This window comes from Pseudomonas fluorescens (genome assembly GCF_000968015.1).
GTDB classification, from domain to species: Bacteria; Pseudomonadota; Gammaproteobacteria; order Pseudomonadales; family Pseudomonadaceae; genus Aquipseudomonas; species Aquipseudomonas fluorescens_W.
Window position 1 is genome coordinate 1 of the sequence record NZ_LACH01000013.1, and the last position, 56,558, is coordinate 56,558.

At 59.3% G+C, this 56,558-nt stretch carries 55 protein-coding genes, 1 pseudogene and 1 riboswitch (1 of these 57 running past the window's edge); of the genes and pseudogenes, 42 read left to right on the forward strand and 14 right to left on the reverse strand.

The window, feature by feature from the left end; all coding sequences use genetic code 11:
* Together VD17_RS07185 and gltA are read right to left on the reverse strand one after the other, a co-directional pair.
* The coding region (locus VD17_RS07185) for a hypothetical protein (protein ID WP_185753112.1) at positions 1-285 on the reverse strand (285 nt) is incomplete at its 3' end.
* A 448-nt stretch (positions 286-733) separates the two neighbouring features.
* On the reverse strand, positions 734-2,023 hold the full coding sequence (gene gltA / locus VD17_RS07190) for a citrate synthase (RefSeq protein ID WP_008148584.1): 1,290 nt from the start codon (positions 2,021-2,023) through the stop codon (positions 734-736).
* Positions 2,024-2,386: 363 nt separating this feature from the next.
* Here gltA and sdhC point away from each other — a divergent pair, with 363 nt between their 5' ends.
* From sdhC to VD17_RS07250, 12 genes are all read left to right on the forward strand, one after another.
* Positions 2,387-2,761: a succinate dehydrogenase, cytochrome b556 subunit gene (gene sdhC, locus VD17_RS07195; protein WP_046053263.1), complete on the forward strand. Its 375-nt coding sequence runs from the start codon at positions 2,387-2,389 to the stop codon at positions 2,759-2,761.
* Positions 2,755-3,123 carry a succinate dehydrogenase, hydrophobic membrane anchor protein gene (sdhD, locus tag VD17_RS07200; protein ID WP_027922414.1) on the forward strand — a complete coding sequence of 123 codons (369 nt, stop codon included), beginning with the start codon at positions 2,755-2,757 and terminating at the stop codon, positions 3,121-3,123. The genes sdhC and sdhD overlap by 7 nt, the downstream gene beginning before the upstream one ends.
* A gap of 3 nt (positions 3,124-3,126) precedes the next feature.
* Positions 3,127-4,902, forward strand: coding sequence for a succinate dehydrogenase flavoprotein subunit (gene sdhA / locus VD17_RS07205; protein WP_008148591.1), 1,776 nt, complete (start codon positions 3,127-3,129; stop codon positions 4,900-4,902).
* Between the two features lie 11 nt (positions 4,903-4,913).
* A complete protein-coding gene (locus tag VD17_RS07210) occupies positions 4,914-5,618 on the forward strand; it encodes a succinate dehydrogenase iron-sulfur subunit (protein WP_008148594.1) in 705 nt (234 codons plus the stop codon).
* Positions 5,619-5,894: 276 nt separating this feature from the next.
* On the forward strand, positions 5,895-8,726 hold the full coding sequence (locus tag VD17_RS07215; RefSeq protein WP_046053264.1) for a 2-oxoglutarate dehydrogenase E1 component: 2,832 nt from the start codon (positions 5,895-5,897) through the stop codon (positions 8,724-8,726).
* Between the two features lie 42 nt (positions 8,727-8,768).
* On the forward strand, positions 8,769-9,989 hold the full coding sequence (gene odhB / locus VD17_RS07220) for a 2-oxoglutarate dehydrogenase complex dihydrolipoyllysine-residue succinyltransferase (RefSeq protein ID WP_046053265.1): 1,221 nt from the start codon (positions 8,769-8,771) through the stop codon (positions 9,987-9,989).
* Between the two features lie 110 nt (positions 9,990-10,099).
* Positions 10,100-11,536: a dihydrolipoyl dehydrogenase gene (gene lpdA, locus VD17_RS07225; RefSeq protein ID WP_046053266.1), complete on the forward strand. Its 1,437-nt coding sequence runs from the start codon at positions 10,100-10,102 to the stop codon at positions 11,534-11,536.
* A gap of 200 nt (positions 11,537-11,736) precedes the next feature.
* Positions 11,737-12,903 carry an ADP-forming succinate--CoA ligase subunit beta gene (gene sucC, locus VD17_RS07230; RefSeq protein ID WP_008148602.1) on the forward strand — a complete coding sequence of 389 codons (1,167 nt, stop codon included), beginning with the start codon at positions 11,737-11,739 and terminating at the stop codon, positions 12,901-12,903.
* On the forward strand, positions 12,903-13,784 hold the full coding sequence (gene sucD, locus VD17_RS07235) for a succinate--CoA ligase subunit alpha (RefSeq protein WP_008148605.1): 882 nt from the start codon (positions 12,903-12,905) through the stop codon (positions 13,782-13,784). The genes sucC and sucD overlap by 1 nt, the downstream gene beginning before the upstream one ends.
* A gap of 411 nt (positions 13,785-14,195) precedes the next feature.
* The gene (gene brnQ / locus VD17_RS07240) at positions 14,196-15,509 is read left to right on the forward strand and encodes a branched-chain amino acid transport system II carrier protein (RefSeq protein WP_008148607.1); all 1,314 of its coding nucleotides are present in this window, start codon (positions 14,196-14,198) and stop codon (positions 15,507-15,509) included.
* A gap of 204 nt (positions 15,510-15,713) precedes the next feature.
* Positions 15,714-16,451, forward strand: a complete 738-nt coding sequence (locus VD17_RS07245) for a DUF599 domain-containing protein (protein WP_046048036.1) — start codon at positions 15,714-15,716, stop codon at positions 16,449-16,451.
* Positions 16,451-16,852, forward strand: coding sequence for an MAPEG family protein (locus VD17_RS07250; protein WP_046053267.1), 402 nt, complete (start codon positions 16,451-16,453; stop codon positions 16,850-16,852). The genes VD17_RS07245 and VD17_RS07250 overlap by 1 nt, the downstream gene beginning before the upstream one ends.
* Before the next feature lie 79 nt (positions 16,853-16,931).
* Here the strand turns inward: VD17_RS07250 and VD17_RS07255 are convergent, their stop codons facing one another.
* Positions 16,932-17,165 (reverse strand): hypothetical protein, encoded by a 234-nt coding sequence (locus tag VD17_RS07255; protein WP_033055882.1) that lies wholly within the window; start codon positions 17,163-17,165, stop codon positions 16,932-16,934.
* A gap of 158 nt (positions 17,166-17,323) precedes the next feature.
* On the opposite strand from VD17_RS07255, the gene VD17_RS07260 reads away from it, so the two are divergent.
* From VD17_RS07260 to VD17_RS07275, 4 genes are all read left to right on the forward strand, one after another.
* Entirely contained in the window at positions 17,324-17,800 is a 477-nt protein-coding gene (locus VD17_RS07260) for a PaaI family thioesterase (RefSeq protein WP_033055901.1), read from the forward strand.
* The gene (locus VD17_RS07265) at positions 17,797-18,249 is read left to right on the forward strand and encodes a PaaI family thioesterase (protein WP_046053268.1); all 453 of its coding nucleotides are present in this window, start codon (positions 17,797-17,799) and stop codon (positions 18,247-18,249) included. The genes VD17_RS07260 and VD17_RS07265 overlap by 4 nt, the downstream gene beginning before the upstream one ends.
* Before the next feature lie 81 nt (positions 18,250-18,330).
* A complete protein-coding gene (gene htpG / locus VD17_RS07270; protein ID WP_046053308.1) occupies positions 18,331-20,235 on the forward strand; it encodes a molecular chaperone HtpG in 1,905 nt (634 codons plus the stop codon).
* Between the two features lie 66 nt (positions 20,236-20,301).
* Positions 20,302-21,030 (forward strand): dienelactone hydrolase family protein, encoded by a 729-nt coding sequence (locus VD17_RS07275; RefSeq protein WP_046053269.1) that lies wholly within the window; start codon positions 20,302-20,304, stop codon positions 21,028-21,030.
* Positions 21,031-21,153: 123 nt separating this feature from the next.
* Here the strand turns inward: VD17_RS07275 and VD17_RS07280 are convergent, their stop codons facing one another.
* Positions 21,154-22,026 (reverse strand): pirin family protein, encoded by an 873-nt coding sequence (locus tag VD17_RS07280; protein ID WP_046053270.1) that lies wholly within the window; start codon positions 22,024-22,026, stop codon positions 21,154-21,156.
* A gap of 61 nt (positions 22,027-22,087) precedes the next feature.
* The gene (locus tag VD17_RS07285) at positions 22,088-22,504 is read right to left on the reverse strand and encodes an OsmC family protein (protein ID WP_046053271.1); all 417 of its coding nucleotides are present in this window, start codon (positions 22,502-22,504) and stop codon (positions 22,088-22,090) included.
* 253 nt (positions 22,505-22,757) lie between these two features.
* Between VD17_RS07285 and VD17_RS33055 the strand changes: the two are divergent.
* The 4 genes and pseudogenes from VD17_RS33055 to VD17_RS07300 all read left to right on the forward strand — a co-directional run.
* A pseudogene (locus VD17_RS33055) lies at positions 22,758-23,528 on the forward strand (MCP four helix bundle domain-containing protein); the annotation flags it as partial.
* Positions 23,520-24,383, forward strand: a complete 864-nt coding sequence (locus VD17_RS33060; RefSeq protein WP_440130561.1) for a methyl-accepting chemotaxis protein — start codon at positions 23,520-23,522, stop codon at positions 24,381-24,383. The pseudogene VD17_RS33055 and the gene VD17_RS33060, both read left to right, overlap by 9 nt.
* A gap of 168 nt (positions 24,384-24,551) precedes the next feature.
* The gene (locus tag VD17_RS07295) at positions 24,552-25,928 is read left to right on the forward strand and encodes a pyridoxal-phosphate dependent enzyme (RefSeq protein ID WP_033055871.1); all 1,377 of its coding nucleotides are present in this window, start codon (positions 24,552-24,554) and stop codon (positions 25,926-25,928) included.
* The gene (locus VD17_RS07300; protein ID WP_046053273.1) at positions 25,925-27,103 is read left to right on the forward strand and encodes a trans-sulfuration enzyme family protein; all 1,179 of its coding nucleotides are present in this window, start codon (positions 25,925-25,927) and stop codon (positions 27,101-27,103) included. Before VD17_RS07295 ends, VD17_RS07300 begins: the two co-directional genes overlap by 4 nt.
* Before the next feature lie 63 nt (positions 27,104-27,166).
* On the opposite strand, the gene VD17_RS07305 is transcribed toward VD17_RS07300, so the two are convergent.
* The 3 genes from VD17_RS07305 to purM are packed head-to-tail and all read right to left on the reverse strand — an operon-like array spanning position 27,167 to position 29,597.
* Entirely contained in the window at positions 27,167-27,880 is a 714-nt protein-coding gene (locus VD17_RS07305) for a DUF3108 domain-containing protein (RefSeq protein ID WP_033055868.1), read from the reverse strand.
* Positions 27,881-27,888: 8 nt separating this feature from the next.
* On the reverse strand, positions 27,889-28,539 hold the full coding sequence (purN, locus tag VD17_RS07310) for a phosphoribosylglycinamide formyltransferase (protein WP_033055867.1): 651 nt from the start codon (positions 28,537-28,539) through the stop codon (positions 27,889-27,891).
* A complete protein-coding gene (gene purM, locus VD17_RS07315; RefSeq protein ID WP_008148639.1) occupies positions 28,539-29,597 on the reverse strand; it encodes a phosphoribosylformylglycinamidine cyclo-ligase in 1,059 nt (352 codons plus the stop codon). Before purM ends, purN begins: the two co-directional genes overlap by 1 nt.
* Positions 29,598-29,979: 382 nt before the next feature.
* Between purM and VD17_RS07320 the strand changes: the two genes are divergently transcribed.
* From VD17_RS07320 to VD17_RS07345, 6 genes are all read left to right on the forward strand, one after another.
* Entirely contained in the window at positions 29,980-31,038 is a 1,059-nt protein-coding gene (locus VD17_RS07320; RefSeq protein WP_046053274.1) for a DUF2066 domain-containing protein, read from the forward strand.
* 38 nt (positions 31,039-31,076) lie between these two features.
* A complete protein-coding gene (locus VD17_RS07325; protein ID WP_046053275.1) occupies positions 31,077-32,150 on the forward strand; it encodes an AI-2E family transporter in 1,074 nt (357 codons plus the stop codon).
* Between the two features lie 230 nt (positions 32,151-32,380).
* Positions 32,381-33,085: a DnaA regulatory inactivator Hda gene (hda, locus tag VD17_RS07330; protein ID WP_008148645.1), complete on the forward strand. Its 705-nt coding sequence runs from the start codon at positions 32,381-32,383 to the stop codon at positions 33,083-33,085.
* 214 nt (positions 33,086-33,299) lie between these two features.
* The gene (locus tag VD17_RS07335) at positions 33,300-33,950 is read left to right on the forward strand and encodes a C40 family peptidase (protein WP_046053276.1); all 651 of its coding nucleotides are present in this window, start codon (positions 33,300-33,302) and stop codon (positions 33,948-33,950) included.
* Between the two features lie 165 nt (positions 33,951-34,115).
* Entirely contained in the window at positions 34,116-34,652 is a 537-nt protein-coding gene (locus tag VD17_RS07340; RefSeq protein ID WP_046053277.1) for a C40 family peptidase, read from the forward strand.
* A 15-nt stretch (positions 34,653-34,667) separates the two neighbouring features.
* The gene (locus VD17_RS07345; RefSeq protein WP_046053278.1) at positions 34,668-35,321 is read left to right on the forward strand and encodes an O-methyltransferase; all 654 of its coding nucleotides are present in this window, start codon (positions 34,668-34,670) and stop codon (positions 35,319-35,321) included.
* A gap of 118 nt (positions 35,322-35,439) precedes the next feature.
* On the opposite strand, the gene VD17_RS07350 is transcribed toward VD17_RS07345, so the two are convergent.
* Entirely contained in the window at positions 35,440-36,753 is a 1,314-nt protein-coding gene (locus tag VD17_RS07350) for a PQQ-dependent sugar dehydrogenase (protein WP_046053279.1), read from the reverse strand.
* A 68-nt stretch (positions 36,754-36,821) separates the two neighbouring features.
* The gene (locus VD17_RS07355; RefSeq protein WP_046053280.1) at positions 36,822-37,406 is read right to left on the reverse strand and encodes a hypothetical protein; all 585 of its coding nucleotides are present in this window, start codon (positions 37,404-37,406) and stop codon (positions 36,822-36,824) included.
* Positions 37,407-37,560: 154 nt separating this feature from the next.
* Positions 37,561-37,794, forward strand: a riboswitch (cobalamin riboswitch).
* A gap of 81 nt (positions 37,795-37,875) precedes the next feature.
* Between VD17_RS07355 and cobO the strand changes: the two genes are divergently transcribed.
* From cobO to VD17_RS07425, 14 genes are all read left to right on the forward strand, one after another.
* Positions 37,876-38,487, forward strand: coding sequence for a cob(I)yrinic acid a,c-diamide adenosyltransferase (gene cobO, locus VD17_RS07365; protein WP_046048017.1), 612 nt, complete (start codon positions 37,876-37,878; stop codon positions 38,485-38,487).
* Entirely contained in the window at positions 38,484-39,884 is a 1,401-nt protein-coding gene (locus VD17_RS07370) for a cobyrinate a,c-diamide synthase (RefSeq protein WP_046053282.1), read from the forward strand. Before cobO ends, VD17_RS07370 begins: the two co-directional genes overlap by 4 nt.
* Entirely contained in the window at positions 39,881-40,531 is a 651-nt protein-coding gene (gene bluB, locus VD17_RS07375) for a 5,6-dimethylbenzimidazole synthase (protein WP_027922441.1), read from the forward strand. Before VD17_RS07370 ends, bluB begins: the two co-directional genes overlap by 4 nt.
* Positions 40,528-41,436, forward strand: coding sequence for an adenosylcobinamide-phosphate synthase CbiB (gene cbiB / locus VD17_RS07380; protein WP_046053283.1), 909 nt, complete (start codon positions 40,528-40,530; stop codon positions 41,434-41,436). The genes bluB and cbiB overlap by 4 nt, the downstream gene beginning before the upstream one ends.
* Positions 41,429-42,421, forward strand: coding sequence for a threonine-phosphate decarboxylase CobD (cobD, locus tag VD17_RS07385; RefSeq protein WP_046053284.1), 993 nt, complete (start codon positions 41,429-41,431; stop codon positions 42,419-42,421). The genes cbiB and cobD overlap by 8 nt, the downstream gene beginning before the upstream one ends.
* Complete coding sequence (locus VD17_RS07390) at positions 42,418-43,869, forward strand: cobyric acid synthase (RefSeq protein ID WP_046053285.1); 1,452 nt, start codon at positions 42,418-42,420, stop codon at positions 43,867-43,869. The genes cobD and VD17_RS07390 overlap by 4 nt, the downstream gene beginning before the upstream one ends.
* A 148-nt stretch (positions 43,870-44,017) precedes the next feature.
* The gene (gene cobU, locus VD17_RS07395) at positions 44,018-44,539 is read left to right on the forward strand and encodes a bifunctional adenosylcobinamide kinase/adenosylcobinamide-phosphate guanylyltransferase (protein ID WP_046053286.1); all 522 of its coding nucleotides are present in this window, start codon (positions 44,018-44,020) and stop codon (positions 44,537-44,539) included.
* The gene (gene cobT, locus VD17_RS07400; RefSeq protein ID WP_046053287.1) at positions 44,536-45,591 is read left to right on the forward strand and encodes a nicotinate-nucleotide--dimethylbenzimidazole phosphoribosyltransferase; all 1,056 of its coding nucleotides are present in this window, start codon (positions 44,536-44,538) and stop codon (positions 45,589-45,591) included. Before cobU ends, cobT begins: the two co-directional genes overlap by 4 nt.
* Positions 45,588-46,163: an alpha-ribazole phosphatase family protein gene (cobC, locus tag VD17_RS07405; RefSeq protein ID WP_046053288.1), complete on the forward strand. Its 576-nt coding sequence runs from the start codon at positions 45,588-45,590 to the stop codon at positions 46,161-46,163. Before cobT ends, cobC begins: the two co-directional genes overlap by 4 nt.
* A 2-nt stretch (positions 46,164-46,165) precedes the next feature.
* On the forward strand, positions 46,166-46,897 hold the full coding sequence (locus tag VD17_RS07410; RefSeq protein ID WP_046053289.1) for an adenosylcobinamide-GDP ribazoletransferase: 732 nt from the start codon (positions 46,166-46,168) through the stop codon (positions 46,895-46,897).
* 165 nt (positions 46,898-47,062) lie between these two features.
* Entirely contained in the window at positions 47,063-47,467 is a 405-nt protein-coding gene (locus tag VD17_RS07415) for a MarR family winged helix-turn-helix transcriptional regulator (protein WP_033055842.1), read from the forward strand.
* A 52-nt stretch (positions 47,468-47,519) separates the two neighbouring features.
* Positions 47,520-48,728: an MFS transporter gene (locus VD17_RS07420; RefSeq protein ID WP_046053290.1), complete on the forward strand. Its 1,209-nt coding sequence runs from the start codon at positions 47,520-47,522 to the stop codon at positions 48,726-48,728.
* On the forward strand, positions 48,725-48,847 hold the full coding sequence (locus VD17_RS32550) for a hypothetical protein (RefSeq protein WP_007977581.1): 123 nt from the start codon (positions 48,725-48,727) through the stop codon (positions 48,845-48,847). The genes VD17_RS07420 and VD17_RS32550 overlap by 4 nt, the downstream gene beginning before the upstream one ends.
* A 54-nt stretch (positions 48,848-48,901) precedes the next feature.
* Positions 48,902-49,453 (forward strand): glutathione peroxidase, encoded by a 552-nt coding sequence (locus VD17_RS07425; RefSeq protein WP_046053291.1) that lies wholly within the window; start codon positions 48,902-48,904, stop codon positions 49,451-49,453.
* Between the two features lie 89 nt (positions 49,454-49,542).
* Here the strand turns inward: VD17_RS07425 and VD17_RS07430 are convergent, their stop codons facing one another.
* The 3 genes from VD17_RS07430 to VD17_RS07440 form a co-directional block, all read right to left on the reverse strand.
* Positions 49,543-50,805, reverse strand: a complete 1,263-nt coding sequence (locus tag VD17_RS07430) for an OmpP1/FadL family transporter (protein ID WP_046053292.1) — start codon at positions 50,803-50,805, stop codon at positions 49,543-49,545.
* 145 nt (positions 50,806-50,950) lie between these two features.
* The gene (locus VD17_RS07435; RefSeq protein ID WP_046053293.1) at positions 50,951-51,433 is read right to left on the reverse strand and encodes a hypothetical protein; all 483 of its coding nucleotides are present in this window, start codon (positions 51,431-51,433) and stop codon (positions 50,951-50,953) included.
* 276 nt (positions 51,434-51,709) lie between these two features.
* Positions 51,710-51,934 (reverse strand): hypothetical protein, encoded by a 225-nt coding sequence (locus VD17_RS07440; protein WP_007898912.1) that lies wholly within the window; start codon positions 51,932-51,934, stop codon positions 51,710-51,712.
* A gap of 998 nt (positions 51,935-52,932) precedes the next feature.
* Between VD17_RS07440 and VD17_RS07445 the strand changes: the two genes are divergently transcribed.
* Both VD17_RS07445 and rmuC read left to right on the forward strand, forming a co-directional pair.
* Positions 52,933-53,256: a sel1 repeat family protein gene (locus tag VD17_RS07445; RefSeq protein WP_080931979.1), complete on the forward strand. Its 324-nt coding sequence runs from the start codon at positions 52,933-52,935 to the stop codon at positions 53,254-53,256.
* Between the two features lie 196 nt (positions 53,257-53,452).
* Positions 53,453-54,796, forward strand: coding sequence for a DNA recombination protein RmuC (gene rmuC, locus VD17_RS07450; protein WP_185753113.1), 1,344 nt, complete (start codon positions 53,453-53,455; stop codon positions 54,794-54,796).
* A 144-nt stretch (positions 54,797-54,940) separates the two neighbouring features.
* On the opposite strand, the gene VD17_RS07455 is transcribed toward rmuC, so the two are convergent.
* Positions 54,941-56,558, reverse strand: partial view of a hybrid sensor histidine kinase/response regulator gene (locus tag VD17_RS07455; protein WP_046053295.1) — the 3' portion only. 1,853 nt of this gene lie beyond the right edge of the window; 1,618 of the gene's 3,471 nt are visible here — the last part of the coding sequence; its start codon lies off the right edge, out of view — the gene reads right to left on this strand; it ends in the stop codon at positions 54,941-54,943.

Sequence of the window (56,558 nt, forward strand, 5' to 3'; positions counted from 1 at the left end):
GCCGCACGGCGCTACGCGCCTCCCCCCTGATGCACACCTCCACTCGGCCTGCCGAAGGGGCGAAAGATCAAGATCAAGTTCAAGTTCAAGATCAAGTTCAAGATCAAGTTCAAGATCAAGTTCAAGTTCAAGTTCAAGTTCAAGTTCAAGTTCAAGTTCAAGTTCAAGTTCAAGTTCAAGTTCAAGATCAACGTCAAAAGCCAAAGCCAAAGCCAAAGCCAAAGCCAAAGCCAAAGCCAAATCAAAAGATCGCAGCCTTCGGCAGCTCCTTGTATTGGTGTACACCCGCCCTTCACCACTCAATAGGTCGAGCGTTAGCTCGCCTGCTTTTGATCTTGATCTTTCGCCCCTTCGGCAGGCCGAGCGTAGGTGTTCATCAGGGGGGTAGGCGCGTAGCGCCGTGCGGCGAAGCCGCACACATCGAGAGGAGGTCGTCGCGAAGCAGACCGTAGGCGATGCCCCCTGATGGGCACCGTAGCGAGGGAACGCGGAGCCTCAGCGAGGCGCCGTACGCCGGGGCGAAGCCTTTTGCTTACTTTTCGGCGTCTGGAAAAGTGAGTCGCTGTAAGAGCGAAACCATAATCAGCCGTTACCGCAGAAACGGATATGTACACGACCAAAAAGCCAGTCGGCCCTAAGGCCGCTGCGACCGCACAAACAAAAACGGCCTCTATATAAACAGAGGCCGTTCCCGGTGCAGCGTACAACTCAAGACGTTATCGCAAGACAGGTCTTATTTGCGGTCTTCCAGCTTGGTGATGTCACGCGACTCGTAGCCGGTGTACAGCTGGCGCGGACGGCCAATCTTGTACGGGCTGGAGAGCATTTCTTTCCAGTGGGAGATCCAGCCGACGGTCCGCGCCAAAGCGAAGATTACGGTGAACATGCTGGTTGGAATGCCGATCGCCTTGAGGATGATCCCCGAGTAGAAGTCGACGTTCGGGTACAGCGAGCGTTCGATGAAGTACGGGTCGGTCAGGGCGATCTCTTCCAGGCGCATGGCCAGTTCGAGTTGCGGATCGTTGGTGATGCCCAGTTCTTTCAGCACTTCGTCGCAGGTCTGCTTCATCACTGTTGCGCGTGGGTCGCGGTTTTTGTAAACCCGGTGACCGAAGCCCATCAGCTTGAACGGATCGTTCTTGTCCTTGGCCTTGGCGATGTACTTGTCGATGTTCGACACATCGCCAATTTCATCGAGCATGGTCAGAACAGCTTCGTTCGCGCCGCCGTGGGCAGGGCCCCACAGTGCAGCGATGCCGGCGGCAATACAGGCGAACGGGTTGGCACCCGAAGAGCCGGCCAGGCGTACGGTGGACGTCGATGCGTTCTGCTCGTGGTCGGCATGGAGGATGAAGATCTTGTCCATGGCGTTGGCGAGTACCGGGCTGATCGGTTTGATCTCGCACGGGGTGTTGAACATCATGTGCAGGAAGTTTTCCGCGTACGTCAGGTCGTTGCGCGGGTACATCATGGGTTGACCCATGGAGTACTTGTAAACCATCGCTGCCAGGGTTGGCATCTTGGCAACCAGACGGATCGCGGAAATTTCGCGATGCTGCGGGTTATTGATGTCCAGGGAGTCGTGGTAGAAGGCCGAGAGGGCGCCGACTACGCCGCACATGACGGCCATTGGGTGGGCGTCGCGACGGAAACCATTGAAGAACGTCTTCAGCTGCTCGTGAACCATGGTGTGGTTTTTCACGGTGCTGACGAACTGGGCCTTCTGTTCTGCGGTCGGCAATTCGCCGTTGAGCAGCAGATAGCAGGTTTCCAGGTAGTCCGACTTTTCAGCCAACTGTTCGATCGGGTAGCCGCGGTGCAGCAGAATGCCGTTGTCGCCGTCGATATAGGTGATCTTCGACTCGCAGGAAGCTGTCGACATGAAACCAGGGTCAAAGGTGAAACGGCCCGTGGCCGTCAGGCCCCGAACATCGATAACATCGGGACCAACGGTGCCGGTTAAAATGGGCAGCTCGACGGGGGCTGCGCCCTCGATGATCAACTGCGCTTTTTTGTCAGCCATGTGGCCTCCTATTTATGCTTGAAATCATCAGACAGACCCCCCACGCAGGGCCCGCACCACTATAGTGAGATAAATTCGAATGTCAATTTGCCTAAAGTCTTGCTCCAGAAGGCTTTAACCGGACTTTTTCCTCGAAATTGACTGCCATTTACGCCTTTTATACGACTTGTGCAATGAGCTATTAGGGGAAGGCGATTGCGTTGTCATTAGTAGCCTAACTGTCTATACTCGGCCTCCGACCGCCAGGGGCTTTTGGGCCTGCTTTACTGGGGGTCGCACTCCCTGGGTGGTGGGTACCTGACCAGTGCACTCCCCAACAACTTTGCCCTGATTGTTAGGGGCTCTTCAGTGTGAAAAAAAGCCGTGAATAGCCAACGACCTGTAAACCTAGACCTAAGGACCATCAAACTCCCAGTCACTGCTTACACGTCCATTCTTCACCGAATCTCCGGAATCATCCTCTTTGTCAGCCTGGCCATCATGCTTTATGCATTGGACAAGTCGCTCGGCTCGGAAGAAGGCTTCGGTCAGGTGAAAGCGTGTCTGACCAGTCCGCTAGCCAAGCTAGTGACATGGGGCATCCTGTCCGCCTTGCTGTATCACTTGGTTGCCGGTGTGCGCCACTTGATGATGGACATGGGCATCGGCGAGTCGCTTGAGGGCGGCAAACTGGGCTCGAAAATCGTTATCGCCGTTTCCGTGGTGGTAATCGTTCTGGCAGGAGTTTGGATATGGTAACTAACGTCACGAACCTGTCGCGTTCGGGCCTCTATGACTGGATGGCACAACGTGTGTCTGCGGTCGTTCTCGCGGCTTACTTCATCTTCCTGATCGGATACGTCGTTGCCCATCCTGGCATCGGCTACGCCCAATGGCATGAACTGTTCGCAAGCAACTGGATGCGTATTTTCAGTCTCCTTGCCCTCGTTGCCCTCGGCGCTCACGCCTGGGTCGGCATGTGGACCATCGCGACCGACTACCTGACGCCAATGGCGTTCGGCAAGTCCGCGACTGCAATACGTTTCCTCTTCCAGGCGGTATGCGGCGTCGCGATGTTCGCGTACTTCGTCTGGGGTGTGCAGATTCTTTGGGGTATCTGATTCATGTCTACTACAGTTAATACGCTTTCGTTCGACGCCATCATCATTGGCGGCGGCGGTGCCGGCATGCGCGCTGCTCTGCAGCTGGCACAAGGTGGTCACAAGACTGCCGTAGTTACCAAGGTTTTCCCGACTCGCTCGCACACTGTATCCGCCCAGGGTGGCATCACTTGCGCCATCGCGTCCGCTGATCCGAACGATGACTGGCGCTGGCACATGTACGATACCGTCAAGGGTTCCGACTATATCGGTGACCAGGACGCTATCGAATACATGTGTTCCGTAGGCCCGGAAGCGGTCTTCGAGCTCGAGCACATGGGCTTGCCGTTCTCCCGTACCGAACAAGGCCGCATCTATCAGCGTCCGTTCGGCGGTCAGTCGAAAGACTTTGGTAAAGGTGGCCAGGCTGCCCGTACTTGCGCCGCTGCCGACCGTACCGGTCACGCACTGCTACACACCCTGTACCAGGCCAACCTCAAGGCCGGCACCGTATTCCTCAACGAATACTACGGCGTCGACCTGGTGAAGAACGAAGACGGTGCCTTTGTCGGCATGATCGTCATCTGCATCGAAACCGGCGAAACTTCCTACGTCCGCGCTAACGCCACTGTACTGGCGACTGGCGGTGCAGGTCGTATCTACTCGTCCACCACCAATGCCCTGATCAACACCGGTGACGGCGTCGGCATGGCTCTGCGCGCTGGCGTGCCGGTACAAGACATCGAAATGTGGCAGTTCCACCCGACCGGCATCGCCGGCGCCGGTGTACTGGTTACTGAAGGCTGCCGCGGTGAAGGCGGTTACCTGATCAACAAGCACGGCGAGCGTTTCATGGAGCGTTATGCTCCGAACGCCAAAGACCTTGCTGGTCGTGACGTTGTTGCTCGCTCGATGGTTAAAGAAATCATCGCCGGCAACGGTTGCGGTCCGGATGGCGACCACGTAATGCTGAAACTCGATCACCTCGGTGAAGAAGTTCTGCACAGCCGTCTGCCAGGCATCATGGAACTGTCCAAGACTTTCGCCCACGTCGATCCAGCCGTGGCGCCGATTCCGGTCGTTCCAACCTGCCACTATATGATGGGCGGCGTTGCCACCAACATTCATGGTCAGGCAATCACCCAGGACGCCGACGGCGTTGACCAGATCATTCCTGGTCTGTTCGCAGTGGGCGAAGTGGCGTGCGTATCGGTTCACGGTGCCAACCGTCTGGGCGGCAACTCGCTGCTCGACCTGGTGGTATTCGGCCGTGCGGCCGGCCTGTTCCTGGAACAGACCCTGAAAGAAGGCGTCGACTACACCCGCGCTCGCCAGTCCGACATCGACGCTGCCCTGGCACGTCTCGATGGCCTGAACTCGCGTACCGAAGGCGAAGACGTCGCCACCCTGCGTAAAGAACTGCAAAACTGCATGCAGAACTACTTCGGTGTGTTCCGTACCGGCGAATACATGCAGAAGGGTATTGCCCAGCTGGCTGATCTGCGTGGCCGTATCGCCAACGTCAAGATCAACGACAAGAGCCAGGCGTTCAACACCGCTCGTATCGAAGCTCTGGAATTGCAGAACCTGCTGGAAGTGGCCGAAGCTACCGCCATCGCCGCAGAGATCCGCAAAGAGTCCCGCGGCGCTCACGCCCGTGAAGACTACGAAGACCGCGACGACGAAAACTGGCTGTGCCACACCCTGTACTTCCCGGGTGACAAGCGCGTAACCAAGCGTGCTGTGAACTTCTCGCCGAAGACTGTTCCGACTTTTGAACCTAAGATTCGGACTTATTAAGGGTGGCCGCCATGTTGCAAGTCAGTGTTTATCGCTACAACCCTGATCAGGACGCTGCGCCGTTCATGCAGGAATTTTCGGTCGATACCGGTGGTAAAGACCTGATGGTGCTGGACGTGCTGGCCCTGATCAAAGAGCAGGACGAAGGTTTCTCCTATCGTCGCTCTTGCCGTGAAGGTGTTTGCGGTTCCGACGGCATGAACATCAACGGCAAAAACGGTCTGGCGTGCGTCACGCCGCTGTCCGCTGTCGTAAAAGGTAACAAGCTGATCGTTCGTCCTCTGCCAGGTTTGCCGGTTATCCGTGACCTGGTCGTCGATATGAGCATCTTCTACAAGCAATACGAAAAGGTTAAGCCATACCTGCAGAACGACACGCCGGCTCCGGCCATCGAACGTCTGCAGACCCCTGAAGAGCGTGAAAAGCTCGACGGTCTGTACGAGTGCATCCTGTGCGCTTGCTGCTCGACCTCTTGCCCGTCCTTCTGGTGGAACCCGGACAAGTTCCTGGGTCCAGCTGCTCTGCTGCAAGCGTATCGCTTCCTGGCAGACAGCCGCGACACCAAGACTGCCGAGCGTCTGGCTTCGCTGGATGACCCGTTCAGCGTATTCCGCTGCCGCGGGATCATGAACTGCGTCAACGTCTGTCCGAAAGGCCTGAACCCGACTAAGGCCATCGGTCACGTACGTAACATGCTGCTGCAAAGCGGCGTGTGATTCAGCTGCCGTAACCCGGCTGTTGTAAATGTAGTACCGCTGTACCCGTAGATGCTACGGCGCAGGCTTCAACCGGCGCCGTAGTTTTAACCTGAGCAGCAGCTCACAAAGCTGCCGCTCTTATTTTGAAGAAATGAGACAAGCAGGGGCATCCGGGCTGGTACCCGGACTATCAGCGTGATCCTAAGTGGCTTGTTTTGGTCGCTGCATTCGGACTTCTGCAAGTTTGCTCGGTGTCGACGCCGATGGTGTTCCCCTAACCGAGGGTGACCAAGCATGCAAGAAAGCGTGATGCAGCGCATGTGGAACAGTGCCCACCTTTCAGGTGGAAACGCTGCCTATGTGGAAGAGCTTTATGAGCTCTACCTGCACGACCCTAACGCTGTGCCAGAAGAGTGGCGCACCTACTTTCAGAAGTTGCCGACTGACGGCAACTCTGCCACCGATGTTTCGCACTCCACAATTCGCGATCATTTCGTCTTGCTGGCAAAGAACCAGCGCCGCGCCCAACCGGTTTCCGCCGGCAGCGTGAGCAGTGAGCACGAGAAGAAGCAAGTTGAAGTGCTGCGATTGATCCAGGCCTACCGTATGCGTGGCCACCAGGCAGCCCAGCTTGACCCGCTGGGGCTGTGGCAGCGTCCTGCACCAGCAGACCTGTCGATCAATCATTACGGCTTGACCAATGCCGATCTTGATACGACCTTCCGTGCCGGCGACCTGTTCATCGGCAAAGAGGAGGCGAGCCTACGCGAAATTCACGAAGCGTTGCAGCAGACATATTGCCGCACCATCGGCGCTGAATTCACGCACATCACCGATTCCGAGCAACGCCAGTGGTTCCAGCAGCGTCTGGAAAGCGTGCGCGGCCGTCCGACGTACTCCGCCGACATCAAGAGCCACCTGCTCGAGCGTGTCACCGCGGGCGAAGGTCTGGAAAAGTACCTGGGCACCAAATACCCGGGTACCAAGCGTTTCGGTCTGGAAGGCGGCGAGAGCCTGATTCCGATGCTCGACGAGCTGATCCAGCGTTCCGGTTCCTACGGCACCAAGGAAATCGTCATCGGCATGGCCCACCGTGGTCGTCTGAACGTGCTGGTCAACACCTTCGGCAAGAACCCGCGCGAGCTGTTCGACGAGTTCGAAGGCAAGAAGAAGGTTGAGCTGGGTTCCGGTGACGTTAAATATCACCAGGGCTTCTCGTCCAACGTGATGACCACTGGCGGTGAAGTTCACCTGGCCATGGCGTTCAACCCGTCCCACCTGGAAATCGTATCTCCAGTGGTCGAGGGTTCGGTTCGCGCCCGTCAGGATCGTCGTAACGACCCTACCGGCGAGAAGGTGCTGCCGATCTCCATCCACGGTGACGCGGCATTCGCCGGTCAAGGCGTGGTCATGGAAACCTTCCAGATGTCGCAGACCCGCGGTTTCAAGACCGGCGGCACCGTGCACATCGTGATCAACAACCAGGTCGGTTTCACCATCAGCAACCCGCTGGACTCGCGCTCCACCGAGTACGCGACCGACGTTGCGAAGATGATCCAGGCGCCGATCCTCCATGTGAATGGCGATGATCCGGAAGCCGTGTTGTTCGTGACCCAGCTGGCCATCGACTACCGCATGCAGTTCAAGCGTGACGTGGTGATCGACCTGGTCTGCTACCGTCGTCGTGGCCACAACGAGGCCGACGAGCCAAGCGGCACCCAGCCAATCATGTATCAGCAGATCACCAAACAGCGCACCACCCGTGAACTGTATGCTGATCGCCTGACTCAGAGCGGTGTGCTGGACGTTGAGCGTGTTCAGGCGAAAGTCGACGAATACCGCAATGCGCTGGACAACGGTCTGCATGTTGTAAAAAGCCTGGTCAAAGAGCCGAACAAAGAGTTGTTCGTGGACTGGCGTCCGTATCTGGGCCACGCCTGGACCGCGCGTCACGACACTCGCTTCGATCTGAAAACCTTGCAGGAACTGTCCGCCAAGCTGCTGGAAATTCCGGAAGGCTTCGTGGTTCAGCGCCAGGTCTCGAAAATCTACGAAGACCGTCAGAAAATGCAAGCCGGCGGCCTGCCGATCAACTGGGGTTACGCCGAAACCATGGCGTACGCGACCCTGGCGTTCGAAGGTCACCCGATTCGCATGACGGGTCAGGACATCGGTCGCGGTACGTTCTCGCACCGTCACGCTGTCTTGCACAACCAGAAAGACGCGGGTACCTACGTCCCGCTGCAAAACCTGTACAAGGGCCAGCCACGTTTCGACCTGTACGATTCGTTCCTGTCCGAAGAAGCCGTGCTGGCGTTCGAATACGGTTACTCGACCACCACGCCTGAGGCGCTGGTGATCTGGGAAGCCCAGTTCGGCGACTTCGCCAACGGTGCCCAAGTGGTTATCGACCAGTTCATCACCAGTGGCGAGCACAAGTGGGGCCGTCTCTGCGGTCTGACCATGCTGCTGCCGCACGGTTATGAAGGTCAGGGGCCGGAGCACTCTTCGGCTCGTCTGGAGCGTTACCTGCAGCTGTGCGCCGAGCACAACATTCAGGTAGCCGTACCGACTACGCCGGCTCAGATCTACCACTTGCTGCGTCGTCAGGTGATTCGCCCGCTGCGCAAGCCATTGATCGTTCTGACTCCGAAGTCGCTGCTGCGTCACAAGCTGGCCATCTCGACTCTGGAAGATCTGGCCGAAGGTTCGTTCCAGACCGTTATCCCGGAAATCGATGCACTGGACCCGAAAAAGGTCGAGCGCGTTGTTCTGTGTAGCGGCAAGGTCTACTACGACCTGCTGGAAAAACGCCGTGCCGAAGGTCGTGATGACATCGCCGTCGTGCGTATCGAGCAGCTGTACCCATTCCCTGAGGACGACTTGAAAGAAGTCCTGGCTCCTTACACCAACGTCAAAAATGCCGTGTGGTGCCAGGAAGAGCCGATGAACCAGGGGGCGTGGTACTGCAGCCAACACCACATGCGTCGCAGCATCAGCAATCTCAACAAGTCTCTCGTACTTGAGTACGCGGGCCGTGAGGCTTCTGCTGCACCTGCATGCGGTTACGCATCGATGCACGCTGAGCAGCAAGAAAAACTGCTGCAAGACGCCTTTACTGTTTAACGCCTTCGCGCACCTGAAACCGAATTTAAGGACCCACAGATAATGGCTATCGAAATCAAAGCCCCCACTTTCCCGGAATCGGTTGCCGATGGCACCGTTGCCACCTGGCACAAAAAGCCGGGCGACGCCGTCAAGCGCGATGACCTGATCGTCGACATCGAAACTGACAAAGTCGTATTGGAAGTGTTGGCCACCGCTGATGGCGTGCTGGGCGCTATCGTCAAGAACGAAGGCGACACCGTTCTGTCCGACGAAGTTCTGGGCTCCATCGAAGCGGGCGGCGCTGCTGCCGCTCCAGCTGCTGCCGCTGCTCCGGCCGCTGCACAAGCTGCTGCTCCAGCCGCTGAAGGCGAAGATGATCCTGTTGCTGCACCGGCTGCTCGCAAGCTGGCTGAAGAAAACGGCATCAACATCGCTTCCGTTGCCGGCACTGGCAAAGGCGGTCGTGTGACCAAGGAAGACGTTGTTGCCGCTGTAGCTGCCAAGAAAGCCGCTCCGGCTGCCACGCCTGCCAAGGCTGCTGCTCCTGCTGGCGCTGCTCCTGTATTCGCCGCTGGCGACCGCATCGAGAAGCGCGTACCGATGACCCGCGTACGGGCCACCGTCGCCAAGCGTCTGGTTGAAGCTCAATCGAACATGGCGATGCTGACTACTTTCAACGAAGTCGACATGACCGAAGTCATGGCGCTGCGTTCGAAGTACAAGGACCTGTTCGAGAAGTCCCACAACGGCGTACGCCTGGGCTTCATGTCGTTCTTCGTGAAAGCGGCCACCGAAGCGCTGAAACGCTTCCCGGCTGTCAACGCGTCGATCGACGGTGCTGACATCGTTTACCACGGCTACGCTGACGTCGGTGTTGCTGTTTCCAGCGACCGCGGCCTGGTTGTTCCGGTTCTGCGTAACGCCGAACTGATGAGCCTGGCTGAAATCGAAGGCGGCATCGCCACCTTCGGCAAGAAGGCTCGTGACGGCAAGCTGTCGATGGACGAAATGACCGGTGGTACGTTCACCATCACCAACGGTGGTACTTTCGGTTCGATGATGTCGACCCCGATCGTCAACCCGCCGCAAGCGGCCATCCTGGGCATGCACAACATTCTGCAGCGTCCTATGGCGATCAACGGTCAGGTTGTTATCCGTCCGATGATGTACCTGGCGCTGTCCTACGATCACCGTCTGATCGATGGCAAAGAAGCTGTGACCTTCCTGGTTACCATCAAGAACCTGCTGGAAGACCCGGCTCGTTTGCTGCTGGATATCTGATTTCGTTGCACGGGCCGTCTAGTGATGGACGGCCCTTCTGTAATGACCAGCTTCGTCCCACGACGGTCCTCAAAAGGGGCCGTCCGGTTTGATTCGAGAAGGAATGACACATGACTCAGAAATTCGACGTGGTAGTGATTGGCGCGGGCCCTGGCGGCTACGTGGCTGCCATTAAAGCAGCGCAACTGGGCCTCTCCACTGCCTGCATCGAGAAATACACCGACAAGGAAGGCAAACTGGCCCTCGGCGGTACTTGCCTGAACGTCGGCTGCATTCCATCCAAGGCGCTGCTGGACAGCTCCTGGAAATACAAGGAAGCCAAAGAAGGCTTCGCGATCCACGGTATCAATCACGCTGGCGTGACCATGGACGTGGCGGCAATGGTTGGCCGTAAAGCCAACATCGTCAAAGGCCTGACCTCTGGCGTTGCCACCCTGTTCAAGGCGAACGGCGTTACTTCCCTGCAAGGCCACGGCAAACTGCTGGCCGGCAAGAAAGTTGAACTGACCAAGGCAGACGGCACCGTCGAAATCATCGAAGCCGAGAACGTGATCCTGGCTTCGGGCTCGCGTCCGATCGACATTCCACCGGCTCCGGTTGACCAGAACGTAATCGTCGATTCGACTGGCGCGCTGGAATTCCAAACCGTACCTAAGCGTCTGGGCGTTATCGGTGCTGGCGTGATCGGTCTGGAACTGGGTTCGGTCTGGTCCCGTCTGGGTTCCGAAGTGGTTGTTCTGGAAGCGCTGGAGAAGTTCCTGCCAGCGGCTGACGACGCCGTTTCCAAAGAAGCCTACAAGACCCTGACCAAACAAGGTCTGGACATCAAGCTGGGCGCTCGCGTCACCGGATCCAAAGTGAACGGCAACGAAGTTGTCGTAAACTACACCGATGCCAATGGCGAACAGAACATCACGTTCGACAAGCTGATCGTTGCCGTTGGTCGCCGTCCAGTGACCACCGAACTGCTGGCATCTGACAGCGGTGTGACCATCGACGAGCGCGGTTTCGTTTTCGTTGACGACCAGTGCGCGACCAGCGTGCCGGGCGTTTACGCGATCGGCGACGTGGTTCGCGGCATGATGCTGGCGCACAAGGCGTCCGAAGAAGGCATCATGGTTGTCGAGCGCATCAAGGGCCACAAAGCCCAAATCAACTATGACCTGATCCCGTCTGTTATTTATACTCACCCGGAAATCGCGTGGGTCGGTAAAACCGAGCAGACCTTGAAAGCTGAAGGCGTTGAAGTTAACGTCGGCACTTTCCCGTTCGCAGCCAGTGGCCGTGCCATGGCAGCCAACGATACCGGCGGTTTCGTGAAAGTCATTGCTGATGCCAAGACTGACCGCGTATTGGGCGTCCACGTGATTGGCCCGAGCGCTGCAGAACTGGTTCAGCAGGGCGCGATCGGTATGGAATTCGGCACCAGCGCTGAAGACCTGGGCATGATGGTTTTCTCCCATCCGACCCTGTCCGAAGCCTTGCACGAAGCAGCTTTGGCTGTGAATGGCGGCGCCATCCACATCGCCAACCGCAAGAAGCGTTAAGACAAGACAATAAGAAACCACGGCGGAAGGCCCGTCGTGAGCCTTGCGTGCAAGACTCACCGCGGAATGTCCGCCGGACGCAGCCTTGCGTAGTCTCACCGGTTATCCGGAACACCTACGCAAGCAGCAGTCACAGGTGGTGCGGCACTTGAACAAGTGCAGCACCGAATGCGCAGTACCTAACGAAGACGGTAATAAGCATGAATCTTCACGAGTATCAGGGTAAGCAGCTGTTCGCTGAATACGGCCTGCCAGTATCCCAGGGTTTCGCCGTAGACACCCCGGAAGCAGCAGCAGAAGCGTGCGACAAGATCGGCGGGACCGAATGGGTTGTCAAAGCCCAGGTTCACGCAGGTGGTCGCGGTAAAGCGGGCGGCGTTAAGCTGGTTCGCAGCAAAGAAGACGCCAAAGCGTTCGCTCAACAGTGGTTGGGCAAGCGTCTGGTGACTTACCAGACTGATGCCAATGGTCAGCCAGTCACCAAGATCCTGGTTGAATCGTGCACTGATATCGCTAAAGAGCTGTACCTGGGCGCTGTCGTTGACCGTTCGAGCCGTCGCATCGTGTTCATGGCTTCCACCGAAGGTGGCGTGGACATCGAGAAAATCGCTCACGACACCCCTGAGAAAATCCTCAAGGCCACTATCGATCCACTGGTTGGCGCTCAGCCATTCCAGGGTCGCGAGCTGGCATTCCAGCTGGGTCTGGAAGGCAAGCAAGTTGCTCAGTTCGCCAAGATCTTCGTAGGTCTGGCCAAGCTGTTCAAGGATCACGACCTGGCTCTGCTGGAAGTGAACCCGCTGGTGATCAAGGCTGACGGCGATCTGCATTGCCTCGATGCCAAGATCAACATCGACGCCAACGCCATGTACCGTCAGCCTAAGCTGAAGACTTTCCACGATCCGTCGCAAGACGATCCGCGCGAAGCGCACGCTGCCAAGTTCGAACTGAACTACGTAGCGCTGGAAGGCAACATCGGTTGCATGGTCAACGGTGCTGGCCTGGCCATGGGTACCATGGACATCGTCAACCTGCATGGCGGCAAACCAGCCAACTTCCTCGACGTGGGCGGCGGTGCTACCAAAGAACGCGTTACCGAAGCGTTCAAGATCATCCTGTCCGACACTAACGTCGCTGCAGTATTGGTCAACATCTTCGGCGGCATCGTTCGTTGCGACATGATTGCCGAAGGCATCATCGGCGCTGTGAAAGAAGTCGGCGTGAAAATCCCGGTTGTTGTTCGCCTTGAAGGCAACAACGCTGAGCTGGGCGCTAAAGTACTGGCAGAAAGCGGTTTGAACATCATCGCTGCTACCAGCCTGACCGACGCTGCTCAACAAGTTGTCAAAGCTGCGGAGGGCAAATAATGAGCGTCCTGATCAATAAAGACACCAAAGTTATCTGCCAGGGTATTACCGGTTCGCAAGGTAGTTTCCACACCCAGCAAGCCATCGAATACGGCACCAAGATGGTGGGTGGCGTAACTCCGGGCAAAGGCGGCACCGAACACCTGGGTCTGCCAGTGTTCAACACCGTGAAAGACGCTGTAGCTGCCACTGGCGCCACCGCCAGCGTGATCTACGTTCCAGCTCCTTTCTGCAAGGACTCCATCCTGGAAGCAGCATTCGGCGGCATCAAGCTGATCGTTTGCATCACTGAAGGCATTCCTACCCTGGACATGCTGGATGCCAAGGTCAAGTGCGACGAGCTGGGCGTAGTCCTGATCGGTCCTAACTGCCCAGGCGTGATCACTCCAGGCGAATGCAAGATCGGCATCATGCCAGGTCACATTCACTTGCCAGGCAAGGTCGGTATCGTTTCCCGTTCCGGCACCCTGACCTACGAAGCTGTTAAGCAGACTACTGACGCCGGTTTCGGTCAGTCGACTTGCGTCGGCATCGGCGGTGACCCGATCCCGGGTTCGAACTTCATCGACATCCTGAAGCTGTTCCAGGAAGACCCGAAGACCGAAGCGATCGTTATGATCGGTGAGATCGGCGGTTCGGCTGAAGAAGAAGCGGCTGCCTACATCAAGGCACACGTGACCAAGCCGGTTGTTTCCTACATCGCTGGTGTGACTGCCCCTGCGGGCAAGCGCATGGGCCATGCTGGCGCAATCATCTCTGGCGGCAAAGGCACTGCAGACGAGAAGTTTGCTGCCCTGGAAGACGCAGGCGTTAAAACCGTGCGTTCGCTGGCAGACATCGGCAAGGCTTTGTCCGAGCTGACCGGTTGGGCGATCAAATAAGCCACGCGCTTAGCTGACGCTTCACCAAACAAAGGCCACCTTCGGGTGGCCTTTGTCGTTTCTGAAGATATGTGTCGTCAGTGACGGCCCCATCGCGAGCAAGCTCGCTCCCACATTGGATTTCCAGCGTTCATAAATCCTGTGGGAGCGAGCTTGCTCGCGATGGCGTACTTACAGGCGACAACCATTTATATGCAAAAACGCGACACGAAAATGTCGCGTATCGGATAGATCGCACCCTAACAGTGCGTTTGTCGGGCAAATTCGTTAGGCTAGCCGCCATTTTGCGTTTGCGTCCCACAAGGAAGCATCGCGCTAAACGGGTCAGTCCTATACGGACCGACAGCATTTCCCTCACCCCTCAGGGAAATCCCTCTCTAAATTCCGATTCAGTAGTGTGGTATTTCCTTAATGAAAGTGTTGAAAGGCCAGGACATCCTGGCACTTGGTTTTATGACATTTGCCCTGTTTGTCGGGGCTGGCAACATCATCTTCCCGCCTATCGTCGGTCTGCAGTCCGGTCCAAACGTCTGGATGGCGGCGCTGGGCTTTCTGATCACCGCGGTCGGTCTGCCGGTGATCACCGTTGTCGCCCTGGCCAAGGTCGGTGGCGCCATGGATGCCTTGAGCAGCCCGATCGGGAAAGTCGCCGGTGGCCTGCTGGCGGCCGCGTGCTACCTCGCCGTCGGCCCGCTGTTCGCGACACCGCGCACCGCCACCGTGTCATTCGAAGTCGGCTTGGCACCACTGACGGGCGAGAGCCCACTGGCACTGTTTCTCTACAGCTCGGTGTACTTCCTGCTGGTGTTCTTCATCTCGCTCTATCCGGGCCGACTGCTGGATACCGTAGGACGTTTCCTCGCGCCGCTGAAGATCATCGCCCTGGCCGCGCTCGGCATCGCAGCGTTTGCATTGCCGGCCGGTGATATCGGTGTGGCCACCCCGGAATACGTGGCGGCACCGTTCTCCCAAGGCTTCATCAATGGTTACCTGACCATGGATACCCTGGGCGCGCTGGTATTCGGCATTGTCATCGTCAACGCAATCCGCTCCCGTGGCGTCGAGTCGCCGGTGTTGATTACTCGTTACGCGATCATCGCCGGGCTGATTGCCGGCGTGGGCCTGGCGCTGGTTTACGTCAGCCTGTTTCGTCTCGGTTCGGGCAGCCATGAAGTGGCCGCGGGTGCCACCAACGGCGCGGCGGTGTTGCACGCTTACGTTCAACACACCTTCGGCTCTCTGGGCAGCGGTTTTCTGGCGGTATTGATTTCCTTGGCCTGCCTGGTCACGGCGGTCGGTCTGACCTGCGCATGCGCCGAATACTTCAGCCGTGTGCTGCCACTGTCCTACAAGACGCTGGTCATCATCCTGGCTGTGTTCTCGCTGTTTGTGTCCAACCTGGGCCTCACCAAGCTGATTGCGTTCTCGATCCCGGTACTGACCGCGATCTATCCGCCGTGCATTGCCTTGGTCGCCCTGAGCTTCTGCAAGGACTTCTGGCATGAGCAGGGCCGCATCGTCGGTCCGGTGATGCTGGTGTCGTTCATCTTCGGCTTGATCGACGCCCTCAAGGGCGCAGGTCTGGCGGACTGGATGCCGACTCAGTTGTCCCACCTGCCGCTGAGCGAACAAGGCCTGGCCTGGCTGGTGCCGTCGGTCATGACCCTGGTCGTTGCGGTGGTTTGCGATCGCCTGCTGGGCAAGCGCGAAGAAGCACTGGCTTAAGCCGCTTCCAGACTCGCCACAAGCGGGCCTGACAAGCAGAAAACAGAAATGCCCCGTATCAATCGATACGGGGCATTTTTTATGCGCGTGATGCGGTGTCTTTTTTTGTGAGCTAACGTCGAAGCACTGCAAATCCCATGTGGGAGCGAGCAGGCTCGCTCCCACAGGGTTTCGGTGTTCATTCAATACATCACAAGGACCTGCATGTCGTTCATCCACGCCAACATGATCCACATCCTCGCCGCGCTCTGGTTTGTCATCTGCTGGGGCGGCTACACCCGTTATGCGACGTGGAAGGGCCGCGACACCGCGTGCCTGGCCAGCGTGCTGCACCTCTATCGCGAAGACTGGATGCGCCGCATGCTGTTGCGCGACAACCGCATCGCCGACGCCAGCGTGATCGGTAACCTGGAGCGCAACGCCTCGTTCTTCGCCTCCAGTACACTGATTATCCTGGCCGGCATTCTCACGGTGCTCGGAGCTTCCGAACGGGCAGTGTCGTTGTTGGCGGATATACCGATGGTGCAACAGGCATCCCAGGGGATGTCGGAGATCAAGTTGCTGTGCCTGGCGCTGGTCTTTGTCTATGCGTTCTTTACGTTCAGCTGGTGCATGCGCCAGTACAACTTTGCGGCCATTCTGGTGGGCTCGGCACCTATGGTCGGTGAGCGTCACGTTTCCGAACAAGAGCGCAAAGCCTTTGCTGCCCGGGCGGCTCGCGTCATTTCCATGGCCGCCAACCAGTTCAACTTCGGACTGCGCTCCTACTACTTCGGCATGACCATGCTGGCCTGGTTTGTCAGCCCGTGGTTGTTCATGTTGATGAGTACCGGGGTGGTGCTGGTGTTGTATCGCCGGGAGTTTCATTCCGACGTTCTCGACGTGATGGTCTATACACCTACAGAGGCGCCATTGCCCGAGGCGATTAAAGAGGCTGTTTGATGAGTATTCCGTTCTGGTGTGTGTTTATCAGTGCCTTGCTGATTTTTGCGGCAAAGATCCCCGTGGCCAAGGCGATGAATGACCAGGGCGGTTACGACAACCACTTGCCGCGCCAGCAACAGGCGCAACTGACTGGCTTTGGCGCCCGAGCGTTGGCGGCTCATCAAAACTGTTTTGAGGCGTTCATTCTGTTCGCGGTGGGGGTGTTGATGGCGCACACCACGCAGACGGCGGGGTGGCTGATCGACTTGCTGGCAATCATCTTCGTGATTACGCGAATCATTTATTTGCTGTGCTATTGGGTTGACCTGGCGTGGCAGCGGAGCCTGGTATGGTTTGTCGGACTAGTGTGTTCGTTGCTGTTGATGATTAGTCCGACTTTTAGAACTATTTTGCTGTAACGCCTGCGTTGCAAACAAAAAAACCAGGCAAAAGAAAACCCGCACTTGGCGGGTTTTCTTTATCACGCTAAAAACTGTTTTAGTTTTTAGGTGCTTCTTTTGCTGCAGCTTCGTTCGATTCAGCCTGAGCTTTGGCAGCTTCGGCGTTTTCTTTCGCAGCGTCGTTCACTTTATCCTGAGCTTTGCTCATATCTTGCTGAGCTTGCTCAGCATGTTTGTCGGCTTCTTGAGCTTTGTCCTCGGATTTTTTATCGCAGGCAGCGAGACCGAGGGAAGCGGTCAACATCAAGGCAATAGCTAAAGTCTTACGCATGGGGTGTTTCTCCTTATGGAAAATATCTACTGGCCTTTCGAGCGCAGCCCATAGCGTTAAGTTCCTCAATTCATACAGATATATAAGTTTATTCTGACGGGAACTTTTACTAAAAACGCCTAGTGCGTTGCCCGGACACTAAGAAGAGTTTTATCAAAATGGCCGAAAACCCCGTTTTTGAGCGCGCTACACGATTTCTATCGGCGCTGCGACATTGTCAGGTACTTGGGCTGCGGGTACACAGCGCCAGCAGCGAAGGGCTAACTGTCATCCTGCCGTACAGTCCTCAAATTGTTGGCAACCCGCAAACCGGAGTGATTCATGGCGGAGCGCTGACCTCGCTGATGGACACGGCCTGCGGCATGTCCACCCTCTGCGTGCTGCCCGAGTTCGAGGTTTGTCCGACCCTCGACTTGCGCATCGACTACATGCACGCCGCCGAGCCCCATAAAGATGTCTACGGTTTTGCCCAGTGCTACCGGGTGACCACGGATGTGATCTTTGCTCGCGGTTTCGCCTATCAGGACGATCCCGAGCAGCCCATCGCCCATGTAGTAGGCACCTTCATGCGCATGGGCAAAGCCATCAAGGGCACCAAAGGCTTTGGTGGCGTCATCGCCGGAGGTGCGAAATGACCGATTCCTTCAAGGAACAACTTCAGCGGGCACATGAGCAGGGCGACTACGCCTCGCTGCTGCACCTGATTCCCTACGCCAAACTGATCGGCGTCGAATGTTCGCGGGTGGGGGATGAGCTGCTGTTTCGCTTGCCGGCCAACAAGGACAACATTGGTAACCCTTTATTGCCGGCGATTCACGGTGGCGTGATTGCCGGGTTCATGGAGCTGTCGGCTGCGCTGCACCTGCTGATTTTCACCGGTTCGCCGGGTGTGCCGAAGATCATCGATTTCTCCCTCGACTATCTGCGCGCCGGGCAGTTTCGCGACACCTGGGCCAGATGCCAGGTCTGCCGGCAGGGCCGCCGGGTTGCCAACGTTGCGATTACGGCCTGGCAAAGCACTGAAGCCGAACCGATTGCCACAGCCCGCGCCCATTTCAAAATTGAAGAGCCCTTGAAATCCTGAACTCAGCCCCCAACTTTGATGACAACCCGCCGCCGACCCTTCAGGTCGCGGCCACTGCCATCTGATTGGAGTTTGATGACCATGAGTGTGGAAACTCAAAAGGAAACCCTGGGCTTCCAGACCGAGGTGAAGCAGCTGCTGCACCTCATGATCCATTCGCTGTATTCCAACAAGGAAATTTTCCTTCGCGAATTGATCTCGAACGCCTCTGACGCTGTCGACAAATTGCGTTTCGAAGCCCTGTCCAAGCCTGAGTTGCTGGAAGGCGGCGCCGAACTGAAAATCCGTGTGAGCTTCGACAAGGACGCTAAAACCGTCACCCTCGAAGACAACGGCATCGGCATGAGCCGTGACGATGCGATCACCCACCTGGGTACCATCGCCAAATCCGGCACTGCCGACTTCATGAAACATCTCTCCGGCGATCAGAAAAAAGACTCGCACCTGATCGGTCAATTCGGTGTGGGTTTCTACTCTGCATTCATCGTCGCCGATAAAGTCGACGTGTTCAGCCGTCGTGCCGGTGCTGATGCCAGCGAAGGCGTGCACTGGTCGTCCAAGGGCGAAGGCAATTTCGAAGTTGCCACGGTTGATAAAGCCGAGCGCGGCACTCGCATCGTCCTGCACCTGAAGTCCGGTGAAGACGAGTTCGCCGATGGCTGGCGTCTGCGCAACATCATCAAGAAGTACTCCGACCACATCGCTCTGCCGATCGAGTTGCCGAAAGAAGTGGCCGCCGTTGAAGGCGAAGAGCAACCGGCCGTTGAATGGGAAACTGTCAACCGCGCCAGCGCCCTGTGGACCCGTCCGCGTACCGAGATCAAGGACGAGGAATACCAGGAGTTCTACAAACACGTCGCTCACGATTTCGAGAACCCGCTGAGCTGGAGCCACAACAAGGTCGAAGGCAAGCTTGAATACAGCTCGCTGCTCTACGTGCCGGCCCGTGCTCCATTCGATCTGTACCAGCGTGAAGCGCCGAAAGGCCTGAAGCTGTACGTGCAGCGCGTGTTCGTGATGGATCAGGCCGAGTCGTTCCTGCCGCTGTACCTGCGCTTCATCAAAGGCGTGGTCGATTCCAACGACCTGTCGCTGAACGTGTCGCGGGAAATCCTGCAGAAAGACCCGATCATCGACTCCATGAAGTCGGCGCTGACCAAGCGCGTTCTCGACATGCTGGAAAAGCTGGCGAAGAACGAGCCTGAGCAATACAAGAGCTTCTGGAAAAACTTTGGCCAGGTCATGAAAGAAGGCCCGGCAGAAGACTTCGCCAACAAAGAGAAAATCGCTGGCCTGCTGCGTTTCGCATCGACCAACGGTGATGAAGGCGAGCAAGTGGTGGGTCTGGCCGAATACCTGGCTCGCGCCAAGGAAGGTCAGGACAAGATCTACTACCTGACCGGCGAAACCTACGCGCAAGTCAAGAACAGCCCGCACCTGGAAGTCTTTCGCAAGAAAGGCATCGAAGTGTTGCTGCTGACCGACCGCATCGACGAGTGGCTGATGAGCTACCTCAGCGACTTCGACGGCAAGAGCTTTGTCGACGTGGCGCGCGGTGACCTGGACCTGGGCAACCTGGACTCGGAAGAGGACAAGAAAGCGGCGGAAGAAGTCGCCAAGTCCAAAGAAGGTCTGGTTGAGCGTCTGAAAACTGCACTGGGCGACTCCGTTGCTGAAGTGCGGGTTTCGCACCGTCTGACCGATTCCCCGGCGATTCTGGCCATCGGCGAGCAGGACCTGGGCATGCAAATGCGTCAGATCCTGGAAGCCAGCGGTCAGAAGGTTCCGGAATCGAAGCCGATCTTCGAATTCAACCCGGCTCACCCGCTGATCGAGAAGCTCGACAACGAGCAGAGCGACGAACGCTTCGGCGACCTGTCGCACATTCTCTTCGATCAGGCGGCCCTGGCCGCCGGCGACAGCTTGAAAGACCCGGCCGCGTACGTGCGCCGTCTCAACAAGCTGCTGGTTGAACTGTCGGTTTAACTGCGCTGTACAAAAACCCGCTTCGGCGGGTTTTTTTATTCTGGTGTTTTTTACTGGGAGTTAGTCATGAGCCAAATCACTGTTCGTACCGTTGCTTATCAGATTGATGGCCAGCCGTATGAAAGCCGTCTGGCGTTCGATGCCGACCACAAAGGCCCACGCCCCGGTCTGTTGATGGCGCCGAACTGGATGGGCGTCAGCGCCGGTGCCGAGGAGATCGCCAAGTCTGTGGCGTCCAAGGGTTATGTGGTGCTGATCGCGGACCTCTACGGCCAGTCGGTCCGTCCGCAGAACGGCGACGAGGCGGGTGCAGCCATGATGCCGCTCAAGCATGACCGGCCGTTGTTGCGCAAACGTATGCAAGCAGCATTCGATCAGCTACAAATCCAGGACGAAGCGGCGGTCGATAGCTCGAAACTGGCGACGTTCGGTTTCTGTTTCGGCGGCTGCTGCGCGCTGGATCTGGCGCGCACTGGCGCGCCGGTGAAAGCGGCAGTGTCGTTCCACGGCACACTGGATTCGCCGAATCCGGCGGATGCCAGGAACATCAAGGGTTCGGTGTTGGTGCTGCACGGTGCATCCGACCCATTGGTGCCGAAAGAGCAACTGCCGGCGTTTGAAGATGAGATGAACGCGGCAGGCGTGGATTGGCAATTGCTGAGCTATGGCGGCGCGGTGCATTCCTTCACCGATCCGCATGCCAATGTGCCGGGCATGATGATGTATGACGCGAAGACGGCAAGTCGTGCGTTTACCTCGATGCACAACTTGCTGGATGAAGTGTTTAAAGGCTGATAGCAGTTTTCGCCCTGACACTCTTGGTGCCATGACTGGCCTCATCGCGAGCAGGCTCACTCCTACATTTTGGAACGCATTCCCCTTGTAGGAGTGAGCCTGCTCGCGATGACGGTGTAATGGTCAGCGAAAAAGCTGAGGCAATTCGATCCGCTCGCTTTCCCCCGGCACCGTCGGCCAATCCCCGGCCGCCCAGCGTCGCCGCGCTTCATCGATCAACGCCGGATCGCTCGCCACGAAGTTCCAGTTGATCCGCCGCGGCCCATCCAGTGGCGCACCACCAAACAGCACGGCATGACAGTCGCTTTCAGCGAACAGCGTCATCTCTTCCCCGACCGGCAACACCACCAGCGAATGCGGTTCTATCAGTTCGCCATCCAGTTGCACCTCGCCGTCCAGTACATACAACGCCCGCTCTTCATGCTCGGTTGGAATCAGCAATGTGGTCGCCGTTTGCAGGTTCAATTCGGCATACAAGGTAGGAGAAAGTACCGGGACCGGTGATTCCAGGCAAAAGCCTGACCCGGCGATCATCCGGATCTTCACTCCCAGGTTATCGCTGACCGGCAGCGTGGCCGCCGGATGGTGGCTGTAGTGTCCGGGGCCGTGCTCTTTATCTTTTGGCGAGGCCAGCCAAATCTGCAAACCGTGCATCGTGAAGCCGCTGCTTTTCAGTGCCTCAGGTGTGCGTTCGACGTGGGCAATCGCGCTGCCCGCCGTCATCCAGCTGACATCACCGGCCTCCACCACTTGGTCGGAGCCGAGGCTGTCCTTGTGCTGGATTTTTCCTTCGAACAAGTACGTGAGGGTCGACAGACCAATGTGCGGATGCTGACGGATGTTCATGCCTTTTCCCGCCTCATAACGGGTTTCGAGCATGTGGTCGAAAAACACGAAAGGCCCGACGCTACGGCATTTGGCTGACGGCAGCGGGCGAAGAATTGGCTGGCCTTCGACATCTTCGGCGCGGGGACGGATTACGAGCGGAGTGGTCATGCTGCATTCCAGGCTGAGCGGGTAATGCGTGGAGCATAACCCGCTTGCGCAGCCCTTGCCGCTATTGGCTGAAGGCACCTTCAGACAGGTGCGTTTCGATGCTGACGTCAGTGGTGGTCATCAACTTGTGGACCGGGCAACGGTCGGCCACGCGGTGCAACTCATCGCGCTGGGCGTCGGTGAGCACACCTTTAAGTGTCAGTTTGACGTGCAGGGCATATTTGCCTTTCTGTTCTTCGCTGTTGTCACGTTTGACTTCAACTGTGACACCGGTCAGCGGGATGTCTTTTTTCTTCGCGTACATCTTCAGGGTCAGGGCCTTGCAGGCACCCAGGGCCGCGTCGAAGTAATCGTGCGGCTCGGGCGCCGAGCCTTCGCCGCCGGAGAGTGTCGGTACGTCGGCAAAGAGCTCGTGGTCATCGATCTGTACGCTGTGGCGAAAACCTTCGGCGGAAACGGTATTGACGGTGACAGTCATGGGAAACCTCGCAGGCAACAGGAAAAGTCATTCGATCAAAAAAGACCTTGAAGGTATAGAGCATTGCTCCTGTTACGCGTTCCACTTTCTTGCTCACCCAATCCCGAGCGCTGAATCGTTGTACCCCGGCGATCGAAGCAGTTGAGGTATTTTTATATAACCTTTTCGTCTTAAGAAAGGTTTCTCCTGGCCGATACCTTCTAAAGCAATTCGCTGCTGGGGTGATGCAGCACTTTTGGAAGGAGCCAGAGCAATGAGTATCAGAAGTCTCAATATTGCGCCGCGCGCAGGTCTGGGGTTTGGCCTGCTGGCGTTGATGGTGTTTGGATTGGGGGCGTTCGCCCTGCTGCAAATGTCGAACATGCGCGCGCAGTCCGATCAGGTCGATGACAACTGGCTGCCCAGCGTGATGGCGGTCGGGGAGATGAATCAGGACATGCTACGGCTGCGGGCGCTGACCATGCGTCTGCTGCTCAATCGGGCCCCGCAGGCGCTGGAACAAAACGTCAGCAAACTCAATGAGCTCAAAAGCGTCCTGGGTGAACCTGCGCAGCGTTATGACGCGCTGATCGTGCTGCCCGAAGAGCGTGTGCTGTTCGATCGCTTCAAAGCCTCGGGGCAAAAATACCTGCAGTTCCAGACTCAGGTGATGACGCTGTCGGCCCAAGGACGGGTGGAAGAGGCGGCCGCCATCCTCAATGGCGAGATGAGTCCGTTGGCCGATGAAATCAACGGCACCCTCAAGGCATTAGTCGAACTGAACAAGCACAACGCTAACCTGGCGACGGAGGCGGGGCGCCAGGTGTTCAGCCAATCGCGGGTCTGGGTCGGGGTGATGATCGGCCTGACGGCGCTGATGACCATCGGCCTGGCGCTGCTGCTGACCCGCAGCATCGTCGTGCCGCTGTCCCAATCGTTGAAGGTGGCCGAAGGGGTAGCTGGCGGCGATCTCACCGGTGACATCAGCATCAGCGGCAAAGACGAGCCGGCGCGGCTGTTGCACGCCCTCAAGAGCATGCAGGGGAGTTTGCGCGAAACCCTGCGGCGTATTTCCGACTCATCCAGCCAATTGGCCTCGGCGTCGGAAGAACTCAGTTGTGTGACCGAAGAGGCCACCCGGGGCCTGCATCAGCAGAGCCTGGAAATCGACCAGGCCGCCACGGCGGTGAATCAGATGACCGCGGCGGTGGAGGAGGTCGCGAGCAATGCGGTGGCCACGTCCGAAGCGTCTCGGGAGTCCGACCGGATTGCCCAGCACGGTCGCAAGCAGGTGCATCAGACCGTGTTGTCCATCGAGTCCCTGGCCGACGATGTCACGGCCAATGCGACCCAGGTCGAGGACCTGGCGCAGAAAGTCTATGGCATCAGCAAAGTCCTGGATGTGATTCGCTCGATTGCCGAGCAGACGAATTTGCTGGCCCTGAACGCGGCCATCGAAGCGGCGCGGGCCGGGAGTGCCGGGCGCGGGTTTGCCGTGGTGGCCGATGAAGTGCGGGCGCTGGCGCACCGGACTCAGCAATCGACCCAGGAAATCGAGCAGATGATTACTGGCATCCAGCAAGGCACTGATGCTGCGGTCAGCTCGATGCAGCAGAGCAACACGCGAGCGCGTTCAACCCTGGAAGTGGCGAAAGCAGCGGGCACGGCGCTGGAAGAAATCGCCTCGGCGTTTACCCTGATCAATGAACGCAACCTGGTGATCGCCAGCGCCTCCGAGGAACAAGCGGCTGTCGCGCGAGAGGTGGATCGCAACCTGATGAACATTCGCGATCTTGCGTTGCAGACGTCGGCCGGGGCGAATCAAACCAGTGCCGCGAGCCAGGAGCTGTCTCGGTTGGCGGTCGATTTGAATACGATGGTGGCGCGGTTTTCGGTCTGAGCACCGAGGGGCTTTGTCGTTCCGGCGACGCTACCGGCTGGCTGTGCAAGGTTGCGGGTGGCGCCATCCCGGCCTATGGTCCAAGCGATACTTTGCCGCGACTGGCGCGCAATGATTCGACGCCGGTCGCTGTCCATCCAGTGCTGATTTACGTAGCGAGGTGACGACATGCCCACCGACTCCCGACCCGCCGTACTCGAACTGATCGGTAATACGCCACTGGTGCGCGTCAGCCGTTTCGATACCGGCCCGTGCACACTTTTCCTCAAGCTCGAATCACAGAACCCCGGCGGCTCGATCAAGGATCGCATCGGCCTGGCGATGATCGACGCCGCCGAGCGCGATGGCAGCCTGCGACCCGGCGGCACCATCGTCGAGGCCACCGCCGGCAACACCGGTCTTGGTCTGGCCCTGGTCGGCCGTGCCAAGGGCTACCGGGTGGTGTTGGTGGTGCCGGACAAGATGTCCACCGAGAAAGTCTTGCACCTCAAGGCGATGGGCGCCGAGGTGCACATCACCCGCTCCGACGTCGGCAAGGGCCATCCCGATTACTACCAGGACGTTGCGGCGCGGTTGGCACTGGAAATTCCCGACGCCTTTTTCGCCGATCAATTCAACAACCCGGCCAACCCGCTGGCCCACGAATGCAGCACCGCGCCGGAGATCTGGGCGCAGACTCAGCATGACGTGGACGCCATCGTCGTCGGCGTTGGCTCGGCCGGCACGCTGACCGGGCTGACTCGTTTCTTTCGCCGCGTGCAACCGGACTTGGTCATGGTGCTGGCCGATCCGGTCGGCTCGGTGATGGCCGAATACAGCCGCAGCGGCACCATGAGCACGCCCGGCTCCTGGGCGGTGGAGGGCATCGGTGAGGACTTCATTCCGTCGATTGCCGACCTGTCCAGCGTGCGCCACGCCTACTCGATCAGCGACGAAGAAAGCTTCGATCATGCCCGCCAACTGCTGCGTGCAGAAGGCATACTCGGCGGCTCTTCGACCGGCACACTGCTGGCGGCGGCGCTGCGCTATTGCCGCGAGCAGACCGAGCCGAAGCGGGTCGTCAGCTTCGTCTGCGACACCGGCACACGCTACCTGTCGAAGGTCTACAACGACCAGTGGATGAACGATCAGGGCCTGTTGCAGTACAAACATTATGGCGATCTGCGCGACCTGATCTCACGGCGTTTCGAGGATGGCCGGGTGATCAGCGTGGGCCCCGACGACACGCTGCTCACCGCGTTCCAGCGCATGCGTCTGGCGGATGTGTCGCAACTGCCGGTGCTGGAGGGCGGGCAGCGGCTGGTCGGCGTGATCGACGAGTCCGACATTCTGCTGGGCATGCAAGAAGATGCTTCGCACTTTCGCATGAGCGTGGCCAGCGCGATGACCGATAAGCTGCAAACCCTGCCTCCAAGCGCCAGTCTGGCTGAACTACAGGCGGAGCTCGACCGTGGGCTGGTGGCGATCATCGCCGACGCTTCGGGCTTCTACGGCTTGATTACTCGAGTCGACATGCTCATTCACCTACGGAGATCCCTTACATGAGTCAACACGATGAAAACGCTGTGCCACGCGCCTTCGCCACCCGTGTGATCCATGCCGGGCAAACGCCCGACCCTACCACCGGGGCGCTGATGCCGCCGATTTACGCCAACTCCACCTATTTGCAGCAGAGCCCCGGCGTGCACAAGGGCTTCGACTACGGGCGCTCGCACAACCCGACGCGCTTTGCGCTGGAGCGTTGCGTTGCAGACCTCGAAGGCGGCACCCAGGCCTTCGCGTTCGCGTCCGGGCTGGCGACGATTTCCACCGTGCTCGAATTGCTCGATGCCGATTCGCACATCGTCTCCGGCAACGACCTGTACGGCGGTACTTTCCGCCTGTTCGACAAGGTGCGCCGGCGCAGCGCCGGGCATCGCTTCAGCTTCGTCGACCTGACTGATTTGTCGGCCTTCGAAGCGGCGCTGCAGGACGACACGCGGATGGTCATGGTCGAGACGCCAAGCAATCCGTTGCTGCGCCTCACCGATCTCGTTGCCATCGCGCGCATCTGCCGCCAGCGAGGCATCATTTGTGTGGCCGACAACACCTTTGCCAGCCCATGGATACAGCGCCCGCTGGAGCTGGGCTTCGACATCGTGCTGCACTCGACCACCAAGTACCTGAACGGCCACTCCGACGTGATCGGCGGCATCGCGGTGGTCGGACAAAACGCAGACCTGGCGGAGCGTCTGGGCTTCCTGCAAAACGCAGTCGGCGCGATCGCCGGGCCGTTCGACGCTTTCCTCACCTTGCGCGGCGTTAAGACCCTGGCGCTGCGCATGGAACGCCACTGCAACAACGCGCTGGACCTGGCGCAATGGCTGGAGCGTCAGCCGCAAGTGGCGCGCGTCTATTATCCGGGCCTGCCGTCGCACCCGCAGCACGAACTGGCGCAGCGGCAGATGCGCGGTTTCGGCGGGATGATATCCCTCGACCTTAACAGCGACCTGGCCGGTGCCACGCGCTTCCTCGAGAATGTGCGGATCTTTGCCTTGGCCGAAAGCCTGGGCGGGGTGGAAAGCCTGATCGAGCACCCGGCGATCATGACCCACGCCACAATTCCTGCGGATACTCGTGCGCAACTCGGCATCGGCGATGCGTTGGTGCGGTTGTCAGTGGGGGTCGAGGATGTCGAAGACCTGCGCGCCGATCTGGCACAGGCGCTGGCGCGGATCTGAATTTCAGCAGGCAAAAAAAATCCGGAACCCTTATCGGATTCCGGATTTTTGTGTCGAGCCGGATCAGCTGCCTTTGACAGCCTTGCCGTTGACCGTACCGTCGAGGAGCATGATGTTGTACTCCTTGCCGTCGGTTTCAACCTGTTGCAGACGAACCAGCAGGTAATCCCAGTCCTTGGCGAACCACAGGACGGTGATGCGCTTGCTTTGTGTCGGGTCGCGCACGCGCTCGACCTTGATCGCATCGATCTGGCCAGCCTTGGTGTCGACCTTTTCCGAACCCAGCACGCGGAAGTCATAGGTATCGACTTCGCCAGCGTCGACGACCTGGTAGCTCATGCTTTTCTTGCCAGCGGCCACGTCGTGCTGCAGAGCCAGCTGATAAGTGGATTTGTCGACCATGCCGCGGTTGAGCGGGATCTTGACCGGGTCACCGCGATCGGTGCCGGTGATCATTTTGTTGGTCCAGTCGAAATCCAGGTCAGCCTTCTTGGCTTTACCCAAGCCACCACGTTCGAAGTGGTAGGACTGCGGCAGCATGGTGTCCTTGTCCAGCGTCAGGGTGCTTTCTTCGGTCAGGCTGGCGATCATCATCGAGGCCTTGAAGCTGAGCTTCCATGCGCCGTTGGCTTGTTTGGTCAGGCTGCGTTCAGCGGTGCCGCTCATGGGCAACTGCTTCCAGTCAGCGGTGTAGCTGGCGGAGAAAGGTTGAAGTTCTGCAGCCTGCGCAAATGGCAGTGCGAGCAGAGCGCAAGCGAAGAGCAGGGCACGACGCATAAAATCTCCTAGGTTCGAATCAAGTGGCCGCTGGCCGCGAGTAACTTCCCATCCAGTAAAGCACCTTGCTCGCCGAGTGATAAACGACCTTCGGCAAACCAGCGTACAGCCAACGGGTAGATCAGGTGTTCCTGGGTATGGACTCGCTGCGCCAGACTCTGCGGCGAATCGTGCAACTCTACCGGTATTACTGCCTGTACGACCAGTGGTCCGCCATCGAGTTCCTCGGTGACGAAGTGCACGGAGCAGCCGTGCTCGGTATCGCCGGCCTCCAGCGCGCGCTGATGCGTGTGCAACCCTTTGTATTTGGGTAGCAGCGAGGGATGGATGTTGAGCAGGCGACCCGCGTAGTGGCGCACGAAGTCAGCGCTGAGAATGCGCATGAAGCCGGCCAGTACCACGAGTTTGGGGTTGAACGCGTCGATCAGTTCGATCAGCGCGGCATCGAAGGCCTCGCGGCCTTCGAAAGCCTTGTGATCCAGGGTGCGGGTGTCGATACCCGCGTCCCTGGCGCGTTGCAGGCCGAAGGCGTCGGCGCGGTTGGAAATCACCGCAGCGATGCGGGCCGGGCTGTCGCCCGTCCGCGTGCTGTCGATCAAGGCCTGCAAGTTACTGCCGGTGCCGGACAACAGCACCACCACATCACAGGTCTGGGACATCAATGAGCCTTGAGGTTCTTCAGTTCAACCTGAGCCGCGCCTTCGGCAGCGGTGGAGATCTGACCGATGACCCAAGGCTGCTCGCCGGCTTCACGCAGGACGTTCAGGGCGGTTTCAACGTGCTCTTGAGCAACGCAGATGACCATGCCCACGCCGCAGTTCAGCACGCGGTGCATTTCGTTTTCGTCGACGTTGCCTTTCTCTTGCAGCCAGTCGAACACGGCAGGACGGGTCCAGCTCGCAACGTCAACCACGGCTTGTGCGCCTTTTGGCAGAACGCGCGGGATGTTGTCCAGCAGGCCACCACCGGTGATGTGGGCCATGGCTTTGACGGCGCCGGTTTCCTTGATCAGCTTGAGCAGCGGCTTCACATAGATACGGGTCGGGGCCATCAGCAGGTCGGTCAGCGGTTTGCCGTCGAGCTGGATGTTTTCGATGTCGGCACCGGACACTTCGATGATCTTGCGGATCAGCGAGTAGCCGTTGGAGTGCGGGCCGGAAGACGGCAGGGCGAGCAGGGCATCGCCGGCAGCGACTTTGGAACCGTCGATGATTTCGGATTTTTCCACGACGCCGACGCAGAAGCCGGCCAGGTCGTAGTCTTCGCCTTCGTACATGCCAGGCATTTCAGCAGTTTCGCCGCCAACCAGGGAGCAACCGGACAATTCACAGCCAGCGCCAATGCCGGTCACGACCTGGGTCGCGGTTTCGACGTTGAGTTTGCCGGTGGCATAGTAGTCGAGGAAAAACAGCGGCTCGGCGCCGCAGACCACCAGGTCGTTCACGCACATGGCAACCAGGTCGATGCCGATGCTGTCGTGCTTGTTCAGGTTCAGTGCCAGGCGCAGCTTGGTGCCGACGCCGTCAGTACCGGAAACCAGCACGGGCTGTTTGTAGCCGGCCGGGATTTCGCAGAGGGCGCCGAAACCGCCCAGGCCGCCCATGACTTCCGGGCGCGCAGTGCGCTTGGCGACGCTCTTGATGCGTTCGACCAATGCTTCACCGGCGTCGATGTCTACACCGGCGTCCTTGTAGCTCAGGGAGGGTTGCTTGCTCATGATCCAGGCCTTTAGGGGGGATTCAGGGGTAACGACCGAGTCCAGTGGGACCACCGAAACTGACGAAGGCGATTGCCATCCGCGAATTTCAGGGTGCCCGGCTGTTGCCGGTCTGCGAAGGCGCGCGATTTTATCAGGCTTGAGGGGCAGCGGCCATCCTCAGGCCGACGGCAGGGGCATATCCGCTTAAAAAAACCTTCATTGCCCGTGTTGGTCGTCTCCTTCATGGCTGTATAAGGTATCGCTATTAACCGTCTATCGTTATGACAGTGCAAAAACTTACCAGGGTCAGGTGAATGTTTTGCTTGGGGGCGTGGTCACAGCCTTGCTCAATCCGGTTCACGCGGCCTGTTCCAGCCGCTCTTGTCGTCAGGAATCCTCCATGCGTTTTTTTTCCAGATTTTTGTTTGCGGGCTGTTTGTCATTGGTCAGCCTGGCGAGTCATGCCGAAACCGTCAAAAACCTGTATCAGGTGCGTCAGCCTGTCAGTGGTCAAACCCCGGAAGTGCGTGATCAGGCGACCCAGCAAGCGCTGGATACGTTGGTGTTGCGTCTGACCGGCGATCCCAAGGCTGCGCAAAGCCCGGGGTTGGCGGCACTGCGCAAGGACCCGCAGCAAATCATCAGTCAGTACGGTTTTGACGCTGGCCCGCCGGAAGTGCTGAAGGTCGATTTCGACCCGGCCACCACCGAGCAAGCGTTGCGCCGTGCCGGGCTGTCGTTGTGGGGGGCGAACCGGCCTTCGATTCTCGGCTGGTGGCTGAACGACTCCACCGAGGGGTCAAGCCTGGTCGGCGATGCCCAGGCCAGTGCAGCACCGCTGCGTCGAGCAGCGCAACACCGTGGTTTGCCGCTGCGCCTGCCCCTGGCCGATCTGAGTGAGCAGATCGTCGCCACGGCACCAAATCTGGAAGGTACGGATGCGACGCCACTGCGCGGGGCATCGGAGCGTTACAACGCTGACGCCTTGCTCGCGGTGCATGCCCGTGAAGAGGGCGGGCAGTGGCAGGCCAAGTGGCATTTGTGGCTCGGCGACAAGAAGGAGGCGGGCAGCGTGCAGGGCGCGGATCAGGCCGCGGTGGCCGATGCGGTGATGCTGGCGGTCAGTGAGCGGCTGGCGCCTCGGTTTGTCGTCAAACCGGGTGCTTCGGGCGAACAATTGCTCGAAGTGCAGGGCATGAACCTGGAGCACTACGCGGCGCTTGGGCGTTTGCTGGAGCCGTTTGGTGCACGCCTGCAAAGTGTCGACGGCGACCGGATTCTCTATCGGGTCAATGGCAGCGCCGAGCAGTTGAAGGCGCAATTGGCGCTGGCCAGGTTGCAGGAGGTTCCGGCCGGTGAAGCGCCGACTCCAGCCGCACCGGTTCAGCCGGCCGTGGGTTCGGCACCGGTAGTAGCGCCGACTCCGGCACCTGTGCCGCAGTTGAGATTCCGTTGGTAAGGTTTTCTTTCTTTATATAGATGCATAGGGAGTTGTACATGGCCGATACGCGGCGTTGGTTCTGGTTGGGTGGGGTGATCCTGCTCTGCGCGTTTGTCTGGCTGTTGCATCCGATCCTGACGCCATTTCTGGTGGCGCTGCTGTTGGCTTATCTGTTCGATCCATTGGTGGATCGGCTGGAGAAGGCCGGTCTGTCTCGGGCCTGGGGCGTGGTGGCGGTGTTTGCACTGTTCACCCTGATCTTTACGACCTTGCTGTTGGTGTTGGTTCCGATGCTCGCCAAGCAGCTGTTTCGCTTGTACGAATTGGCGCCGCAGATGCTCGACTGGTTGCAGCACACCGCACTGCCGTGGGCGCAATCGAAATTCGGGCTCTCGGATAATTTCTGGAAGTTCGACAAGCTCAAGGCTGCAATCAGCGAGCACATGGGCCAGACCACCGACATTGTCGGGGTCGTGCTGAGTCAGGCGACGGCTTCCGGGCTGGCGCTGATCGGTTGGCTGGCGAATCTGGTGCTGATTCCGGTGGTGAGCTTCTATCTACTGCGGGACTGGGACCTGATGATGGCCAAGATCCGCGGTCTGTTGCCCCGTGACCGCGAAGAGCGCGTCGTGATCCTGGCGGGTGAATGCCATGAAGTGCTGGGTGCATTCGTGCGCGGACAGTTGCTGGTGATGGTGGCGCTGGGCGTGATCTACGCGGCGGGTCTGATGTTGGTAGGGCTGGAGCTGGGGCTGTTGATTGGGTTGATTGCCGGTCTGGCGGCGATCGTGCCGTACATGGGGTTCGTTATCGGGATCGGTGCGGCCTTGATTGCCGGGTTGTTCCAGTTCGGTGGCGATCTGTATCCCATGATCGGAATCGTCGTGGTGTTCATGGTGGGGCAGGCGCTGGAAGGCATGGTGCTGACGCCATTGCTGGTGGGGGACCGGATCGGTCTGCACCCGGTGGCGGTGATCTTCGCGATTTTGGCGGGGGGCGAGCTGTTCGGATTTACCGGCGTGCTGCTGGCGCTGCCGGTGGCGGCGGTGATCATGGTGCTGGTTCGCCATGTGCATGATTTGTATAAAGATTCTGATATCTACAGCGGTACCGACGAGCCTGAGCGCTAAGGTTCGTTGATAGTTGGTAACGGGCGGCCTGGTTCCATGCCGGGTTGGCCCGCATCCCTTGCGCTACTGTCACATGCGCCGCCAAAGAAACTGTCATAAAACCAGTGTGTTAACGCAAACCTTTGATTTTGCTTGTGGTCTGTCGCATTGTGCGACCCGCCTCACGGGTATAAACTTCGCAAACTTTACACAGAGGCCACTAACGGTTCCTTTGGAACTGTTCAGTCAGCATGAAACCGATTCAGCTGCCCCTAGGTGTGCGTCTGCGTGATGACGCTACCTTTATCAATTACTATCCAGGCGCCAATGCCGCTGCACTCGGCTATGTCGAGCGGCTATGCGAAGCCGACGCCGGGTGGACCGAAAGCCTGATTTATCTCTGGGGCAAGGACGGGGTAGGGCGTACGCACTTGTTGCAGGCGGCCTGCCTGCGCTTCGAGCAACTGGGGGAGCCGGCGGTGTATTTGCCGTTGGCCGAACTGCTTGATCGCGGCATCGCCATCCTCGACAACCTTGAACAGTACGAACTGGTCTGCCTGGATGATTTGCAGGCGGTGGCCGGTCGGGCGGATTGGGAAGAGGCGCTGTTCCATCTCTTCAACCGTCTGCGTGACAGCGGTCGACGCCTGCTGATTGCCGCGTCGACATCCCCGCGTGAGCTGCCGGTGAAGCTGGCGGACCTCAAATCCCGTCTGACATTGGCACTGATCTTTCAGATGCGTCCGCTCTCCGACGAAGACAAGTTGCGTGCCCTGCAACTGCGCGCATCTCGTCGCGGTCTGCACCTGACCGATGAAGTCGGGCATTTTATTTTGACCCGCGGTACGCGCAGCATGAGTGCACTTTTCGAGCTGCTTGAGCGTCTCGATCAGGCCTCCCTTCAAGCTCAGCGCAAGCTGACGATTCCCTTCTTGAAAGAAACCCTGGGCTGGTGAAGCCAAGGCCTGTAGCGGGTTTCGGCATATTTCAGGCGCCAAGAAATCCGCTTTCCTACAAGGCTGCAGGCTGCGCGAGTGTCTAAAACGGGCTTAAGCGCTTAGATGTAAACGCGAAACCAAGAAGTCACATAAAGTTCGATTGAATTTGCAAATGAGGATGATAGTAGGCATAGTCTCGGCTTCTTTAGAACTATCAGCCACGGTCGTGCCCATGCTAAATCGCTTTGCACCCCTCGTGCCCCTCGCACTCGTCACCCTGTTGTTCGGTTGCGCTGCCCACTCTCCAGTGTCCCAGCAAGAGCAACAACAGCAGGTTAAAAATTCTGCTACCGCCCAATCTTCTGCTCTTTATCAGCAAGCTCTTTTTCAAGAAGAGGCGGCTACTGAAAAAGAACTGGCAGACTTCGCCGGCGGCAAGTCGTACCAGCTTCCGGTTCTGGCCGACAGCATCCTTGAACGCGGCATGTCCCTGATCGGTACCCGTTACCGTTTCGGCGGCACCTCCGAAGCTGGCTTTGATTGCAGCGGCTTCATCGGTTACCTGTTTCGTGAAGAAGCCGGTCTGAACCTGCCACGCTCCACCCGCGAAATGATCAACGTCGACGCTCCGCTGGTTTCTCGCGGCAAACTGGAGCCGGGCGACTTGCTGTTTTTCGCCACCAATGGCCGTCGCGGTCGCGTCAGTCACGCCGGGATCTACCTGGGTGACAACCAGTTCATTCATTCCAGCAGTCGCAAAAGCGGTGGTGTCCGGATCGATAGCCTGGGCGACAGCTACTGGAGCAAAACCTTCATCGAAGCCAAGCGCGCACTCGCGATGGCACCGACTGCGGCCCCGACGATCGTCACGGCTCGCAAGTAAGCGGACTTTTTGTAAGGTGAACTTAAAGTCTTACTTGAAGTTTGCCACGTAGCAGCTAGAATCCTGATCTATTATTGATGGCAAACCGCCTGCGTCCTGCGCAGGCGGTTTTCTTTTCTGCGCCCCCTGCAGAAAAAGCCGCAGCCAGATCAGGATGTTCTGCATATGTCGATGTCGGCCCGCCTCGCAATCATGTTCCTCGCAGCGCTGCTCAGCGCCTGCGCCAGCCGTACACCGCCCCCTGCACCGGTGGTTCGCGCTCCCATTGTTTTCAATTCCTCCCAACCATTCTCTCCTGAGGCAGAAGACGTCTTGTTCCGCGCGCTCGGCCTGGTGGGCACGCCGTATCGTTGGGGTGGCAACACGCCGGATTCGGGTTTCGATTGCAGCGGGCTGATCGGTTATGTCTACCGTGACGTCGCCGGCATTTCCCTGCCGCGTACCACGCGCGAGATGATCAGCATGCAGGCGGCCAGCGTGGGAAAGGAAGGTCTGCAAACCGGCGATCTGATCTTCTTCGCCACCAATGGCGGTTCTCAGGTCAGTCACGCCGGGATCTACGTCGGCGAAGGTCGCTTCGTCCATGCGCCCGCCACCGGCGGCACGGTGAAGCTCGACAGTTTGTCCAAAGCTTACTGGCAGAAAGCCTATCTGAGCGCCAAGCGCGTCTTGCAACCTGAGCACTTGGCACGCAACCCCTAAATCGCAGAGGTTGTCATGACCGCTCGCACACTCAATCTCGACGATTCCCTGTATCAATACCTGCTCGACGTTTCCCTGCGCGAAACGCCGCTGCTCAAGCGTTTGCGTGACGAAACCCAAGCGCTGCCCATGGCTCGCTGGCAGGTGGCGCCCGAGCAAGGTCAGTTCCTCGCGCTATTGGTGAAACTCACCGGCGCCAAGCGCCTGCTGGAAGTGGGCACCTTTACCGGTTACAGCGCCTTGTGCATGGCGGCTGCATTGCCGGATGACGGCTCGCTGATCTGCTGTGACATTCCCGGTGACTACAACGCCACTGCGCGGCGTTACTGGCAGGAAGCGGGGCTTGCCGAGCGGATCGATCTGCGTCTGGCGCCCGCGCTGGAAACCTTGGCCCAGCTGGATCAGCAAGTGCCATTCGACCTGATCTTCATCGATGCCGACAAAGCCAACTACCCACGCTATCTGGAGCACGCATTACGTCTGCTGCGCGTCGGCGGTCTGGCGGTGTTTGATAACACGCTGTGGAGTGGCCGGGTGCTTGAGGACAATCCCGAGAGCGAAGACACCCGAGCCATCCAGGCGCTCAATCGCGCCTTGAAGGATGACGCGCGTGTCGACCTGTCGTTGTTGCCGTTGGGCGATGGATTGACGTTGTGTCGCAAGCGCTAAGCGCTGATCCCTGTGGGAGCGAGCTTGCTCGCGATGGGGGCAGCACATCAAATATTGATGTTGCCTGACCCACCGCTATCGCGAGCAAGCTCGCTCCCACAGGTGATGTTTGTTGTAGCTACCTGATCGCCGACACGCGCCACACCTTGTTGCCCACGTCATCCGCCACTAACAAATCACCCTGCTGATCAATCACCACACCTACCGGCCGGCCCATGGCTTTTTCCTCGTTGTTGAGGAAACCGGTGAGCACATCAATCGGCTGCCCGATCGGTTTCCCTGCACTGAACGGTACGAAAATCACTTTGTAGCCACTGTGCGGTTTACGGTTCCATGAGCCGTGCTGGCCGATGAAAGCGCCTTCCTTGAACTGCGCCGGCAGTCTGTTGCCTTCAGCAAACGTCAGGCCCAGCGATGCGGTATGCGGGCCGACCGCGTAGTCCGGCGCAATGGCCTTGGCCACCAGATCAGGATTTTGCGGCTCGACGCGGATGTCGATGTGCTGGCCGTAATAGCTGTAAGGCCAGCCGTAGAACCCGCCGTCCTTCACTGAGGTGATGTAGTCCGGCACCAGATCGCTGCCGATTTCGTCGCGCTCGTTGACCGCCGTCCACAGTGCGCCGCTGCGAGGTTCCCAAGCCAGGCCGTTTGGATTACGTATCCCCGAGGCGAAGATCCGATGGTTGCCGGTGGCACGATCCACTTCCCAGATCGCCGCGCGACCTTCTTCCTTGTCCATGCCGTTTTCCGCAACGTTGCTGTTGGAGCCCACCGTGACGTACAGCTTGCTGCCGTCCTTACTGGCGATGACGTTTTTGGTCCAGTGGTGATTCAGCGTACCGCCCGGCAAGTCGATCACCTTCATAGGCTGCGACTTGATCGCCGTCTCGCCGTTTTCATAGTGGAAGCGCAGCAAGCGGTCGGTGTCGGCGACGTACAGGTCATTGCCGACCAGGGTCATGCCGAAGGGAGAGTTGAGGTTTTCCAGGAACACCGTGCGGGTTTCGGCGATGCCGTCGTGGTCCTTGTCCCGCAGCAGCGTGATGCGGTTCGGGCTCGGTACTTTGGCGCCAGCACGGCCCATGACTTTGCCCATGACCCAACCACGAACGCCTTTGCCGTCATCGGGTTTGGGCGGTGCGTTGGTTTCGGCCACCAGCACGTCACCGTTGGGCAACACATAGAGCCAGCGCGGGTGATCGAGACCTTCGGCAAAAGCCGCGACCTGAGTCCCTGTCGCGGCGATGGGTTTCGTGCCGTCCGGCCAACCGATCGCCGGGGCGATGTTCACCGTCGGGATCAGGGTTTTGTTCGGTTCTGGCAGCTTGGGCGACGGGCCGATGCCGTCGGAGACTTGCAGCCTGGCGGTTTCACCACAGGCGGCAAGCCCTCCGGCGAGCACGATGACGAGAGCGAGCGGGGGCTTGCGCATGCTGATCTTCCCTATGAATGCATTGACCTAATCAATAGAGAAGCGCAGGTGATCGATGGTTCAACTGGTCAGCCGCGGGCTTCCTTGAACAGCACGGCAATGCCGGGATGATAGTTGCCGGCTTCGTTGCGCAATTTGCGATAGGCATAGGGGAAGTACCAGGCCACGGCGCAGGTGTGTTCCTTTTGCAGATCGTCGACCATGTCCTGGAGTTCTTCCGGGGTGGCGCTTTGTTGGGCTTTTTGCGGCGCGACGAACAGGCAGCCGAGTTTCAGGTCGCTGGCGTAGCTGATGCGTTTGGCATCGCTGGTGATGTCCTGCAATGCTTGAGTCAGGTTCAGGCTGTTGACGCGTGGCCAGCGTTGGGTCGCCTGAAGATAAGCGCGTTCTTCGCTGGTCGCGATAAACAGATCGGCGCGGCCATTGCGTTCGCCTTCTTCGGTCTGTTTACGGGTTGGTGTTTGTTGCAGTGTCACCATTTCCGCCATCCAGGCTGCGGCGGAAAGCAGGCCCAGGTTGGCCTTTTCGTCGTACCAGTAAGGCGTGTCGTTATCGCCGCGCACGGCGTTGTAGCGGTCGATACAGTCAAACCAGCGTTCCAGCACCGGGCGCAGGAATTCCAGCTTCGGATTGCTGATGATCATGCCTTGCATGTGGCTCACCCTTTTTATTGTGTTGTGAGATTGTGGCTCTTTGATATCACTGCTGAGAGTGTGGCACAAGATTGGCGTCAGATAATTGATCGACGGCAGTTATTCGCTTGCAGGCCGCCTGTCTTCAATTGACGCTCCATCCCCAACCCTCTAACCTTCGCGGCTTGTTTCAGGTGCTCTGTGACCTTGGTCGACAGAGTGAAACAGGGAAGCCGGTGAGTGACGCTCTTCAAGCGACGAAGAGCCATGATCCCGGCGCTGCCCCCGCAACGGTAAATGAGTGAAGGCTGCGCCTTGAGCCACTGTGTCGATATTGACATGGGAAGGCGCGCAGTCAGGCAAAATGCCGCTCATGAGCCCGGAGACCGGCCTGATCCATCCAGCGGCATCACGGTGGGCGATGCCAGGCTTCTTGCCGTCTATTCTTGTGCCTGCCCGCCGTTATCCAGCCTCAACGGAGAGCTCCCCCATGACTGATACCCCCGATCGTGACGAACGTCATCTGGCGCGCATGCTGCGCAAAAAAGCCGTGATCGACGAACGCATCGCCAATTCCCCGAATGAATGCGGCCTGCTGCTGGTGCTGACCGGCAACGGCAAAGGTAAAAGCAGCTCGGCCTTCGGCATGCTCGCCCGGTCCATGGGCCACGGCATGCAGTGTGGCGTGGTGCAGTTCATCAAGGGGCGCAGCAGCACGGGCGAAGAACTGTTCTTCCGGCGCTTCCCGGAACAGGTACGTTTTCATGTGATGGGCGAGGGCTTCACCTGGGAAACCCAGGATCGCCAGCGCGACATCGCCGCCGCTGAAGCCGCGTGGGCGGTGTCGCGCGAATTGCTGCGTGATCCGTCGATCGGCCTGGTGGTGCTGGATGAATTGAACATTGCGCTCAAGCACGGCTATCTGGATCTCGATCAAGTGCTCAGCGACTTGCAGGCCCGTCCGCCGATGCAGCACGTGGTGGTCACCGGTCGCGGCGCCAAGCCGGAGATGATCGAACTGGCTGACACCGTCACCGAAATGGGCGTGATCAAGCACGCGTTCCAGGCCGGGATCAAAGCGCAAAAAGGCGTCGAATTGTGAGTCAGCCACGTCATTGCCCGGCGGTATTGATTGCCGCGCCGGCCTCCGGTCAGGGCAAGACCACCGTCACCGCCGCGCTGGCCCGTTTGCATCGCAATCAGGGGCGCAAGGTGCGCGTGTTCAAATGCGGCCCCGACTTTCTCGACCCGATGATTCTCGAGCGCGCCAGCGGTGCGCCGGTGTATCAATTGGATATGTGGATGGTCGGCGAGCAGGAAAGTCGTCGACTGTTGTGGGAAGCCGCCGGCGAAGCCGACCTGATCCTCATCGAAGGCGTCATGGGCCTGTTCGACGGTACGCCGTCCAGCGCCGATCTGGCGCGGCACTTCGGTGTGCCGGTGCTCGGTGTGATCGACGGCACCGCCATGGCCCAGACTTTTGGCGCACTGGCCCTGGGGCTGGCGCGCTATCAGCCGGACTTGCCGTTTGCCGGTGTGCTGGCCAACCGTGTCGGCACCCTGCGTCACGCGCAATTACTGGAAGGCAGCCTCACTGAAGGTTTGCGTTGGTACGGTGCCTTGTCCCGGGAAACCGGGATCGAATTGCCGAGTCGCCATCTCGGACTGGTTCAGGCCAGTGAGTTGAACGATCTCGATCTGCGCCTCGATGCAGCGGCTGACGCACTGGCCAGCAGTTGCGAGGTCGCGCTGCCACCGGCGGTGGAGTTCGCCGCACCTGATGTGACCGCTGCCGAGCCTTTGCTGGCCGGCGTGCGAATTGCCGTGGCCCGTGACGAAGCGTTTGCCTTCACCTACGGTGCCAGCCTGGACTTGCTGCGAGCCATGGGCGCTGAGTTGCTGTTTTTCTCTCCGATCCGTGACACGCAATTGCCGGAGGCAGATAGCCTCTACCTGCCGGGCGGTTATCCCGAATTGCATCATGTGGCGCTGGCACAGAACACTACGATGCTGGACGCTATTCGCGCTCACCATGCAGCGGGCAAACCGTTGTTGGCCGAGTGTGGCGGCATGCTTTATCTGCTCGATTCGTTGACCGATGTCGAAGGCACTCGCGCTGAACTGGTTGGCTTGCTGGCTGGTGATGCGGTGATGCAAAAGCGTCTGGCCGCGTTGGCGTTGCAGGCGGTCGAGTTGCCGGAAGGTTCGTTGCGCGGGCACACCTATCACCACTCGCTGACCAGTACCGAACTTGAACCTATTGCTCGTGGCTTGAGCCCTAACGGTGGGCGTGGGGCAGAGGCGGTTTATCGTGAGGGGCGGATGACTGCCTCGTATGTGCACTTTTATTTCCCGTCCAATCCGACAGCTGTAGCCGCGTTGTTTGCGCCTGACCTTGAGGCCGCCATCGCGAGCAGGCTCACTCCTACATTAGAAAGTGTGTTGCCTGAAGAAACGCGATCCACTGTGGGAGCGAGCCTGCTCGCGAAGAGGCCATGACCGACAACGCATTTTCTGAAGCTGAGCGCGCGGCGGTCTACCGAGCCATCGGCGAACGCCGCGACATGCGTCATTTCAGCGGTGGCACGGTCGAGCCCGAGTTACTGCGGCGCCTGCTCGAAGCTGCGCATCAGGCGCCAAGTGTCGGCCTGATGCAGCCATGGCGGTTCATCCGCATCAGTGATCGAGCCCTGCGCGGCAAGATCCAGTCACTGGTGGAAGAAGAACGCATCCGCACCGCCGAAGCCCTCGGCGAGCGCACCGACGAATTCATGAAGCTGAAAGTCGAAGGCATCAACGACTGCGCCGAAGTGCTGGTCGCTGCGCTGATGGATGATCGCGAGCGTCACATCTTCGGCCGTCGCACCTTACCGGAAATGGACATGGCCTCGCTGTCCTGCGCGATCCAGAACCTCTGGCTGGCCTCCCGCGCTGAAGGATTGGGCATGGGCTGGGTCTCGCTGTTCGAGCCGCAAGCGCTAGCGGACCTGTTGGGTTTGCCCGCCGGAGCCAAGCCGTTGGCTGTTCTTTGTCTCGGCCCGGTCAAGGAATTCTATCCGGCACCGATGCTGGTACTCGAAGGCTGGGCGCAGGCGCGTCCGCTCAGTGAATTGCTGTATGAAAATTATTGGGGAGTGAGTCAATGAGTGTGGCGTTGTTGAGTGTCGCCGCGGTTGCGCTGGATGCGCTGCTGGGTGAGCCCAAACGCTGGCATCCGCTGGTGGCGTTCGGCCGTTTTGCCGACCGCATCGAGAAACGTTTCAATGGCGGTGGCCGTGGTTGGCGCAGTCACGGGGTCACCGCTTGGGTGATCGCGGTGTTGCCGCTGACCTTATTGGCCACGGCGTTTTCCTGGGCGCCCTATGTCGGCTGGATCGTCGAGATTCTCGTGCTCTATTGCGCCCTCGGCATGCGCAGCCTTGGTGAACACGTCGAGCCGGTGGCCAAGGCGCTGCGCAGCGATGATCTGGACGAGGCGCGCAAACGTGTCAGCTATCTGGTCAGCCGCCAGACCAGCGAACTGGATAAAACCGAAGTCGCCCGCGCCGCCACAGAATCGGTGCTGGAGAACGGCAGCGATGCGGTATTCGCTGCGCTGTTCTGGTTTGCTGTCGCCGGCGCGCCCGGTGTGGTGCTCTACCGTTTGAGCAACACGCTGGATGCGATGTGGGGTTACCGCAACGAACGCTTCGAGCGTTTCGGCTGGGCAGCGGCAAAGATCGACGACGTCCTCAATTACATTCCTGCACGCCTCGTGGCATTGACCTACGCGCTGCTGGGCAAAACCCGACTCGCGCTGAAATGCTGGCGTACCCAGGGCCCGACCTGGGACAGCCCGAATGCCGGCCCAGTGATGGCGGCCGGTGCCGGCGCGCTCGGTGTCGAGTTGGGCGGGGCGGCGATTTATCACGGTGAACTGCATCAGCGTCCACAGCTAGGCGAAGGCGTGCCGGCGGACGCCGACTCCATCGACCGCGGCTGGCAATTGGTCCAGCGCGGGGTATGGTTATGGTTGCTGATCCTCTGCGTGGGGGCTGAATTCTATGCTTGAACACGGTGGTCGGTTACGCAAGGCGGCGCTCGATTACGGCATCGCCGAAGCCGATTGGCTCGACCTGTCCAGCGGCCTCGCGCCCTGGCCGTTTCCGGTCCCGGAGATCCCATTGCGGGCTTGGGCGCGTTTGCCGGAAACCGATGACGGTCTGGAGCAGGCGGCCTGTGATTATTACGGCGCCGCGCAGGTGCTGCCGGTGGCCGGGTCGCAAATGGCGATCCAGTTGCTGCCGCGTTTGCGCCGGGTCGGCAAGGTCGGCGTGCTCTCGCCGTGTTACGCCGAACACGCCGAAGCGTGGCGCCGTAATGGCTACATCGTGCGTGAAGTGCTGGAGCAGGAAGTCGACTTCTTTCTCGACAGCCTCGACGTGTTGGTAGTGGTCAACCCGAACAACCCAACCGGCCTGAGCCTGACGCCGAGTCGGCTGCTCAACTGGCACTCGCGGCTGGCGCAGCGCGGTGGCTGGCTGGTGGTGGACGAGGCGTTCATGGACAACACACCGCAGCTGAGCCTGGCTCCTTTTGCCAATCAGGTCGGGTTGATCGTGTTGCGTTCCTTCGGCAAGTTTTTCGGCCTGGCCGGTGTGCGTCTGGGGTTCGTGCTGGCCGAGCGCAAGTTGCTCAAGTTGCTGGCCGAGCAAGTGGGGCCGTGGGCGGTCAGCGGGCCGACGCGGGTGTTGGGTCAGGCCTGTCTGCTGGATACCGAAGGGCATGCCCGGCAACGGGTTCGCACTGATGAAGCCAGCGAGCGTCTGGCGCTGCTGCTTGAACAGCACGGTTTCAAACCACAAGGCGGCTGCGCGTTGTTTCAATGGCTGATCACCGATCACGCCGAAGCATTGCACAAATTCATGGCCCGGCGCGGCATTCTCCTGCGGTTGTTTGCGCACAACAGCAGCCTGCGTTTTGGCTTGCCCGCCGATGAAGCCGACTGGACACGTCTCGCGCAAGCGCTCGAAGCCTACGCCAAGGAAACCCAATGACTACGTTGATGGTGCAAGGCACCACTTCCGACGCTGGTAAAAGCACGCTGGTGACGGCGTTGTGCCGCTGGGTCACGCGTCAGGGCGTCAGCGTCGTGCCGTTCAAGCCGCAGAACATGGCGCTCAACAGTGCCGTGACCGCCGACGGTGGCGAGATCGGTCGCGCGCAAGCGGTGCAGGCTCAGGCCGCCAACCTTGAGCCGCACACCGACATGAACCCGGTGCTGCTCAAACCCAACAGTGACACCGGCGCTCAAGTGATCATCCATGGCCGCGCGGTCACGACGATGAACGCGGTCGCGTATCACGATTACAAAGCCATCGCCATGCAAGCAGTGCTGGCCTCTCATGGACGGCTGAGCGCGGCGTATCCCGTGGTCATGGTCGAAGGCGCGGGCTCGCCGGCCGAGATCAATCTGCGTGCCGGTGACATTGCCAACATGGGGTTTGCCGAAGCGGTGGATTGCCCGGTGGTGTTGATTGCCGACATCAATCGTGGCGGGGTTTTCGCGCATCTGGTGGGCACGTTGGAACTGCTGTCGCCCAGCGAGCAGGCGCGGGTCAAAGGCTTCATCATCAACCGGTTTCGCGGCGATATCGCTTTGCTGCAACCGGGTCTCGACTGGCTGGAAGCGCGCACCGGAAAACCGGTGATCGGCGTTCTGCCTTACGTGATGGACCTGCATCTTGAGGCTGAGGACGGCATCGATCAGCGGCAGACCGACAAGGCCAACCAGGTGTTGAAAGTGCTGGTGCCGGTGTTGCCGCGCATCAGCAACCACACCGATTTCGATCCGCTGCGCTTGCATCCGCAGGTGGATCTGCAATTTGTCGGCCCCGGTCAGGCGATTCCACCGGCGGACCTGATTATTCTTCCCGGTTCGAAGAGCGTGCGCAGTGACCTCGCCTATCTGCGCGCCAATGGCTGGGACACCGCGATCAGTCGTCATCTGCGTTATGGCGGCAAAGTGCTGGGAATTTGCGGCGGTCTGCAAATGCTCGGCGAGCAGGTACACGACCCGCTGGGCCTCGAAGGCGCACCGGGTTCCAGCGCCGGTTTGGGCTTGTTGGCGTTCGAAACCCAGCTCGAAGAAGAGAAGCAATTACGCAATGTGCGCGGGCGTCTGGCGCTCGAGGACGCGCCGGTCAGCGGCTATGAAATTCATGCCGGGGTGACCACCGGGCCGGCGCTGGAAAACGCCGCCGTGCAGCTGGACGACGGTCGCTGCGACGGTGCGCAAAGCGTGGACGGGCAGATTTTCGGCACCTATCTGCATGGGCTGTTTGAATCGCCCGCAGCGTGCAGTGCGCTGTTGCGCTGGGCAGGTTTGCAGGCGGTGCAGGACGTGGATTATCACGCGTTGCGTGAGCGCGATATCGAGCGGCTGGCGGATCTGGTGGAAAAGCATCTGGATACCCGGCTGTTGCGTCAACTCTGCGGGATTTGAGGTGACTGTTCCGGCCTCATCGCGAGCAAGCTCGCTCCCACAGGTTCCGTGTGCGGACCAAAAATCTGTAAACAACCTCGATCCTTGTGGGAGCGAGCTTGCTCGCGATGAGGCCCGTCGCCACACCGCCTATTTGAAGGAATGAACCATGCTGCAACTGATCCTCGGCGGCGCCCGTTCCGGTAAAAGTCGCCTGGCCGAAAAACTCGCCTCCGACAGCGCTCTGGCGGTGACTTACATCGCCACCAGCCAACCGCTCGACGGTGAAATGAACGAGCGGGTCGCCCATCACCGCGCCCGTCGTCCGGCCGAATGGGCGTTGATCGAAGAGCCGGTGGAGCTCGCCCGCGTCCTGCGCGAAACCGCCAGCGCCGATCGTTGCCTGCTGGTGGATTGCCTGACGTTGTGGATGACTAATCTGCTGATGCTCGACGACGCCAAGCGCTTGTCGGCTGAACGTGATGCATTGCTGGACTGCCTGGCGTCGTTGCCGGGTGAAATCATTTTTGTCAGCAACGAGACCGGAATGGGTGTCGTGCCGCTGGGCGAATTGACTCGCCGCTATGTCGATGAAGCCGGTTGGCTGCATCAAGCGTTGGCCGAGCGCTGTCAGCGCGTCGTCCTGACCGTCGCCGGTCTGCCCCTGACTTTGAAAGGAACTGCGTTATGACTCAATCCTGGTGGCTGAACCCCTGCAAACCGATCGATGCTCAAGCGGTCGAGCAAGCGCAGGCCCGTCAACAGCAGCTGACCAAACCGGCCGGCTCCCTCGGTCAGCTTGAGTCGGTGGCCGTGCAATTGGCCGGGCTGCAGGGGCAGGTCAAGCCGAGACTGGATCAGCTGTGGATCGCGATTTTTGCCGGTGATCACGGCGTGGTCGCTGAAGGGGTGTCGGCATTTCCCCAGGAAGTCACCGGGCAGATGCTGCACAACTTCGTCAGCGGTGGGGCGGCGATCAGCGTGTTGGCGCGACAACTCGGGGCCTCCCTGGAAGTTGTAGACCTCGGCACGGTGACGCCGACGTTGAATTTGCCGGGTGTGCGCCACTTGAACATCGGCCCGGGCACGGCGAATTTCGTCGAAGGTTCGGCGATGACGCCGGCTCAAGGCGAACTCGCTTTGCAGGCTGGCCGCGACAGCGTGCAGCGTGCCATCGCGGCGGGTGCACAGTTGTTTATCGGTGGCGAGATGGGCATCGGCAACACCACCGCGGCCAGCGCGTTGGCCTGTGCCTTGCTCGATTGCCCGGTGGTGCATCTGGCCGGGCCGGGCACGGGTTTGAACGCGGCGGGTGTCAGTCATAAAGCCCAGGTTATCGAGCGCGCGCTGACATTGCACAGCGCTCAACGTGGCGATGCGCTGCAAACCCTGTTCAACCTCGGCGGTTTTGAAATCGCGGCACTGGTCGGCGCGTATCTGGCGTGTGCCCAGGAAGGCGTCGCGGTGCTGGTGGACGGTTTCATTTGCAGCGTTGCGGCGTTGGTGGCGGTGCGCTTGAACCCTGAATGCCGTCAGTGGCTGTTGTTCGGTCATCGCGGCGCCGAGCCGGGTCATCGACATGTACTGGAAACCCTGAACGCCGAACCGCTGCTGGACCTCGGCCTGCGTTTGGGCGAGGGCAGTGGCGCTGCGTTGGCCGTGCCATTGCTGCGTCTGGCGTGCGACCTTCACGGGCAGATGGCGACCTTCGCCGAGGCCGCCGTGGCGGACCGTCCGGCATGACTTTGCACCTGGATCTGTTGCGCCACGGTGAAACCGAACTCGGCGGCGGTTTGCGCGGCAGCCTTGACGATGCGTTGACTGAAAAGGGCTGGGCGCAGATGCGCGTGGCGGTGGTCGAGCAGGGGCCTTGGGATCGTTTGGTCAGTTCGCCGTTGCAACGGTGTGCGCGGTTCGCCGAAGAACTCGGCGCACAGCTGGGTTTGCCGGTGCAGCTGGATAAAGACCTCCAGGAGCTGCACTTCGGCGCCTGGGAAGGGCAGAGCGCCGCCGCGCTGATGGAAACCGATGCCGATGCATTGGGATTATTCTGGGCCGACCCTTACTCGTTTACGCCGCCACAGGGTGAGCCGGTGGTGGATTTTTCGACGCGAGTGTTGGCGGCCGTTGAACGCTTGCAGGCTACCTACGCAGGCGAGCGGGTGTTGCTGATCAGTCACGGCGGGGTCATGCGCTTGTTGCTGGCTCAGGCGCGGGGGTTGCCCCGTGAGCAGTTGCTCAACGTCGAAGTCGGGCATGGCGCGTTGTTTTCACTGTCGGTCGAATCCGGCCTGTTGTTAAAGGAAGCGCTCTGACCATGTTGCCGTTCTGGATCGCCCTGCAATTTTTGAGCAGTCTGCCGATTCGCCTGCCGGGCATGCCGGAACCACAGGAATTGGGGCGGTCGCTGCTGTTTTATCCGCTGGTCGGCCTGCTGTTTGGCGGGATTTTGTGGGCGTTCAACTGGCTGTTGCTCGGCACTCCGTTGTTGCTTCACGCCGCGTTGTTGCTGACGGTTTGGGTATTGCTCAGCGGCGCGTTGCACCTGGACGGCCTGGCCGACAGCGCCGATGCATGGCTCGGTGGGTTCGGCGACCGCGAGCGCACGTTGACGATCATGAAGGACCCGCGCAGCGGGCCGATTGCGGTCGTGACATTGGTGCTGGTGTTGCTGCTCAAGTTCGTCGCGTTGCTGGCATTGATCGAGCAGCAACACGCCGTTGTCCTGATCATCGCTCCGTTGATCGGGCGCAGCGCGATGCTGGGGTTGTTCCTGACCACGCCTTATGTGCGTGCCGGTGGCTTGGGGCAAGCGCTGGCCGATCATCTGCCGCGTTTGGCGGGCAAGCAGGTGTTGGTCGTTAGCGCATTAACCTGTGTATTGATCGCGGGTCTCAGCGGTGTTTGGGCGCTTGTTCTGGCGGCAGTGGTTTTTGCGTGGTTGCGGCAAGTGATGCTGCGTCGATTGGGCGGCACGACGGGGGACACGGCCGGGGCAATGCTGGAGATGCTGGAGATGGCGGTGCTGGTAGGATTGGCGTTGGTCTGATGGGATGTGCGCAGGATGGGCTGGCCTCATCGCGAGCAAGCTCGCCCCCCACAGGTGACCGCGTTCCAATGTGGGAGCGAGCTTGCTCGCGATGGCGATCTACCAGACACTGCATAACTGATTTGGTAACTTGATTTAACACATTCGCGGGTATATACACGCACCATGCTCGACTCCCAATGTTTATGCATCAACCTGCGTCGCGCCGCCCGTGGCGTCAGCAGGCACTACGACGGCGCTCTCGACGGCTTCGGGATCAACGTTGCCCAGTATTCTCTGCTGTGTAATCTGCAGCGTCTGGATAAACCGAGTATTTCCACGTTGGCCGAGGCCATGGGGCTGGATCGCAGCACCTTGGGGCGCAATCTGCGGGTGCTGGAAGGCGAAGGCCTGCTGATGCTGGTCGAGGGCGAAGACATGCGTAACCGCATCGTCATGCTCACCGAGGCCGGTGTTGAACGCCTGAAAGCGGCCTTGCCCGCGTGGGAAGCGGCGCAACAGCGGTTGATCGACCGTCTGGGTGCCGAGAAACGTGAAACCTTGCTGCGACTGCTGGACGAACTGGCCTGATGCCGGTTTTTCCGATCTTAAGCGGGTATATACCCGCTACCGGAGAATAAGAATGACATCGATGTGGCGTACTTGTGGTTGGGTTTTGTTGGGGAGTGCGCTGATTCTCGCGTTGTCCTTGGGGGTAAGGCACGGCTTCGGGCTGTTTCTGGCGCCAATGAGTGCCGAGTTCGGCTGGGGGCGTCAGACGTTTGCCTTCGCCATTGCCTTGCAGAACCTGATCTGGGGCCTGGCGCAGCCATTCACCGGCGCGCTGGCCGACCGCTTCGGCGCCGCGAAAGTGGTGCTGGTCGGCGGTGTCCTGTATGCGTTGGGCCTGGTGTTCATGGGGCTGTCGGATTCGGCCGTGACCTTGTCCCTGAGTGCCGGCCTGTTGATCGGCTTGGGTCTGTCCGGCACCTCCTTCTCGGTGATCCTCGGCGTGGTCGGCCGCGCAGTGCCGCCGGAGAAACGCAGCATGGGCATGGGCATTGCCAGCGCTGCCGGCTCTTTCGGCCAGTTCGCCATGTTGCCCGGTACGCTGGGGTTGATCGGCTGGCTCGGCTGGTCCGCGGCATTGCTGGTGCTGGGCCTGTTGGTGGCGCTGATTGTGCCGCTGGTGAGCATGCTCAAGGACAAGCCGCTACCGGTGTTCGGCCATGAGCAAACACTGTCCGAGGCGCTGCGCGAGGCCTGTTCCCATTCGGGATTCTGGCTGCTGGCATTCGGCTTTTTTGTTTGCGGCTTCCAGGTGGTGTTCATCGGCGTGCACTTGCCGGCTTATCTGGTGGATCAGCACCTCCCGGCGAGCGTCGGTACGACGGTGCTGGCGTTGATCGGGCTGTTCAATATATTCGGGACCTACACGGCGGGCTGGCTCGGCGGGCGGATGTCCAAGCCGCGTTTGCTCACGGGCTTGTATCTGCTGCGGGCAGTAGTGATCGGGTTGTTCCTGTGGGCGCCGGTCACGACGACTACCGCTTACCTGTTTGGCATGGCGATGGGCTTCCTGTGGCTGTCGACCGTGCCCTTGACCAACGGCACCGTCGCGACCTTGTTCGGCGTGCGAAATCTGTCCATGCTCGGTGGGATTGTTTTCCTGTTCCACCAGCTCGGATCGTTCCTCGGTGGCTGGTTGGGCGGGGTGGTGTACGACCGAACCGGGAGCTATGACTTGATCTGGCAAGTGGCGATTCTCTTGAGCCTGATGGCCGCCGCCCTGAACTGGCCGGTGCGTGAGCAGCCGGTGGCGCGCCTGCAAACACAGATGAGTGCGATATGAACAGTCTCTGGCCGCGGATCGCAGTCGCCGCTGTCTGCGCCTTGCTGCTCGCCTTGTCGTGGTGGGGCTGGCATCAGGGCGGGCTGGCGTTGATGCAACTGGGCATGGGTGCTTGCTAGCAGCATGTGAGGGCGAGTAACTTCGGTTTTGACGATTTCTAAGGATGCACCGACATGTTGATGCGTTGGCTCGCAGTTCCCGCGTTACTGGTAGCGTTTAGTGGATTGGCTCAAGCGGCCGAATGCCCGGAGCTGCTGCAAGGCTCGTTGCCCAAATTGCGCGCCAAGGAGTCCATCGACCTGTGCCAGCGCTTCGCCGACAAACCATTGGTGGTTGTCAATACTGCGAGCTTCTGTGGTTTCGCCCCGCAGTTCAAAAGCCTTGAGGCGCTGAATCAGCGTTACAAGGATCAGGGGCTGGAGGTGATCGGCGTTCCGTCCAATGACTTCAAGCAAGAGTCCAAGGATGGCGAAGAGACTGCCAAGGTCTGCTACGTGAACTACGGCGTGACGTTCACCATGACTGAACCGCAGAAAGTCCGCGGTAATGACGCGACGCACTTGTTCAAGACCCTCGCCAAGCAGAGCATCGCGCCGAAGTGGAACTTCTACAAATACGTGGTTGATCGCAAGGGAAAGGTGATCGCCAGTTTTTCCAGCCTGACCAAGCCTGATGACCCTGAGTTTATCGAGGCGGTAGAAAAGGCACTGGCCTCGCAACCCTGATCGATACCCATTAAAAAGCCCCGCCTCTGTACAAGAGAGTGGGGCTTTTTTGATTCAGGCGGCGAGGGGTTCAGGTTCGCCGTGAATCATCAGAAGCGGTAGGTCGCGCCAACACCGAAACCGTTCGCATAGTTTTCATACTCTGCGCTGTAGTTCTGACGGCCGTTGCTGTTGTTGACCTTGACCGTCTCTTCGCGCAGGTACGAATACGCTACGTCGATGGTCAGGTCGTCGGTCGGACTCCAGCCGGCGCCCAGGCTGAAAATCTTGCGATCGCCAGTCGGAATACGAGGGGAGCGGTTTGTGTTGTTGGTCGGTGCCTGGTCGACCGACAGGCCGGTACGCAGCACCCACTGCTTGTTCAGCTGGTACGAAGCACCGATGGCGTGAGCCCAGGTGTCGTGCCAGTTCTGCTCTTCAGTGATGGTGCCAAAGCCGCGTGCGGCCAGGGCGGCAGGAACGCCTTCGTTCTCAACGGAGATCTCTTTCAGGCGGCTCCAGCGAGTCCAGGTGCTGCCTGCGTAGAGGGTCCACTGGTCGTTCAGCTGGTGAGTGACCGAAAAGTCCACCGACTCAGGCGTGGTGATGTCCAGCGAAGCGTCGAACTTCTGGTTCCCCAGTGGGCCGAGCAGGGCGTAGTTGACCTTGGTGTCACCTTCGAGCTTGTACTTCACTTTCGAGTGATAGGTCAGGCCGAGGCGAGTGCTTTCGAGGGCTTGAACCATGATGCCGATGTTGTAACCCAGCGCGGTGTCGTCACCCTCGATCTTGACGGTGCCGTCCGCTGCGCGCGGGTTCAGCGACAGATTCGATTCCAGGGTCCCGTCGATGCGGTTGATGGTCGGACCGAAACCGATCGACACCTTGTCGTTGAAGGCGTAGCTGACGGTTGGCTGCAGAGTCACGATTTTGACTTCGCTCTTGCTGCCGAAGTATCTGCCGGCGAAGCCGTTCTCGTAGTCGGTCACCAGGCCGAATGGAGCGTAGACGCCGAAACCGACTGCCCAATGGTCATCGATTGGCTTTACGTAGTAGCCCATGGGTACGCCCATGAAAGGGACCATGTCACCTTTGTTGGTACCACCATTCGGGCTTGAGCTGGCGTCATTGATGTCAGTGTGCGCGTCGATGAATGCAACACCACCGGTCACTTGTTCGCGCTTGAGGCGAGACATGCCGGCAGGGTTGCCAAATACGGTGGATGCGTCGTCGGCAGAAGAAGATCGCCCGGCAAAACCTGTCCCCATCCCGCTGATGCTTTGTTCGTTTAGGGCAAAGCCACTTGCGAAGATCTGGGTGGATGCCAAGGTAACGGCGAGGCTAAGGGTGGTTTTGAGCATTACTTTTTTCATTATTAGAACTCCTGGTGATCACCGGGGCGAAAATTACCAACATTTTCGTCCCAGCGCTATAGGCTGTAATGCTTGATTTAGAGCGGTTTTGTAGGACAATCCGACCAAAATCGCAGCAGTTGCGCGATCTTGTGGGCGCGGCAGATCAGCAGGCGACCTGATTCAGCGGTGAAACACAGGTTTGCCAGGCGCAGGTGAAGTCTCTCAGGCGTCCTTGGGGCTGGAAGGTCTGGCGCCAGATACGGGCCATTCCCAGTAGGTCGTCTGCTTCGGGGAGGGGGGTGTTCTGTTCTTCTACCAGCAGCCAGGCGATGGCTGTGGCGTAACGCAGGTTGACGGTCAGTTCGAGGTGCGGACCACTCAGGAAAGCATGCTGACTGGCCAGTCCGCGAACCAGGCTTGCGCGTTCCGGGTCAAGTGCCAGGTAGTGGTCCCAAAGTGCTTGATGGCGGGGTTCGGCGATTCGGTACAGGCCGTGTCCACGGCGGTCATGCAGGGCAGTTCCAAGGGCTGACTGGCTGGCGGCAACGCCCAGCAGCAGGGATTCGGCAGTTGCGCTATGGCACCCGAGGTAGATCAATGTCGGGCGGATCACATAACGGCACAGTTCGCTGGCAGCGATACCCATAAAACCCTCGAAACATCAAATGGTCGGCGATACCTGAAGGGGCCTTGGCAGCGGGTGAATCGACTCAGGCTCGCCGGAAGCGGTTTAGGCCGCTTGAGTTGAAGTGTAGTGTCATATTCGCGCCGTAAAGGCCTGTTTTTAAAATATTTCCGGCTGCGAGTTATAACCGTTATATCGCTTAGTGCTTAGGCGGTGACAGCGAAAAGAGAAATATCGGGCAATAAAAAGCCCCGCTTTTTAAGCGAGGCTTTTGAGGTTTTCAGTCTTTCTGGCGTATCAGGCAACCAGTGCCTGACGGGTACGCTCGATCACGGCCTGCAGCGGCTCGGCGCTGGAGTATTGATCGGGGTACAGGCGTTCGCTGTGACGAGCGATGCCGTGTTCGTTGACCAGAGTGAAGCTGAAGCAGCCTTTGCGAGCAGCCATGATGAGGCAGTTCATTGGTGCAAAAGCATTGGTTAGGGTGCGAATGGCATCCTGGGTGTGGATTTGAGTAGACATAGTCATTGGGTGTTCCTACAAGCGACACGGATAAGAACCGTGCAAAGTTAAAACGTTCCAGTGACGACGACCACCATTGGTCGAACGAAGAACCCGACTGGAACAAAGCAGCCAGTTTGAAGCGCTGATAAATTGGCGCGCTTGGGCTGGCAGGTAGGTACTTAGGAGGGCAGGCAACACATCAAGGGCAAAGGTTCTGGGCCCGGGGTGAAGATCCTGATCAATTTGCAGGTTGGTTCGGTCAGAGTAAGTGATCTTCGCAACACCCTTTGCTTTCGATTCAAAGGCTGTGTTGACGCAAGGTTTACCTGGAAACCATCGAGGTGGTCGATCCCGCTTTGTCGGTGGAGGCTTCCTTTGGGAAGGCTGACCGGGGGGATTTGTTCGACCAGAATTGACTTTCAGCTTGGTACTAACGCCGCGGATACTAACGGATTGAATTGCTGAAGGGAAGTGTGTTAGCAAAAAAGATGTCTGGATGCCCTGATTCAACGTACGGATTGGCGCTCGGAAAAAGCCATGACCCGCAGACTTGCCCTGTAATAGCACAAATTCCGACCATTGGTAGTCACGGCTCATCGGGCCAGGACCTGCCTGGATCATGGGTTTGCCAAGGTTTATCCCCAGGTTCAGGCGAAAAATGCGCCGTAAAAGCGCATCGATATAACTGCCTCGAAGGTACTTGTGCACATAAGTCACGGAGGGTGTCACGCCGCTGTCATCTCCCCTTCAAACGCAGTGGGTGCCTGTAACCAAAATTTAAGTCAATGAAAAACATCGCTTTTTTTTACTGGTGAAAAAATCGTCAGTTTGACTGCGAGCCCCATTCCATACGGCTTTGCGAGAGTTCAAGGGCGGTTGTCCACTGAGTTATCCACAGCTTCTGTGGATTGTCCCGAGCGCTTGCTCTAGGACGGGCGTGCCGGGTTTTTTTAGGCTTTACCTGTAAGAAAAAAAGAGTAGAGTGGCGCGCCTTCCGATCTGCCCCACAGTGCTTTATGAAGTTTCGCTCAGTATCAGTCTCTGCAACCTCCACACCTCCCAGCGTTACCCCGCCCAAGCGCTTTTCGATGCGTGTGGCCGAGTGGCTGCTGGACAGCCCGCGTCTGGGCGAAAACCCCAACGTCAAACACTTCGCCGGACGTTTGCTCAAGCAGCCGGCCCGTGAAGGGGTCGTGGCCGCGCAAAGCCGACTCGGTCAACTGATGTGCCGTGAATGCGGGAATGCCCGGGATCGCCGTATCGGCCAGGACCTTTTGCGTTCGGCCGCGCGGGCAGGGGATCGGCGCGCCCAGCAGGAACTGGGTCTGATCGAAGACTGAGCTGTCCAAGACCTGACGCCTTGGTTAACCTTCAAGCTTTATTTCATTGGCAGGAGTGGCTATGGCTATGGACTTGACCAGCGCATTGCTCGGTCTGGCGGGTGCTGCGCTGCCGTTATTGGTACTGGCCTGGCAACTTCAGCGGCGAGCGAGTACCGCGCAGTCAGAAGTTGCACTTTTGGAAGAACGCGTTGCCATGGCCCATCTGGCTCAGGACGGATTGAACGCCCAGCTCGAAGCCTGTCGCGATGAAATAGGTGATCTGGGTCAGGCCAACGCCGCCAAACAAGCAGACCTGGCCGCCATGCGCCGCGAAGTCGAATTGCTGCAGATCGAACGCGACGATGCCCGCGATGCCGCCCACGCCTGGAATCTGGAACGCGCCGGTAAAGAAGCTGAGTTGCGTCGTCTGGACGCCCAGGCCGCTTCGCTCAACGCCGAGTTGCGTGAGCAGCAGGAAAGCCATCAGCAGCGCCTCAACGACCTGCAGGGCTCGCGAGACGAGCTGCGAGCGCAGTTCGCCGAGCTGGCTGGCAAAATCTTCGACGAGCGCGAGCAGCGTTTTGCCGAAACCAGTCAACAACGCCTCGGTCAGTTGCTCGATCCGTTGAAAGAACGCATCCAGTCCTTCGAAAAACGCGTCGAAGAAAGCTATCAGGCTGAAGCCCGCGAGCGTTTTTCCCTGGCCAAGGAACTGGAACGGCTGCAACAGCTGAACCTGCGCCTGAGCGACGAAGCCACCAACCTGACCCGCGCCTTGAAAGGCCAGAAAACCCAAGGCAACTGGGGTGAGCTGATTCTTGAACGAGTGCTTGAGCACGCGGGCCTGGAAAAGGGGCGCGAGTACCAGACCCAGGTCAACCTCAAGGGCCCGGACGGTGAGCGTTTCCAGCCGGACGTGATCATTTATCTGCCGGGCGACAAACAGGTGGTGGTCGACTCCAAGGTCAGCCTCACGGCCTATCAGCAATACGTCGCGGCCGAAGACGATGCCATCGGCCAGATCGCCATCAAGCAACACGTGCTGTCCCTGCGCACTCACGTCAAAGGGCTGGCCGGCAAGGATTACAAGCGTCTCGACGGTTTGCACAGCCTGGATTTCGTCCTGCTCTTCGTACCGATCGAAGCGGCGTTTTCCGCCGCATTGCAGGCTGAGCCGACGCTGTTTCAGGAGGCCTTCGACCGCAACATCGTGATCGTCAGCCCGACCACTCTGCTGGCGACCCTGCGCGTCATTGACAGTCTGTGGAAGCAGGAGCGCCAGAGCCAGAACGCCCGGGAAATCGCCGAGCGGGCCGGGTGGCTGTACGACAAGTTCGTGTTGTTCATCCAGGATCTGGATGAAGTTGGCAATCGCTTGCAGCAACTGGATAAAGCCTACAGCTCGGCGCGCAATAAGCTGACGGAAGGCCGAGGCAATCTGGTCAGCCGTAGCGAGCAGCTCAAGTTGCTTGGCGCACGAGCGAGCAAGAGCCTGCCGGCAGACTTGCTGGAGCGGGCGATGACCGATGTGGATGGGTTGGCGGAATTGCCGGAGTAGCCAAAAGGATCTTCGGAGCGCCATCGCGAGCAAGCTCGCTCCCACATTTGACCGAGTTCTTCCAGATAGAATGCAGTTCAATGTGGGAGCGAGCTTGCTCGCGATGGCGGCAGTTGCACCACGACATGGTTCAGGCCTGCCACGCTACAACGGTAAATGCCGACTCAGCAACGCCCGCAACGCCGCCGGCTTCACCGGTTTAGCCAGGTAATCCAGCCCAGCCGCATGCACTTGGGCCATCGTCTCCGGTCGCCCATCGGCGCTGATCACAACCCCTGGCACGGGCTCACCCAATCGGGTTCGCAACCATGCCATCAGTTCGGTCCCGGTCTCGCCATCGTCCAGGTGGTAATCCACCAGTGCCAATTGCGGTCGCATCCCGTCGCTGAGCAGCGCCGCGCATTCATCGCGGTTGCGCGCGGTCCAGACCTGACAACCCCAGCGCGTGAGCAAGCTGTTCATGCCGATCAGGATGCTGTCTTCGTTGTCGATGCACAGCACCTGCGCGCCGCTCAGCAATTTGCCATTGAGTTCGGCAACCTTGGTCGGGGTCGCGGTTTGCGCCCGAGCCAACGGCACACTGACGCTGAACACACTGCCGCGCCCCGGCCAGGAGCGTACGCGCAAGGTATGACCCAGCACGCGACACAACCCGTCGGCGATCGCCAGTCCCAGCCCCAGGCCTTTTTCAGCGCGCGTCTGGTGGCTGTCGAGGCGTTTGAATTCTTCGAAAATGACCTGCTGTTTATCCACAGGGATGCCCGGACCACGGTCCCAGACTTCCAGGCACAACTCGCCCTTGCGTCGGCGAACTCCCAGCAGCACCGGCCCTTTGGCGTAGCGGAAGGCATTGGTCAGGAAGTTCTGCAGGATTCGTCGCAGCAGTTTGATGTCGCTGTCGACGCGCAACGTGCTGCCCCTGACGCGGAATTTCAGCCCTTGGTCGCGGGCCAGCGCCTTGAACTCGGCACCGAGGACGTCGAACATCTCATTGAGCGCGAACGGTTTTGGATTGGGGGTGATCTTGCCGTTTTCCAGGCGGGAAATGTCCAGCAGGTCGCTGATCAAGTCCTCGGCCGAGCGCAGTGACGTGTCCAAGTGATGGACCAGTTTCTGCGCCTCACCGGAGAGGCCGTCGTCTTGGTGAGAAAGGGCGGCCGAGAACAGTCGCGCAGCGTTCAACGGTTGCATCAAGTCGTGGCTGACCGCCGCCAGGAAACGGGTTTTCGACTGGTTGGCCGACTCCGCGGTGCCCTTGGCTTCGGTCAGGGCGACGTTGAGTTGCGACAGTTCGTGGGTCCGCTCAGTGACCCGGCGCTCCAGGCCCTCGTTGGCTTCGGTCAGCGCTTGCTCAGCCTCGCGGAACGCGGTGATGTCGGTGAAACTCATGACGAAACCGCCGCCCGGCATCGGGTTGCCGATCAACTCGATCACACGGCCATTGGGGAAAAGTCTTTCAGAGGTGTGGGCGCGGCCCTGACGCATCCAGTGCAAGCGGCGGGCGACATGCACTTCGGCTTCGCCGGGACCGCACAGGCCGCGCTCGGCGTTGTAGCGAATGATGTCGGCAATCGGACGGCCAAGCCTGATCAGTCCATCCGGGTAGTTGAACAGCTCCAGGTAGCGCCGGTTCCAGGCCACCAGTTTCAGCGACTGGTCGACCACGCTGATGCCTTGGGTGATGTTCTCAATCGCACCTTGCAGCAGCGCGCGGTTGAACTGCAGCACTTCCGAGGCTTCGTCGGCGATTCGGACGACATCC

Coding starts and splice junctions, on each gene's coding strand:
- gltA (WP_008148584.1), bottom strand. CDS start 2,023: ATGGCTGACAAAAAAGCGCAGTTGATCATCGAGGGCGCAGCCCCCGTC.
- sdhD (WP_027922414.1), top strand. CDS start 2,755: ATGGTAACTAACGTCACGAACCTGTCGCGTTCGGGCCTCTATGACTGG.
- sdhA (WP_008148591.1), top strand. CDS start 3,127: ATGTCTACTACAGTTAATACGCTTTCGTTCGACGCCATCATCATTGGC.
- VD17_RS07210 (WP_008148594.1), top strand. CDS start 4,914: ATGTTGCAAGTCAGTGTTTATCGCTACAACCCTGATCAGGACGCTGCG.
- VD17_RS07215 (WP_046053264.1), top strand. CDS start 5,895: ATGCAAGAAAGCGTGATGCAGCGCATGTGGAACAGTGCCCACCTTTCA.
- odhB (WP_046053265.1), top strand. CDS start 8,769: ATGGCTATCGAAATCAAAGCCCCCACTTTCCCGGAATCGGTTGCCGAT.
- lpdA (WP_046053266.1), top strand. CDS start 10,100: ATGACTCAGAAATTCGACGTGGTAGTGATTGGCGCGGGCCCTGGCGGC.
- sucC (WP_008148602.1), top strand. CDS start 11,737: ATGAATCTTCACGAGTATCAGGGTAAGCAGCTGTTCGCTGAATACGGC.
- sucD (WP_008148605.1), top strand. CDS start 12,903: ATGAGCGTCCTGATCAATAAAGACACCAAAGTTATCTGCCAGGGTATT.
- brnQ (WP_008148607.1), top strand. CDS start 14,196: ATGAAAGTGTTGAAAGGCCAGGACATCCTGGCACTTGGTTTTATGACA.
- VD17_RS07245 (WP_046048036.1), top strand. CDS start 15,714: ATGTCGTTCATCCACGCCAACATGATCCACATCCTCGCCGCGCTCTGG.
- VD17_RS07250 (WP_046053267.1), top strand. CDS start 16,451: ATGAGTATTCCGTTCTGGTGTGTGTTTATCAGTGCCTTGCTGATTTTT.
- VD17_RS07255 (WP_033055882.1), bottom strand. CDS start 17,165: ATGCGTAAGACTTTAGCTATTGCCTTGATGTTGACCGCTTCCCTCGGT.
- VD17_RS07260 (WP_033055901.1), top strand. CDS start 17,324: ATGGCCGAAAACCCCGTTTTTGAGCGCGCTACACGATTTCTATCGGCG.
- VD17_RS07265 (WP_046053268.1), top strand. CDS start 17,797: ATGACCGATTCCTTCAAGGAACAACTTCAGCGGGCACATGAGCAGGGC.
- htpG (WP_046053308.1), top strand. CDS start 18,331: ATGAGTGTGGAAACTCAAAAGGAAACCCTGGGCTTCCAGACCGAGGTG.
- VD17_RS07275 (WP_046053269.1), top strand. CDS start 20,302: ATGAGCCAAATCACTGTTCGTACCGTTGCTTATCAGATTGATGGCCAG.
- VD17_RS07280 (WP_046053270.1), bottom strand. CDS start 22,026: ATGACCACTCCGCTCGTAATCCGTCCCCGCGCCGAAGATGTCGAAGGC.
- VD17_RS07285 (WP_046053271.1), bottom strand. CDS start 22,504: ATGACTGTCACCGTCAATACCGTTTCCGCCGAAGGTTTTCGCCACAGC.
- VD17_RS33060 (WP_440130561.1), top strand. CDS start 23,520: ATGCAGGGGAGTTTGCGCGAAACCCTGCGGCGTATTTCCGACTCATCC.
- VD17_RS07295 (WP_033055871.1), top strand. CDS start 24,552: ATGCCCACCGACTCCCGACCCGCCGTACTCGAACTGATCGGTAATACG.
- VD17_RS07300 (WP_046053273.1), top strand. CDS start 25,925: ATGAGTCAACACGATGAAAACGCTGTGCCACGCGCCTTCGCCACCCGT.
- VD17_RS07305 (WP_033055868.1), bottom strand. CDS start 27,880: ATGCGTCGTGCCCTGCTCTTCGCTTGCGCTCTGCTCGCACTGCCATTT.
- purN (WP_033055867.1), bottom strand. CDS start 28,539: ATGTCCCAGACCTGTGATGTGGTGGTGCTGTTGTCCGGCACCGGCAGT.
- purM (WP_008148639.1), bottom strand. CDS start 29,597: ATGAGCAAGCAACCCTCCCTGAGCTACAAGGACGCCGGTGTAGACATC.
- VD17_RS07320 (WP_046053274.1), top strand. CDS start 29,980: ATGCGTTTTTTTTCCAGATTTTTGTTTGCGGGCTGTTTGTCATTGGTC.
- VD17_RS07325 (WP_046053275.1), top strand. CDS start 31,077: ATGGCCGATACGCGGCGTTGGTTCTGGTTGGGTGGGGTGATCCTGCTC.
- hda (WP_008148645.1), top strand. CDS start 32,381: ATGAAACCGATTCAGCTGCCCCTAGGTGTGCGTCTGCGTGATGACGCT.
- VD17_RS07335 (WP_046053276.1), top strand. CDS start 33,300: ATGCTAAATCGCTTTGCACCCCTCGTGCCCCTCGCACTCGTCACCCTG.
- VD17_RS07340 (WP_046053277.1), top strand. CDS start 34,116: ATGTCGATGTCGGCCCGCCTCGCAATCATGTTCCTCGCAGCGCTGCTC.
- VD17_RS07345 (WP_046053278.1), top strand. CDS start 34,668: ATGACCGCTCGCACACTCAATCTCGACGATTCCCTGTATCAATACCTG.
- VD17_RS07350 (WP_046053279.1), bottom strand. CDS start 36,753: ATGCGCAAGCCCCCGCTCGCTCTCGTCATCGTGCTCGCCGGAGGGCTT.
- VD17_RS07355 (WP_046053280.1), bottom strand. CDS start 37,406: ATGCAAGGCATGATCATCAGCAATCCGAAGCTGGAATTCCTGCGCCCG.
- cobO (WP_046048017.1), top strand. CDS start 37,876: ATGACTGATACCCCCGATCGTGACGAACGTCATCTGGCGCGCATGCTG.
- bluB (WP_027922441.1), top strand. CDS start 39,881: ATGACCGACAACGCATTTTCTGAAGCTGAGCGCGCGGCGGTCTACCGA.
- cbiB (WP_046053283.1), top strand. CDS start 40,528: ATGAGTGTGGCGTTGTTGAGTGTCGCCGCGGTTGCGCTGGATGCGCTG.
- cobD (WP_046053284.1), top strand. CDS start 41,429: ATGCTTGAACACGGTGGTCGGTTACGCAAGGCGGCGCTCGATTACGGC.
- VD17_RS07390 (WP_046053285.1), top strand. CDS start 42,418: ATGACTACGTTGATGGTGCAAGGCACCACTTCCGACGCTGGTAAAAGC.
- cobU (WP_046053286.1), top strand. CDS start 44,018: ATGCTGCAACTGATCCTCGGCGGCGCCCGTTCCGGTAAAAGTCGCCTG.
- cobT (WP_046053287.1), top strand. CDS start 44,536: ATGACTCAATCCTGGTGGCTGAACCCCTGCAAACCGATCGATGCTCAA.
- cobC (WP_046053288.1), top strand. CDS start 45,588: ATGACTTTGCACCTGGATCTGTTGCGCCACGGTGAAACCGAACTCGGC.
- VD17_RS07410 (WP_046053289.1), top strand. CDS start 46,166: ATGTTGCCGTTCTGGATCGCCCTGCAATTTTTGAGCAGTCTGCCGATT.
- VD17_RS07415 (WP_033055842.1), top strand. CDS start 47,063: ATGCTCGACTCCCAATGTTTATGCATCAACCTGCGTCGCGCCGCCCGT.
- VD17_RS07420 (WP_046053290.1), top strand. CDS start 47,520: ATGACATCGATGTGGCGTACTTGTGGTTGGGTTTTGTTGGGGAGTGCG.
- VD17_RS32550 (WP_007977581.1), top strand. CDS start 48,725: ATGAACAGTCTCTGGCCGCGGATCGCAGTCGCCGCTGTCTGCGCCTTG.
- VD17_RS07425 (WP_046053291.1), top strand. CDS start 48,902: ATGTTGATGCGTTGGCTCGCAGTTCCCGCGTTACTGGTAGCGTTTAGT.
- VD17_RS07430 (WP_046053292.1), bottom strand. CDS start 50,805: ATGAAAAAAGTAATGCTCAAAACCACCCTTAGCCTCGCCGTTACCTTG.
- VD17_RS07435 (WP_046053293.1), bottom strand. CDS start 51,433: ATGGGTATCGCTGCCAGCGAACTGTGCCGTTATGTGATCCGCCCGACA.
- VD17_RS07440 (WP_007898912.1), bottom strand. CDS start 51,934: ATGTCTACTCAAATCCACACCCAGGATGCCATTCGCACCCTAACCAAT.
- VD17_RS07445 (WP_080931979.1), top strand. CDS start 52,933: ATGAAGTTTCGCTCAGTATCAGTCTCTGCAACCTCCACACCTCCCAGC.
- rmuC (WP_185753113.1), top strand. CDS start 53,453: ATGGCCCATCTGGCTCAGGACGGATTGAACGCCCAGCTCGAAGCCTGT.